A 57,671-nucleotide genomic window follows, 5' to 3' on the forward strand; every position below is an offset into this window, starting at 1 on the left:
GTTCGTCATGACTATCATGATCCACGCTTCTCTTCTTTTGGCAATGTAGGGAATATCTGTTTTTTCTTGCGAGGGTATACAAAAGTATAGACCGTACCGGTTTTAGACAGCAATCCGCCGGGATGATAAACACGGGATGCGCCTGATGACGGCGCTGCGGGGTGGGCAGCGTGGGCACGATCGCTGCGCCGGGTGGCAGGTGCTGGTAGGGGCGAGGCACTGCCTCCTCCTTCCTGATTATCGGTACCCCAACGCTGGTTTTAGCTGTACATCATTTGAGAGTCTACCCGAATAATCGCCTCACCGTGCAACGGTTGAACCCAGGCAATGGAAGTACGGGTGCAACGCCACTGCGCTCCGACCGATGCCTCGCGATGGATGGGCACAGCACCACTATGCCTCACGATGGACGATCAGCCTGCTGCCGATGGCGTCGTATGGTGTGACGAGACAATTCCTGCCCGAATATCTTGTTGTTACGACACGACGAATGAAACCTGACGATGAATGCAACTCGGTACGTGACCAACCTGGTACCCACGGTATTACACATTAGGACCAGAGACAAGGCGCAAAGCGCCGTTTTACCTCTACGATATTATGCCCTGCCTATTGTTGAGTGAGCGGTGATGCCCGTAGTCGTCTGAATGCCCTCTCCCGCAACAGAGTGTTTTGGATGGGCGCTAAGCAATGACATCGGTATCATCCTTGACCAAAGCTGCTCGTACATGGTCGATAAAGGCTCGTGTGGCGAAAACGATGTTTCGGCGGGTCACACCCCCTGACACGATAAGATAGCTGTCGAAACCAATGTCGCCGTCGCGATCAACATAACAGCGAATAAAATGCAACTCGTCATTGATGCGATTAGCGTATTGCAAGCGGTCTATAAGTTCGTGCATCGGATTGGCCCGAAACTGCGACATAAACCGAATCTGTTCACCCTCTCGGATGGGAAATACCCAGATGCGAAAACCATCGCGGATGCAGATGTCGCCGTCGCTGTCGAGTTCAACGTCGAAGTAGGCATTACTGTAAAGCTGGAATAACCAATCTCGACTGACTTGGGCCGGAAGGACAATCGCGTCGGGTGAGGAGTTGTCCATACTCATCAGTACCACCTTTCTTCTGGTTTGGTTTTGAATCGGCGTTGTACATTGTGGTCGGAAAAATATTGTAAGTCACTATTGGGATCGCAGTCGTTGAGGAGGCTGCGTTTGCTGAATTATAGCACCTTTGGAGTGTTCTTCATGGACGAGTTTCAAACCCACCCCTACCAACGCTGCATCAACATTATCATTATCGGTACCCCAACGCTGGTTTTAGTTGTACATCATTTGAGAGTCTACTCGAATAATCGCCTCACCGCGCAACGGTTGAACCCAGGCAATGGATGTACGGGTGCAACGCCACTGCGCTCCGACCGATGCCTCGCGAAATGAGGAGAGAGAACGCAGAAGCTGACCTCTCCGTAGTGTGTGCAGAGGTGCGCTGCTCTCTGTGCCGATGGCGGTCTGCGGTCAGGCCTTCCGTGCTCGCGCTACCGATACCGGTCAGCGTCTTATAGGTTGGTGTGCCTACGTCTTGCGGGGGAGTGATGGTGTGCTCAGGTGCTGACCAATGGCTTTCTGTCACTTACTGCACAATACAGGCCGGAGGCCTGCGCGTCCTGCGCGCTGAGAACTTTAAAAACCCCTCCAGCTCTTGCCCGCCCGTTGACATGTCTCGGTATGAATGGTATACTTCCGCTACACAAATCAATAGCCGACGTTGAACAGGAAGAGTAGCGAGTGTGGCGACAATCCAGCGAGCCGATGATGGTGCGAGATCGGCACGTTCGGCGCTCGTGAATGGGCCTGGGAGTCGCACGGCGAACCGGGGTTCATCCGCAGTAGTCGTTGCCGGAGACGCCACCGTTATCAGGGCGCTAGGTGTGAAGCGGCTTTGCCGACAGCACCTGCAGAGTGCGCTGTCTGTGTGAACAGCGGCGAACGAGAGTGGCACCGCGGTTTTCCCGTCTCTCGACCAAACTGGTCGAGAGATTTTTTATTCGTGTTTTGTAGTGAGGAGAGGGATCTGTGGAGACTATCAAGTATCTGCTCAGTGAAGATCGCTTGCCGGAGACCTGGTATAACATTGCCGCCGATCTACCATCTCTGCCACCGCCGCCCTTGCATCCGGCTACCGGTCAACCAATTGGTCCTGCCGATCTAGCGCCGCTCTTTCCGATGGAGCTGATCAGGCAGGAAGTCAGTACCGAGCGGGCCATTCCTATTCCCGACGAGGTGCGATCTATTTACCGGCAATGGCGACCGACTCCACTATTCCGCGCCCGCCGACTTGAGCGGGCCCTGGATACACCGGCTCGCATTTACTACAAGTACGAGGGCGTCAGTCCGGCGGGTAGCCATAAGCCCAATACGGCAGTGGCGCAGGCGTATTACAACAAGCAAGAAGGTGTACGTCGGTTGGTCACCGAGACGGGCGCCGGTCAGTGGGGGTCCTCATTGGCATTTGCCGGTGCGCTCTTTGGGCTTGAAGTGGAAGTGTTTATGGTGAAGGTGAGCTATGAGCAGAAGCCATACCGCCGTGCTCTGATGGAGACCTACGGTGCACGGGTAATTGCCAGCCCCAGTATGGAGACGGCTGCCGGGCGTGCGATTCTGGCCCAGAATCCGGAGAGTACCGGTAGTCTGGGGATTGCAATCTCTGAAGCGGTTGAGGTTGCTGTGCAGCGCGATGATACACGCTACGCGCTTGGCAGTGTGCTCAATCACGTGCTCCTTCATCAGACGGTCATCGGTCAGGAAGCGATGATCCAAATGGAGATGGCCGGTGATTACCCAGATGTGGTGGTTGGTTGCACCGGTGGTGGATCAAATTTTGCCGGTATCGCCTTCCCCTTTATCGGTGCGAAATTGCGCGGTGAACGCCCGTTGCGTGTGGTCGCTGTTGAGCCTGCCGCTTGTCCATCGCTAACCAAGGGGAAATATGCCTACGACTACGGCGATACTGCCCATCTGACACCGTTGGTTAAGATGCACACGCTCGGCAGTAGCTTTGTTCCGCCCGGTATTCACGCTGGTGGGCTGCGTTACCACGGAATGGCACCGCTGGTTAGTCACCTGCTTGAGATAGGGGTCATTGAGGCGATTGCTATTCAGCAACTTGAAACCTTCGCCGCCGGTGTACAGTTTGCCCGCACCGAAGGAATCCTGCCGGCGCCGGAAGCTAACCACGCTATCGCCGGCGTAATCCGTGAAGCGCTACGCTGCAAGGAAGAGGGCAAGAGTGAAGTAATCCTCTTTAACCTTTGCGGTCACGGTCATTTTGATCTGCAAGCCTACATGGATTACCAGGCCGGCAAGTTGCGTGATTACGAGTATTCTGATGCCGAAGTGGCAATGGCATTGGCCGGGCTGCCCGCAGTGGGTGCGTAGTAAGAACAAGCGAGACGCGGGAATCTGCGTCTCGCTCGTGCAGGCTGCTTAGAGGGTTAAGGTAACGTTTACCGTGATGATCGGGCCTTTGACGTCGAGTATCAGGTAACGACTAAACCCGATCTGTTCAATCTGAAGTGGTAGTGTGGTTCCGTTCAATGTAACCGTTTGCGGGGTCGTACTGGGAGGTAAGAGCAGGCGCAGGCGAAACATTTCACCGCTACCGGTTGCCGTTAATACCAGTTGCCCAGGACGATTTGCGGTTGGCGGCGTCATGTGCCAACGGTAAGCGGTGTAGGCATCACTGGCGGCATAGCGGGCTACGGCATAGACATCTCGGATATCGTGTATCGGATCGGCTGACCAGCGCGGGGAGATGGTAGCTTTCTGAAAACCGATGGCGCTGTCTTCGATGCCAGCGGCACCCTCGACCATTGCTCCTAGCATCGCGCTGGCGCCCCAGCCGTCGGTTGGTAAAAATTCGTGTACCGGCGCAATTCCACCGGTTGGGTAGTACCAGAGATAGGTTGCACCGGTACGTTCGATCAGATCGATGTAGCGTTGCAGGATGTTGAAGCCATACGACTCGTAGCCGTAGCGAAACGCGCCACGTGCCAACTCACCACCAACCAGGGGCATAATGCCGCCGTTGACATATTCACCAGGACGTTCACCGAGACGCCCGTTCATCCCAAAAGCGCCTGGTGGAAAAGGTGGATCAATGCTATACCATTCGGCGAAAGCGATACGCTGGGGATCATTCAACCGACGGAGATACTCGGCAACAATCGCTCGACCCTGCGTTTCACTCAACACGCTGCGATTGAGCGCAATTGCATTCGAGAGGCTCAACTGCTCGGCTTCATCAACACCGGGAACATCGTAAGGGATAAGTTTGACATGATGGGTGTAAAAACGGCCATTCCAGCTCAACGCATTGAGGCGCGTCATCAGATCGGCAGCTATCGTGCGACGTACCGCTGCCAGATTAGACTGACCGGCCGCCTCTTCCATCAATGCCAGTGCGTTGAGGGCTGCGGCCAGTCCGGTATTATCACCGTGAAAGATACCCCATTTAGTCTGCTCATCAATCCAGTGCCGGGGACCAAGTTCTCCGGTATTCGGGTTGATCATCGGTGGGCCGTACTCGAAATCCCAGGTGTCGATGGTAAACGGACGCTTAACCAGGCCCAATGTCGGTTCCCAACGCAACGGATCGCGCATAGTGTAGTCAATCGCCCGTTGGGCCGCCGGCAACATGCGCATCATCCAGACTGTATCGCCGGTTACTTGCCAGGTCTCGAAAATCAATTGAACAAAGAGGAATTCAACGTCTGCCTCAACCGGGGTGCGGAAGGCAGGAATTTCCCATTCCGGGCGTGCAAGAAAATCCGGCAGACTGCCGTCCGCAGCCTGAATACGAGCAAATGCTTCCGGCAACGAGCGAAGGTCGGTCTCGAAGTAGCGGAAGGCGCGGTTTTGATAATAGTGATCGCGCAACCACAGCAGCGGACTGTCTGGCGAACGGTAGCCTGTAACCAGTTGTCCATCAAGGAGATAACTCAGCCGGTCGGCTGCCATAAATCGGCGGACCGTCGGGTACAATTGGTCATAAGCAGCTACGCCGCTGTGCAGAGTCGTCTCGGTCTCAAGATGATAGATCGGCCCGTTCGCGACTATCTGACCATCGGCAGTGAACAGAGCAGCCCAATGGCTGCCCAACGCACCGCGTGGTATGACTTCGACCAGGCCCTGACCATTGGCGATGGTCAGCGGGAAGCTCCCGGCAAAGCGCTGTTGGCCGTCAAAGATGATGAGCGTCGCCGATCCGTTATAGTCGGGAATGTGTACAGCGACAGTTACCGGAACCAGAGGTTGGGTAACTAGTTGCTGACTGGTAAGGCTGGCGTGAGCTGCGGCTTGTACCGGAATTGCTGGCAGCCATGCACTGCCAAGCACGCAAATTAATAGGAAGAGGATAAGATGCTTCATTGCTTACCTGATACGAACAATGCCTGACGTTGCTTAGTATATCACGCTTTTTTTCGATAGTACCACCAGAGGGGACCTATGACTCACAAACCACGTGTCTTTTCGGGGATTCAACCTTCAGGTAATCTACACATCGGCAATTATTTAGGCGCTATCCAGCAATGGGTCGCCGGCCAGGGCCAGAAGACGAACTTTATCTGCATTGTTGATCTGCACGCCATCACGGTACCGCAGAATCCGGCCGATCTGCGCCGACAGACCCGCGAGCTGGCTGCACTCCTGCTTGCCTGTGGTATTGATCCGCAGCAGACCACGCTGTTCGTACAGAGTCATGTGCGTGCCCATGCCGAATGCTCATGGGTATTTAGTTGCATCACGCCTCTTGGCTGGCTTGAACGTATGACTCAGTACAAAGCTAAGGCGCAAAAGCAAGAGAGTGTCATGACCGGCTTGCTCACTTATCCGGTGTTAATGGCTGCCGATATTCTGCTCTACGATGCCGATGAGGTGCCGGTTGGCGAAGATCAGAAGCAGCACATCGAACTGACGCGCGATCTGGCACAGCGCTTTAACTATCTCTTCGGGGAAACGTTCGTGATTCCCAAGCCGGTGATTCGCGAGAGTGGCGCCCGGATCATGGGTCTCGACGACCCAACGGTGAAGATGAGTAAGTCCGAGACAACCCGTGGTCACGCCATTCGGATCATTGATGATCCCGACGAGATTCGCTGGGCGATTAAACGGGCGGTAACCGATTCCTTCAATGAAATTCGCTTTAGCGATGATCCGGAGCGTGCCGGTGTCAACAATCTCTTACAAATCTACGAATTATTGACCGGTCGCAGTCGGCCTGAAATCGAAGCCCACTTCGCCGGCAAGGGCTATGGTGCGCTCAAGCGCGAGCTGGCAGAAGTCGTCATTGAGGCGTTGCGTCCGATCCGTGAACGCTACTATCAACTGATGGACGATCCGGCTGAGCTTGATCGCATCCTGGCTATCGGCGCCGAGCAGGCGCGCGCAGTTGCCGAGCCAAAGATGACGCTCATTCTTGAGCGAGTTGGCTTTGTCTTGCCCAAAGATCGCAGATAAGGAAGAGTATGTACTACCCAACCATCGACCAGTTACGGGAATTACGCCGCCAGGGCAATCTCTGCCCGATCTACCGCGAGATCATGGCCGATCTGGAAACTCCAGTTTCGGCCTATCTCAAAATTGCTCAGGGCGGGATTGGTTTCTTGTTAGAGAGTGTAACCGGTGGTCAGAATATCGGTCGCTATTCATTTATCGGTAGCGATCCCTACATGGTGCTGCGCATGCACGATGGTGTTGCGCAAGCCACTCACGGCGGATACAAGCAAACGCTGCACTACACCGATCCACTGATCGTCTTAGAAAGCTATCTCAGTGCCTACCGCCCGATCCGACTCCCCAACTTACCCATCTTCGTCGGCGGCGCAGTCGGTTATCTCAGCTACGAATCGGCACGCTATTTCGAGCGATTACCGATTCCACTGGTGCGCCCCTACGATATGCCTGAAAGTTGGTGGATGTTCGTTGACACGATCCTGGCCTTCGATCACGTGCGTCACAAGATTATTGTTATCTCGCACGTGCATCTTGATGTCGAAGATCTGGCTGCCGAGTATCAGCGTGCTATCAACCGGATCGAAACACTGATTGCTCGGCTGCAACGACCGTTGCCACCGGGCATTAGGCTAAGTTTGCGCAACTATGAGCCGCACAACACGCCAACGCGGATCACAACTAACCCGGTAGCCTCGAATCGTACTGAGGCTGAATTCAAAGCAGCGGTATTGCGTGCCAAAGAATACATCATGGCTGGTGACATCTTTCAGGTACAGATTTCGCAGCGTTTCAGTAAAGCGACCGATGCCGACAGCTTCACTATTTATCGTGCTCTACGTACCATCAACCCATCACCGTACATGTTTTACATTCGGACGGGCGAAGGTGATCTGGTCGGGGCATCACCTGAAATGCTGGTACAGGTACGTGATGGTAAGGTGACTACACGCCCGATTGCCGGTACACGCTGGCGTGGGCGTGATGCTGCCGAAGATGATCGGCTGGCCGCCGAACTCCTGGCTGACGAAAAAGAGCGGGCCGAACATCTGATGCTGGTCGATCTGGGGCGCAACGATCTGGGTCGCATCAGTGAGCCTGGAACGGTGCAGGTACCGGTCTTTATGACGATTGAAAAATATAGTCACGTTCAGCATATCGTCTCAGAGGTTACCGGTCGGTTACGCGCCGATCTGAAGCCGATTGATGCCTTACGGGCTTGTTTCCCGGCTGGTACGGTCACCGGTGCACCCAAGATTCGCTCGATGGAAATCATCGCCGAGCTGGAAGGTGAACAACGTGGGATTTATGCCGGCGCTGTTGGGCATCTGGGTTTTAACGGTGATCTCGATACCTGTATCGCTTTACGTACACTGATCGTGAAAGACGGCATTGCATACGCGCAGGCGGCGGCTGGGGTGGTTGCCGATAGCACACCTGAATACGAGTTCAACGAGAGCTGTAATAAAGCGGCTGCCTCATTACGCGCAATTGATCTGGCTGAAGAGTTGCAGGCTGGTGGGTGAACGACGGCATAATCGGATGCGGTGGGCACATCGCACTGGCTTGTTAATCACTGGGGTAAGGGAGGGGCATAGCATACCGTGTCCCTCTATTGCTGATTTCGATGCGAGCGGGTGCTTTGTTCGGTTCCGTTTACCAGGAGAAAGGTGCTACCGATGGGTCTTCACCGACCATCGTCAAATGCCAGACGCTACGCGCATGCCGGGCGACCGATTGGCGTTACGTGTACCGATAGCCCGCTTGGGCGAGTGTTAGTGGCGACTACCGATACCGGACTCTGTGCGGTCTATCTGGGTGATGATGATACAGCCCTGCTCCAGACTCTTTACGCCGAATTTCCGGCAGCGCATATTGGTTCTGGCCCTGCTCCGAAAGCAGCTGCCGCTGCGATAGCTGCCTATCTGTGCGATCAAACTCCGCTGCCGGTATTGTCGCTTGATCCGGTTGGGACATCGTTTCAACGCTTAGTCTGGCAGGCGCTCTGTCGCATTCCGTATGGCGAGACCCGCACCTATCGTCAATTAGCCGGAGATCTAAGCTTACCTGCTAGTGCTGCGCGGGCTGTTGGTCAGGCCTGCGCAGCCAACTCGCTGGCCATAGTAATCCCCTGTCATCGCGCCATTGGTGCTGATGGCAGGATCGCTGGTTTTCGTTGGGGGATTGCAAGGAAGCAGGCGTTGTTGATGGGTGAAGGGGTGTTCTTGCCGTACCTGGAATGAAAAAAAATCCGCCAAAGTTGGCGGATGTACTGGCGACCCCGGTGCGATTCGAACGCACGACCTTTTCCTCCGCAGGGAAACGCTCTAATCCACTGAGCTACGGGGTCGTATTCAGCTTGCCTATGAATTATAGCATAGTTCAGGCAATTATGCAAATGCTGTAAGGGTGCGTATGGCTTTTCGACGTTTTCACTCTGCCCAGGTGAGAAGAGGGTAGCAGTGGCGGCTCCCAATCTATCCATAGGACGTCAGGATATGTTTAGCCTCTCGTTCCAACGGTCGTTTGCGTCCACTCCCTATCGTTTCGCCGTTGATGCCCGTCAGCGCAGAGTAAGGGTGGGTGCTCACCCTGATCCCCTGCAAGCGATGCGGTGCGATAGAGTGCCGATGCGCCAAACGATAGCTTCCAATGACGAATCCAGGTGATTGCGTGTAGGGGATCGTCATGCGGGATGAACGACATTGGCGAGCGAATACGACCAAACCCTGAACACAACGTTCCTCCGACCTTCTCTGCACCCTCTTTCAATGATACCTGTCAGCGCACGGCAAAGGTAGGTTCCAAACCCCCTCCTATCGCTCTCTTCATACCTATTGCATCCATCGTCACTGGCGTGCAGCGAATATTCAAATACATCCGAAGACATCTTCAAGCGACACATCCACTTGTTGTTCTGCTACGTAAAGAAGAGTGAAGCCGGAAATTGTGCAGACAATTGACAAAGTATTGGCAATTCCGGTGTAATGGAAACCATGGTTTTGTAAGGAGGAGTGTCCCGTGATTCGCAAGCTATCTATCGTGGTGACGACGGCGTTATTGTTCGCTCTGTTGGTGGTACCGGCTGTATTTGCACAGGGTAGTGCGGCTAAAGTACGGGTCATTCATGCTTCACCCGATGCACCCGCCGTTGATGTGTTTGTCAATGGGAATGCAGTGCTTACCAACGTCGGCTTTTTTGCCGCCAGTCCATACCTTGATCTCCCGGCAGGCACTTATCGGGTGCAGGTCGCACCAACCGGTGCCGGTGCAGGTTCGGCGGTCATTGATGCAAATGTGACGATTGAGGCTGGGAAAGCCTATACAATTGCTGCGGTTGGACCGGTGGCCAACATCAGGCCACAGATCATTGCAGATAACCTGAGTGCCCCGGCTGCCGGTCAGGCCAAGGTGCGGGTATACCACTTCTCGCCTGATGCGCCCGCAGTTGATGTTAAGCTGGCGAATGGAACAACGCTGATCAGTAATTTGGCCTTCCCCGATGCGAGCAATTATCTGGAGGTGCCAGCAGGTACCTACGACTTACAAGTAACCCCAGCAGGTGGAAGCGCAGTGGTGATCAACTTGCCCGGAACAAAGGTCGATGCTGGTCAAATTTACAGCGTGTTCGCGACGAACTTTGTTGCTAGTATTACACCCCAACTTGCCGTTACGGCTCCGGTTGCAACTGCTGCACCAGCGGCGCTGCCTACAACAGGTGGCGAAACCCTGCCACTAGTTGCACTGGTATTGATGGCGCTGGCGCTCACCGTAGCTGGTGGGATGGTTGTCCGTCGCAGTATGCGGTAGAACTCTAGCCCATCGGGTTGCGATACCTGAATAAGTGTGACAATTGCCCCCTACCTCTCCGCATTGTGGAAGAGGTAGGGGGATTGCATATAGAGCGATAGAGCTATGTTTGTGGTTCATAGGCTGAACTTATATTCCTTTCGCGAACGTAGCCTATCGCATAACGTGCGATTGCAACACCTTATCTTCGTCGGCCCACCCCATCTTGGGCAGCGCCAGTACGTTATGACGAGTGGGTTCTCAATCTGCCGCTACCGGTCGTGGCAGTCTTATCGGGCGAGGTGGTTCTTACCAAAAATTGTCACAAGGCATAGTGCCACGAAGCTGTATACCATCGCTAGCGCAGCAACAGATACCCCTGAAACAAGGACTCCATACGTATTCGTGAGGACGTGGAAGATCGTTACAACGAACAGACTGCCCTGCGTGCTGTTGTAGAGCCAGGTGTAGATGAATGATACCGCCATGGTGCCGATAAACCACGTCAGAAAAGGATAATCAGACATTGGATGGCCCTGCCAGAAGAACAGCGGTACATGCCATATTCCCCACAAGACGCCAACTACGAGCGTTGCCGTAAGGGCACTGTGGTTTTTCTGTAATCTTGGTAGGGCAAATCCTCGCCATCCGACCTCTTCCCATGTATTCGAGAGCAGTGACATCACAAAGGTTGCAATCGCAACACCGACGATGTTGCCGTCCACTGCTATGGAGTTTGCTAGCAATCCTAATACCTGAGTTATAGTTTTGCCGCTTAGCAGGAAGATCGCTGGTGCAATGGCGGCAATCATTAACCAGCTTGAGCCTAAACACCAGTTTCCAAATGTCCGAAATAGGCGGTCAACTCACACCGTACCTTCGTTTACCGCAGTCACAATAACTGCTGCTACAGCAGGCGCCACTGCTGGCAGCAAGAGTAAAACCTGAAAAAGTGGAGGCTTAAACGGCGTTATACCCTGCGAGCCTGCCACCATTGGTAACCAGCCGAACCACAAGAACGCAAACGTCAATACATAAAACCAGAGGACGGGATGATGTTTCATCGACACTTCCTTCTTCTTGTTACCTGAGTACCTCTGTGTATTATCACAGCTTAGAGCCTATCCGAATACCTCGTCGTCACGTCACGACGGATGAAATCCATCACCGCATGCAAGCCGATGGAGTCGAGGCACGGCACCGTCGTGCCCCGACGGGTGCACCCCGACGAGTGGTGAATGGGATGGGCGCATGATCAACAACCCCCATTGTCCATCGATGCATCCCGTGCTCGTCGTATCATCGGGGAGGGCAGTGCGCGAACCGCCCCTCCGCTATCGGCAGATATGGGTGCGTTGCGTCGTCAAGCCACCCATGCATAGTCTTGATCAGTGATCACCGTTGGGGGCAATGGGCACCACGGTGGTTATTCGGTCGTCGTTACCCCCAGCATCGCTTCGTTCCAATCACCGCACGGGGAAGAGACGAGATTCGCTGACCTTCATCTTCCACACCAGGATGTTTCGGATAGGCTCTTAGAGATTCTCTGCCCGATACCCAAAAACCTCATCCAGCCAATCAAAGACTACTTGCTGCATCAGGCCCAGATTATTGATCTGGCAGTGAGCATCTGCACCATCGGCGGCAACGAAGACGCGAAAGGCTTTAGGGCATCGGAGAGCGTTGTAAAACTCGCGAGCCTGCATCATTTGTGCTTCTGACTCTCCTTCGCCAACCATACACAATACCGGACATGTAATCTCTTCTATCCTTTCAACTCGTGCTTGTCGCGCCATTTCTAACGCTTCAGAAATTGTGCTTACTCCGGCTTGCCAGCAGAACTTCTCTAATGCAATACCGGGCAGGGGGTTTCTAAGACCTGCCAGCCTGGTAAGGGTGTTCCTGAAAAAACCGGGAGTTTTGAGGAGTACCGACGGAATTTCGGCCATGACAAGTTGGTAAATATCTATGATGGGAGCACTGGCTATGCAGGCTTTGATACGTTTCTCAAATGGAAGAGCGCGTGATACCATGTAGCCCCCACCACTGATTCCAAACAAAGCCAACCGTTCAGCGTCGACCTCTGGTCGAGTAAGTGTATAATCGACGACGGCTTTGATCGGCACTTCAGTATTGGTTCGGAAAAATAAACCATCGAAGGGGGTTCTTCCCTGACCGGGCAAGTCTACCAGGAGGATGTGATACTTCCGGCGTATTCCTGCCGGGCCTATCCAGAAGTAGAGTTCTTCTGCGCATGTTTCGCCACCGCCTATCATGATCAACGTTGGTGCTTTCCGGCTCTCGTCGTTACCCCGCAAAAAATACCCTGGTAGAAATTTACCTTCGAACGTGATCTCAATGGGTTCGGCAGATGGCTTACATTGAGTAGTTGCTTGTCGGAAGCACCATTGTGCCTTTTGCCATATCTCACGTAGTCGTGGATCTCGCGGGCGAATAAAGATGCTTGCCATCTGATGATATGTGAAGGCGCGCAGGTAGGTTTCATGCGCACTGACCCGGTGCCCACGTGCCAGTGCCTGTGTCGCCTGCGATTCGACGCGACGGGCCATTTCTGACCAGGCCTTGTACCAGCTTTCGGGATCACCATCTTTAATTTGGGAAGCAGTGTAGAAGCACTCGCCAAGTGCCGAACCACCTTCGTTTTGGTGAGCAAGAATCCAGGCAAAATAGAAATCCATATCGTCATTCCGAAACCGGATTCGCTGTTTGCTTCGCTGCCATAGTTTCTCTTTATTCATAACTGTTTATCCTTGAATTGGAAGAATCTTTCGCGGACTAACGGATTGTGCTGCCCTTGAATGGCGAAGGTGGTGGAGTGAGGCTAGGTGTAAGCCTGTATTAAGCTTGCACGTGGCTGTATCATTCAGGCTAAGTTTATTGTAGCTATCACAGTTCCAGGAATCGTCTGGACTGCGATGCGGTTGCGAGATAGCGCCGAGATACGGTTGATAACTGCACACACCGTAGGGGCAGGTTTGCACCCACCCCTACGGTTCTGATTAAGCATACATTTTGACCTAGAGGGAAGGGTTTGAGTGAACGTTCCCGATACTCTCTTCTCTCTCCTACCTTCTCTCTCCTACCTTTTCTCTCTCTGCTACTGGCGCAATCGTTGGCACAACCCACGGTTCGGCTTGGCGACACAGAACGATATGTTTACGCCAGGATTCCTCGCTGTATGGATAATCCTGCCGGAAATGACCACCACGACTCTCAGTGCGCAGCAGTGCTGCGGCAACAATTAATTGTGCGGTAAGCGCTGCATTAACGGCAGTAAGGTGATCGGCTTCATCAGGATCGGCACTGACCGGCCAGGTTGCCAGTCTGATTAATGCTGCACTAAGGGTGTCACCGTGACGGATTGGCCCAGCAGCACGCATAATATCGGCCAGGATCGTCCGCCAGTTGGCATCGGGTGGCGCTGAAATAGGTGCAGGTGGTAGCGGATCGGGGAGCGGTACCTCCTGATCGCGAAGGGCCGCTGCTGCTTCTCCGGCCCGCCGCCCAAATACCAGACACTCAAGCAGCGAGTTGCTAGCCAGGCGATTGGCACCATGAACACCAGTGCAAGCCACTTCACCGGCGGCAAAAAGACCGGGTAAGCTGGTTGCACCGCTCAAATCAGTACGCACACCACCCATCAGATAATGAGCCGCCGGTGTGACGGGTATCGGAGTCCGGGTGGGATCAATGCCATCGGCACGAAGATGGGTACAGATCGTCGGGAAGTGGTGCTCGATCAGATGGGCCGGTAGGTGAGTCAGATCGAGCAAGACATGGTCACATCCTTCGGCCTGCATCGCCGCAACGATTCCGCGCGTCACGACATCACGTGGCGCTAATTCGGCACGCGGGTCGTAGTCGGGCATAAAGCGGCGCCCGCCGGGCGTGAAGAGCAGACCACCTTCACCGCGTGCTGCTTCGGTGATCAGGAAGCCATGCCCGGCCCGAGTCCGATAGACGGTAGGGTGGAATTGTACGAACTCCATATCGGCCACTTCTGCACCGGCCCGATAGGCCAGCGCAATCCCTTCGCCGAGTGCCGTTGGTTGATTGCTAGTCAGGCCGTATAATGCACCGGCGCCGCCGCTGGCCAGCACAGTTGCTTTGGCCAGTACCCGCCACCATGTCCCGTCAACCATGCGTACCAGCGCGCCAACCACTCGCTCTCCGGCGGTTAGCAGTTCAACCGCCTGGGCCTGCTCGCGGACAGCGATCAGCGGTGTTGCCCGGACACGCTCGATCAGCACCTGCGTCACTGCCCGTCCGGTCGCATCACCGACGTGAACGATGCGGCGGCGGGAATGTCCACCTTCCAGTCCTAATGCGAACTGGTCGGCGTCGCGCTCGAAGGGAACACCCAACGAAGCCAATTCGCGCATCAGGGCCGGGGCTTCGTTGGCCAGTACTGCCACGGCAGCCGGATCACACAGCCCTGCTCCGGCGATCAAGGTGTCAGCTACGTGAATACCGGGCGAGTCGGCTGGGTCGAGGGCAGCGGCAATTCCTCCCTGTGCCCAGGCTGAATTGCTTTCAGGTAACGATCCACGCGCCAGTACCAACACCCATGCGCCGCGAGCTGCGGCGGCCAGCGCTGCGGTTAGGCCGGCTGCACCGGCGCCAATCACCAACACATCCACCTGGCGGTCACGCATGGGAGGGAGTCGGCTGAGGATACTGCGTGAGGCAGGAATAGTTGCCATACGTGGTTCCTTTACGATAAAGACCTGAACCTTCCTTACCGGTCAGCACGGAAGGCGATCAGGCTGAGAGATACTTACAGAGCCAACATGCGATCAATCGCCAGCCGTGCGCGGTTGGCAATCTCTGGTGGAACGGTCACCTGCTCGCGTAGATCACGAAGACTGTTACGCACCTTCTCGAGCGTAATGAGCTTCATATACCGGCAACTGATCGACTCGTCAATCGGCACGAATTGTTTAGTTGGGTTGGCCTTGCGCATCCGGTGCAGAACGCCAATCTCGGTAGCGACGACAAAGCGGCTGGCCGGTGAGCGATTGACGTGCGCAATCATGCCTTCGGTCGAGAGAATGTGGGTTCCCCGCTCATCAATCACCCCATGCGCCAGATAATCCATGGTGCTGGTGACACAGCCACATTCAGGGTGAATGAGAAACTCGGCGTCGGGCATGGCTGCACGCTTTTGTTCGATCATTGTTGGCCGAATGGCAGCGTGTACGTGACACTCACCGGCCCAAATCTTGATCGGGCGACCTGTCTTCTGGCGGAGATAACTGCCTAGAAACATATCGGGTAAGAACAGAATAGTTTTATCGGCAGGGATGGCGTTGATTACCCGTTCGGCATTGCCTGAAGTACAGCAATAATCACTCTCGGCCTTGACGGCTGCACTAGTATTGACATAACTAACTACTACTGCATCTGGATGGGCTGCTTTCCATTGACGCAGTTGTTCGAATGTAATCGAATCGGCCAGCGAGCAGCCGGCATTGGCGTCGGGGATCAGCACAGTACGCTGTGGATTGAGAATGGCCGCCGTTTCGGCCATGAAGTAGACACCACAGACCACAATAACGTCGGCATCAGTACGTGCTGCTGCCTGTGCCATACCGAGCGAGTCACCAACGTAGTCAGCGATCTCTTGAATTTCGCCGTATTCGTAATTGTGGGCCAGAATGATCGCGTTGCGTTGGCGACGCAATTCATTGATCTCGGCAATGAGTGTTGCTGCGGTTTCACCGGTCGTTTCGTAGAGCTGGGCAACCATGGATGGTACTCCGATTTAGTGTTATTATTACACTTTTAAGAATTGTGATGAGTATACACTGCGGGTGAGATATTGTCAAGAGGTCACTAAAAGATCTATTCAATGTCATCGCGTTTCTAAAGAGTACTATTATTCAAGGAAACATTCTCGAGAGGCCACTAAAAAATTTTTCATCCAATAGGCCTTTTTTCCCTCTTCTCTTTTGACGATCTTGGTTGCACAATAGGGATACAGCCGCAAATCGTAGCGATGTACGGTCGTCTGAACCGGTCATGCTTGAGATTTGCCGGGCGTAACCCTGAAACAATCTTCGGCGATGGATCGTTTAGGTATGTAAACATATATACCACCGCCGAAGGGATGTATGGAAACACTCATGACCGGTCAGGTAACGGAATGGCGTGATCTGGAAGGCTACCTTGAGCCGCACCAGCTCACGGAACTGATGATGACAGGTGATCTACCTGCCGAGTTCAGGTCGCGTCTAGGTCGCGAGTTACGCTCCCGGCTGGCTGCGCACGCTGCCTATATCCCGCCACAATTGGTGCGCGATCAACTGATCAATCCGCAGCCCGGTCGTATCAGTGGTGCTTTTTGGGAGGGAGCACTCCTCTTCGCCGATCTCTCCGGTTTTACCGCACTGTCCGAACGACTATCGGTGTTGGGCCGACAGGGCGCCGAAGAGGTTTCGGCAGTGGTAAACCGGCTATTTGCAAATCTCCTGCACGAAGTACAGGTTCACGGTGGGTCTTTACTGAAGTTTGGTGGCGATGCGCTGACGGTCTTCTTCGATGCCGCAATCCTGGGTGAGCACCACGCGATGGCTGCCTGCGCGGCGGCACTGGCGATGCAGAAGCGGATGACCGAGTTCGCCAATCTGTCGACGCGCGCCGGCGAATTTACCCTGCGCTTACGGGTTGGCGTGCATGTCGGGCGCGTGTTCGCGGCTGAAGTGGGTGATCAGAGTCATATTGAATTACTGGTGACCGGCCCAGAGGTGAATCGAGTGGCGCTGGCCCAGGAGATTGCCGCGCCTGGTGAAGTTGTCGTTACTGAGCAGACGTTGCATCGTTTAGCTTTCTATCGTGTCGAACAGCGACGGGCTGGATTTTACCATCTGCTTGATCTGTCGATGACATCGCTGCCATCAGTATCGTCGTTGACATTGCCGCTCAGCGGTCCAGATGATCTGGCGACACTCAATCGGCTGGCACGCCAACTGGCGGCTCTGCAACCGTACCTCGTCTACCGTTTACCACGTCGTTTTCTTGATCCGGCGGCCGGCGAATTGGGTGAATTTCGCCCGGTGACGGTGCTCTTTGTCAATATTTATGACTTTTCAGCGTACCTGAACCGCTTAGAGAACGCTCCAGCATTGGCAGCTACGATCTTCAATGCGTATTATCGGCGCGCCCAGGCAGTTGTACATCACTATGAAGGGATTGTGAATAAAGTGGATATGTACACCCACGGCGATAAGCTGATGGTGTTGTTTGGTGCGCCTACGGCCCATGAAGATGATCCTATTCGTGCTGTCCATTGTGCACTCGAACTACGAAACCTCATGCGGGATGTAAATCGCGAGATCGGCGAACGAGTAGGGACGGATGTGATACCACTGAGGCAGAAAATTGGTATCAACACCGGTACCGTCTTTGCCGGGCGCGTTGGTGGATCGACTCGTTATGAATACACGGTGATGGGGTCGGCAGTGAATCTGGCGGCGCGGTTGATGGCGGCAGCTCCCGAAGGGGCCATCTATCTCTCACCGAGCACGCAGGTTGCGGTACGTGATTATTTTGCGCTCAAAATGGACCCTCCTCTGACCCTGAAAGGGCTGAGTGAACCGGTGACGCCAGCGCAGGTGCTGCATCATACAACGAGTGTAACCACACGCCATGATAGCGAACACCTGTTGATAGCACCGTTGATCGGACGTGATGCTGAATTGCATCAGGTGTTGAAGACGGCCCGCGCTGCATTAAAAGGTCAGGGAGCAACCATTGTGCTGGTCGGTGAGGCTGGCGCCGGTAAATCCCGCCTGGCCGAGGAGACCATTCAGCGCCTGGTCATTGATTCGACGGTGTCTCACGATCCTGCTGAAGGGGTGCCGCCGTTCACCATTCTATTCGGGGATTGTCAGAGTTATGAACAGCGAACTCCGTATGCAGCCATTCGGATGCCTTTGCTGAGCGCGCTAGGCGTTGATCTACGGGATACACCGGATCGTATTGCTGCCAGTGTTGTGGCGCGTGTCGAATACCTGGTACCGGAAGTCGGGCGCTTTGCACCGTTACTGGCCGATGCACTTGGGGTACCGATTACCGATACCCCGTTGACAGCCGGCATTTCAGCACAGCAACGTCATGATCGTCTACAGGAATTGATCGTTGCCATCTTTCTGGCGCTGGCCGACCGTGAATCATTGCTCGTGTTGCTTGAAGATTGTCACTGGGCTGATGTGCCATCTCTCGAGGTGTTGGAACGGTTGAGTAAAGCGGCGGTAGGTCGAAAGTTAGCGTTACTGCTCACCTACCGACCTGAAATGATTTCACCGGCGCCATGGGATGATCTGCCCGGCACGGTGCGTCTCGTGTTGGGTGAGCTAAAGCCAGAAGATAGTCGGTCGTTGTTGGCCGCTTTCCTCGGCGGTTCACCGCCAGATGAGATATGGCCGCTGTTAGATCGCACGCAGGGCAATCCATTTTTCATTGAAGAACTGGTGCGGACGCTGATCCGTGATCGATTGCTGGTACGTGAACAGCCAGGGGCGTCGTGGCAACTGACGCGACCAATTGAAAAGATCGAAATCCCGCAGAGTATTGAAGGCTTGCTGATAGCACGTCTTGATCGGCTCGATGAACCACGCCAGGAGTTGGTACAGGTTGCCTCGGTAATCGGACGCCGTTTCCAACGTCCGGTGGTTGAAGGGGTGTACTCGAATCCACCGGTGCTCGATGAGAGCTTACAACAATTGATTAGCAATGAATTGTTCCAGGCCGATCAGCAAGAGCAGATTCTGTCATACATGTTTCGGCATGCCCTGCTCCGTGATGTGGCGTATGAAGGCATTCTCTACGCTCGACGGCGTATGTTGCACGCACGAGTTGCGCATCGTATCGAGCAGATTGCTAGGCATAAACTGGAAGAACAGTACGCTGTACTGGCATGGCACTTTTTGCAAGCCGAAGAGTGGCAGCCGGCAATGCACTATCATCTGCTGGCAGCAGCACAGGCCCACCAGCGCTTTGCCAACCGCGATGCCCTAGCCCTGTATACAACTGCGCTTAACATTGCGCCACGGCTGGCAACAGTGTTGGCGCCGGAGCGATTGATCAATCAGGTAGCCGAAATCCATGAGGCGATTGGGGAGATTTATCTCACGCTAGGCGAGTACGACGAAGCCGAGCACCACTTCCGTGAGGCGCTCCAATTGTGTATGCCTCTTGCCGACCAACCGGTAAGTGAACGCTGGCTGCGCATGCATCGCATGTTGGCTGCGGTCGAAGAACGGCGCTCAGATTATGAGCGTGCTTTTGCGCTGTTGACGGATGGGATGGCGCACGCCCACAAAGATTTGCAGGCCGAGATGGCTCGTTGTTATCTGCTGGGCGCCGGGATTGCGTATCGTACCGGCGATTATAAGCACGCGATGGAGTGGGCCAATATCGGCTACAAGCTGGCCGAACAGAGCAATAGTGTGACCGATCAGGCGCGGGCTTTCAAGATTATTGGCAATATTGCCAGCTTTCAAGGTGACAGAAATCAGGCAATTGAAACGCTTAACCGGGCGCGTGCTCTCTACGAACAGGCAAATATGCTGGCCGGGCTGTGTGATGTACTCAATGACCTTGGACGAGTGTATACGCAAGCCGGGCGTTGGGACGAGACGATTGCGGTGTTCGAGCAGTCGATGGCTATCTCGGAGGCGATTGGCGATGTGCTGGCAACGGCCCGTACTGCGAATAATCTGGCGGTGGTGCTGGTTGGGCGTAATGAACTAGACCGTGCTGGTGCGTTGTATCAGCGTGCCAGTGAACTCTTCGCCCGCATCGGTTCACGCCTAGGCGTGGCAGTTACCGGCTACAACCGGGGCGAAGTGTTGCTCAACCAGGGTTATGCTGCTGAAGCACTTGCTCTGTTTACGGCAGCTATCGCTGATCTGGAAGCGATCAACGCCCGCAGTTTCTTGCCTGAAGTCTTTCGGCTGGCAGCTCTGGCCGAAATCGCGCTGGGTCGGCTGGATCAAGCCCGTACTTATGCTCAGCGCTCACTGGCTACGGCTGAAGAATTGGGTCAGGCCGATGATTCGGCCATTGCGTATCGGGTATTGGGTGAAATTGCCCTGGCTGCTGGCGAGCTAAACACGGCTACGGAATTGTTTGAACGGAGCAGTACCCTGCTATTGCCACTAGCGAATCGGTATGAACTCGGCAAAGTACGTTATCAACAGGCCCGCCTGGCGCTTGCCCGTAACGATAGTGTAGCAGCAGCAGCGGCTCGCGCTGAAGCACGTGCCATCTTTACCGAACTGAATGCTCAACGCGATCTGGCGCTGACCGATCAACTACTGGCTTGAGGTGTCTTTTCCTTACCGTAAAGGAGACCACTATGCAACGCCTTTTTTTCGCATTGGTGATCTTTTCGCTCTTTCTGGCGCCGATGGCGTTGAGTTCCCGTCCTCAGGCGGTAACGGCGGCTGCAACTGAGCCGGTTCGGCTGACAACGATTACTGAATTACCGGCAATAGGAGAAGTAGAACCTAACAATCGGATTACACCACCCGGTGTCACGGCCCAATCAATCGCGACCGGTCGTACCGATAGTTGGCGCCAGCCGATTAGCGGAATCATTTCTGCGTCCGACGATATTGACTACTTCTCCTTCGACATCACTGCGCCCGGATCGCTGGTGACCATCGAACTGACTAATCTGAACGCCGATTACGATCTGGTCTTCGGCGGTGGGGTTGATCCGGCTACCGGGCAGGGTGGGGCAACTGATAGTTTCGAGTTTGATCCTGGTCGGCCAGGTCTGGAGGATGTTACCCAGATAGGAGGGCAGATTACGTCTATTGGCGGTCAGATTACCTCAATCGGTGGGCAAATTACGTCTATTGGCGGTCAGATTACCTCAATCGGTGGGCAAATTACGTCTATCGGCGGTCAGATTACCTCGATCGGTGGGCAGATTACGTCTATCAGCGTCAATCCTGGCAATCGAGATGAACGGATTGAAACCATCGTCTGGCAGGCAGGCCGCTATTTTGTGGCCGTTGCCCCGGCAAGCGCCGGTCAGACCAGTTCATTACCTTACCGTCTGACCATTACGCTCGAACGTAGCACGCTGCAATCACTGGGGCCAGCGCCGCATGTGCAGTTTCTCATCGATACCCCTGATCCTGATGTCTCAACGCTCTACATCATTAATTCAGCGCGGATGCAAGCGCTGTATCCGAGTGAGCTAACTGCCATCAGTGCAATTACAACAACGCTTCAGGGATCATACTCGCAGACCCAGACGTTAGTCTATGGGGCTTCGTACAATGATCTGATTGTAGAGAAGGGGGCAGTGATTGATCTGGCAAATCTAGAAGTCATTGCCGGTAGCGGCGCCCAGCCATTCAATCAATTGCTTGAAGACTGGGGCCAGCCAGTCGTCAATCAAGCCAATCCACTCTATGCGAACTTCTTGGCCCAGATTATCGATCACGTGATCGAGGCGGCAATTAGCCCTGATGGCAGCGGACGTTCGGGTGATGTGCGTATACGATACCGGATACGGGCGAATAACGACTCTAACTTAGGCAACGAAAACAACGCAGGTACGCCATATCCAAATGTGCGCCATATTGTGTTGATCGGGAGCGATGAGGTCATACCATTCTTCCGTTTGCCTGATTTAACGACGATTGCCAACGAGGCCGATTATCTGGAGTATCTGAAGACTGTTGACTCACGGTCTAATGGCGCCAGCCTGATCTCGCCCAGCAACCCGCTTGGTGCAGCGCTGCGCAATCGAATGTTGCTGAGCGATAACCCCTACGGTACCGACCGGCCCTACCGTTTCTACGGCTTCCCCCTCTTTGTGCCGGAATTAGCGGTCGGGCGTATTGTTGAACGTCCCGGCGAGATTGCCGATTTTCTACGCCGTAATGCGCCCTGGTGGAGTGATAATAATATCGAGTTGAGGGAAGATCTGAAAACTTCCAACTCCAGCTTGTCATTGACCGGCTACGACTTCTTGATCGATGGCGCCAATGCAATTTCACGCACCTTGCAGCAGGCAACCAGCGTTAGTGTGACCAAACGGGTCTTGAACAACAATACGTGGAATCGCAATGCGTTTGAAAACCAATGGCTTGAGCAACCGCTCGACACTCCTGGCTTTTTCACTTCAACCCTGGAGTTTTATTCGCGAACGCAGACCCTGGTTAGTTCACTGAATGCGCATTTCGATCACTGGCAACTGATCCCGGCGGTTACCGATGGCGGGAACTTTCCAGCCGAGCGTATTCTATCAGTAGCGTACAGTTCAGGTTTTGGTGACCTCGCTACATCATGTGATTTCTATCCTTCGATATGCCCAGGATTCTTCTCCAACACACTCTACTATTCTGTCGGTTGTCATAGTGGCTACAATGTGCCATATCAGGCTATCGATCAGTTACTCGATATACCCACTCCTTTCTACGCTGCTGACTTCGCCCAAGCCTTCAACCGCCACGCCGGGAACTGGATCGGCAATACCGGCTACGGTTATGGTACGCTCGATGGGGTGGACTACAGCGAACGGTTGGCAGCGCTGTTAACCCAAGAGCTGGTGCGGAATGAAGTTCGCCCCGACTCGAGCGCTACCAACGGTGAGACATACGTCGGACGTAGTATTGGCGATGCGCTGGTGAACGCGAAATTACGCTATCTGCGCACTGCGCTTGGCCTCAATGCGTATGACTATAAAGTGTTGTCCATCACGACTCTTTATGGCCTGCCGTGGAAGCGGATCTTTGTCGATAACCCGCTCACGGCTGCTATCGAAGACCTGAACGCGGAATTACCTCCCGGTGATCGCACAGCACCTATACCAGTTGCCGGCAGCCAGTTGACCCGTACTATTACCTTTACCATTAGCTACGATGCCAACTATCTCCAGCCAACCCGCAGTGGGCAATTGGTGCAACTGAGTGCCGAGAACTTTACGATTACCGATACGTTCTTGCTGACCAGCACCTTTAATGTTACGCCGACGGTCACAGTCTTTAACAACAACCTGATCGGCATGCCGGGTTTACCGGCTTTTGCCTACGACATCACTGCGTTGTCGGGTAGTGACGACGATAATCATCCTCCATTGGTGGTACGTGATGTCATCTTCGTTGGCGGTCAGTACAGTATAATTGATAATTTCAACCCCACCGTCACCCAAATTGTCACCGAAACGTTCACACCGCTGATCAGTACGACTGTCGAACCCGATTTCAGTGCCGGGGTTGGTTTCTGGGTTCCTGATCGTTTCTTCGGTCATAGTCGTACTGAAGGCAACAACGGGCCGCGTGATACGCTGATCAGCACGGCTGCCCAATTCCGAGCGACTGATGGGGTCACCGGAACACTGCGCACTTATACGCAGCTCGTCTTCCAGGTCATCTATACCGATCCGGCGGCCACGAATGCCAATATCGCGCTCAACGATCAGACGCCGCCGGTGATCGAGCGGGTGCGGATTGCTGGTCAGGATGCGAATCTCCAGAGCGTCTCTACACCGATAGAAGTGTTGATTAGCGATCCAGATAACCCGACAAATCCCCAGGTCACCGTCACCGGTGTCTACCTTGCCGCAGATGATGTCACCTGGACACCGCTCACCTTTACACAAGACGATCAAAATCCACGACGCTGGGTTGCCACTGTCCCACGTAATTGGCCCGATGTGCGGATCATCATCACGGCGATTGACCAGGCGGGCAATTCGGTGATGTATACGGCGAAAGGTCTATTTGCTCCGCCAACGTATCAGCTCTTCCTACCGGTGATCCAGCGCCAGAACGCGCCTCTTTCCAGTGGGAGTCCAGCATGGCAACGGTTGTATCTTCCGTTACTTTCGCGGGATGCGTCGCGGCTTGTGTATGAGTAGGGCTATCGGCAGGGCTTTTCAACGTCTTTTTCTGCCTGGCAGTAGTGATGGGGAGATAGCTGAAAGAGGAGTGAGCGGAGGGTAGTGGTTTTCAAGGTGTCCGAGTTTTCGGTCATGCTTCATACGCTGATGGTGAGTTGAAGCCTTGCTGCGCAGTTTTCTAACCAAGTTCCTCAATGCTTGTTATGCAGAGCACGGCTGGCGCCCTCACCTTGCCCTGGCCCCTTCCTCTCCCAAAATGGGAGAGGAAGGGAAATGTGACAGACAGTAGCCGCCAGAAAGAGATTATTTCAGGTTTCCATCGAACTTTTTGCCAGGATCACCTCTTGCGGATGCGCTGTTCTTGCCGCAGGACATGACAAGTTACGTCTTCTGAATAACTACAAGGCCGAACCCAGGGGTAGGACGAGGTTCTACCCCTCTGATGATGATTGCAGGTGCTCCCGCGCCCAAAGCGCGGCCTGCGTTCGGTCGCGTACTGCCAGCTTGGCGAAGATGACGCTCAGATGGTTTTTCACCGTACCTATACTCAAGGCAAGGTGCTCACCGATTTCCTGATTCGTGAACCCTTGCGCCAACAGCCGCAAAATCTCGCGTTCACGAGGGGTCAGGAGCATTGCAACGTCGGGTGGAGCAGTCGTTTGTGGTGGAGTGGCGGAAGCCATCTGCGCGATTCGGGGAAGAAGCTGCGCTGTAATCTGAGGATGGATCAGCGCACCGCCACCGGCCACGGTACGAATGCTATCTGCAAGCACCCGATGATCGACATCTTTCAGCAGATAACCGCGTGCACCGGCTGCAATCGATTGCAAGACCCGTTCATCGTCATGAAACGTCGTCAGCATAATCACTGCCGGACGTGGCCCGCGTTGCGTAAGCTGACGGGTGGCCTCGACGCCGTCCATAATTGGCATCATCACGTCCATCAGTACCACATCGGGATCGAGTGCAGCAACCAGATCAAGCGCCTCACGACCATTGGCCGCCTGACCAACGACCTCAATATCGGCCTTGCGCGCCAGTAGTGTTGCGATACCGGTGCGAATCAGCGCCTGATCATCAACAATCAACACGCGAATCGTCATGATTTATCCTCAGCTTCAAACGGGATCACCAGTCGTAACCGCCAACCCCCGTCTGGCAACGGTCCGGCATCCATACCACCGCCAAGCAGTTCAACCCGTTCTCGCAAACCGATTAATCCGAAACTACCACTGCCCAGGTCAACCCTTGGCGACATTCGATCCGAGCGGTCGTTATTCGTGATAGTCACAACCACATATCCGTCATCGGCTTTGATGTCGATCACCATCGTATCGGCATTGGCATGCTTGCAGGCGTTCGTCAACCCCTCTTGCACAGCACGATATATGCAGTGAGCAACCGCAGGCGGCACATCGTCAATCTCACCCTGGATCGTCAGCTCAACCGTTGCCCGCGTGCTTTGCGCACACTGGTGTACCAACTGTTGCACGCTCTGGGTCAGGCCAGTGCTCGGAAAGGGCAAATCGGCATCAACCACTGTCAGCAGACTCTGCCATGCACTCCGCAATATTTCTCGACTATGTGCGAGATGGTCACGTGCGGCCAGCGGATCTTCTTCGGCCAATTCAGTAGCTAACTGCAATTCGAGATTCATCAATACCAGTTTCGAGCCGAGATCATCGTGTATTTCACGAGCCAGCCGGGCGCGTTCAGCCGCAATCGTGATCGCCTGTATCTCCTTCGCCTGTTGCTGCATTTCGGTCGTCAGTAAGTGCACCTGTTGCTCGGCCTGTTGGCGACGACGGAGTTGATAACGAGCCAGAAGGAGGGGTGTACCAACCAAGATCACTGCAATCGTAAGACTCACGACGGTGAGCACATCGAGATTCAGCGATTGCCAGAAACTGATCAGGAACAGCAACAGTGGTAATAGTGCGCCGAAGATCAGCACCTGTAGCGCCGAGAGGCGACTGGCCATCTGCCAGGCAACCAGCAACAATCCCCACAGCAACGGGAGCAAGTTGGTCATTGCCGCCATGAGGGTAATGGTCAGCGCTTGCGTTGCCAGGCCAATCTGTACGAAAGCACCCTGACGAACATATTGGGTAAAGGCACTGGCGATAATGAGTAATCCACCCAGCACAACCAACCAGAGCATAGCCGTGAGCGAAAGTGGACGCGGCTGGAGAAGGGCCAGACCCAGTGACAGACTGACAAAGAGGGCAGGTAAGAGCCAGGACAGCACATAAGATGGACGTGGCGCAATCAACGTCTCATCGAGCTGATTGTTGAGCGCCATTCTGGCCGGTTGTTCATCAAGTTCAGGCTGAGCACGCAGGATGTTAAGAGTCTCACGAAGGCGATACATTGCAGTGGCAGCGGCAGCACGAGGGGTATCGAGAGTTGTTTGCAGGCGTTGCAGGTTCGACTGTGCCGCGCTCAAGGCCGTCGTTATACTCCGTTCGGCATAAGCCAGCGTCTGCTGTACCTCGCTGGCTAACAGATTCATCAGCCGTTGCCGTTCTTCGAGCACTACCCGCTGTTGCGCTTCACGCAAAAAGGTCGAAAACGCTGCCGAGCGTTGTTGGAGCTGGTGCAACATCTGCTGAATTTGCTCACGCCGCCGGAGGTGGCGGGCATAGATAAACGCAGCAATGATGGCACAGATAGCCGGAAACGCCAGCGCCAGATTACTCTGCAACCACGCTATCACATCATTTGAGAGTTGATAGCGCACAAGCGTCCACACCACCCATGCTGCAACAGCAATGATCGACCACAGCCATGGGCGGAACAACACAATTCCCTGCAAAATAAGAATGAGATAGATATAGTCGATCAGCGATGTTGGGTACAGCACCTGCGCACCAACTGCGGTGGCTAGCTCAAGACCGATCAATGTAATCTGTCCCCAAACCTTCAGAACACGCAGCGGCGTGAGCCACGCTAGCCCCAGCATCCCGATCAAACAGGCCAGCATCCCTACCAACCGTGGCCATGCTGCGCGTAGCATCGCATCACCCACGGCGCTCAAAGCAACAACCACCGTCACCAGCGAGAGCAAGACCAGAAAGACCAGTGCCGCTCGCTGATACCGTGAAACCATAGTTTCGATGAATGGTGATTGATGGTGTTTCATACTAAAAGTGTATCACATTATGCGAACCAGCTATGCAGAGCGGTGATGGGGGATAATTAACGACCTGGATGCGTGTATGGTCGGGAAGGGCTGCCCGGTGCCGGTAGGGGTGTGTTCTTGAGCGACCCATTACTGAAGGGTGGGCGGAAGACGTTTCGAGGCGAAGGATGCTATTTCTGCAACGCGGAGTGGAGGCAAGTTGTTCTCAGACAGACGAGCGACCTATGATTCAACCAGAATGAACGTGCAGTTCAGGATGATTCAACCCGGTACAGTGACGACAAGATGAATGATTTCAATAAGTAGAAATGGCTTGGTGCTGGCTCCTATGCTAAAATGCCAATAACCTCATGCTGAAGGAAAACCATAGAGCCATAGGCTTTTGGTCGTCTATGATGTGGCGGAGACGATTTTGAGCGAATAGCGAATGTTGGGGCAAGACTACGGTCAGACGAACTGCCGACTCTTGGCCGCGATTGCGCAGGTGGTTTTGCGCCGCTAGCGGTATTTGATGTGACTGTTTGAATCAGCGTTCTGAAGTTCGTGAAGTAGCTACAGAAGAAGATATTGTCGTATCTATACGGGATGAAAAACTCTATGAACATCACACTAAAGATATTAACACCCTTATGGACTGGCGGTGTGGATCAGACCTGCGACCGCCTGCACGAGACGGGGCTAATCGGTTCGCTACGCTGGTGGTATGAGGCACTGGTGCGCGGCTTGGGCGGGTATGCGTGCGACCCGACGGGTGAAGATCGGTGCCCCGATAAAGATGGTAATCGTTGCGTAGTATGCGAGTTGTTCGGTTGCACCGGTTGGGCGCGCAAGTTTCGGTTGAAGTTGCTTACAGCGCCGAAAATTAAAGATCGCGCTATTGCAGCAGGACAGTCACTTGAAATCGAGTTCATCCCACTACGAAGTATTGATCCCGAAGAATGGTGTTTGCTCAATGCCACCTTTCGTCTGATTTCTGAGTATGGTGCTATTGGTGGTAAAACGATTTTCAAGCCATCCGATGAAAAGAATCGACAAAACGAATTTCACCACCTGGATTTTGGGCTGGCCAAAATCGAATTCTCTGAGGAAAGTCCGTGTCACAACTTAAATTTAGATAAGATCAGAGGATATGTGACTGACAGAAAATGGCGCTCGGGGAGTCATAAAGATTATTCATGGGCTTCTTTGCAACATTTCTGGTGTGTAAATGGGCGATATCTGGCAAGAAAAGATGATCAGACCAGCACTTTCAATCAGGTGTTGGGTAGAAAACAGCCAAAAAGACAAGGACAATATCTCGAAGACCAAGGTGAATCCTCTCGTTGGCTTGCAGGAAGTCAGCAGGAGAGTAAGAAGGTATTTAGTTTCAAGTCTCCTGACAAAGGTCGAACGTTTGGCTTTGTAAAGCTGGGTACAGTGGATTTTGACGAAATAAAGAAGCGTCTTAAGCAGGTTTGGTCAGATTTTGACCCAGAAAAAGAATTTATGACAGGTGTGCAAATATTAAAAGACATTTTCAAATGATGAGGTGCTGTATGAGTTATGATCTGTATGTAGAACTCGGTGGCAATACACAGAAAGAAATTGACGCGCTTGTCAGCGGTAATCATCAAGGCGTAGAAGTTTCCGATATTTTCGAGCGTATCCGCTTACTCACTGCGGTTGCTGCCCAGAATGAGAACGTAAAAGATTATGCTGTCAGCGGTGACCGCAGGCAAGGTGGTGGTTATAAAAGTCTGGTTCACGACGCTCAACCTACGAATACACCTTACGCCAAATGTCTGATAGGTCCTGCACTTAACCAGTTTCAGGGTTTGCGTCTGATACCAATTGTTCCCGATTTACAAGCCCTTCCCCCCGGCTCCTGGTTCCTGCAATTCACCTTCACCCTCGCCAGACCCTGGATCAGCAAGGACGATGACCCCTTCTACGTGACTGAGAGCGTCAATCCGGTGCGCAAGGATAAGGTCTTCAAAGTTCCAACGATGTCGGCGGCGAGTTGGAAAGGGTTGCTGCGCTGGACGGCGATGCACACCCGCCTGGTGTTGCAAAAGGACAAACTTGCTGCTGACGAGTTTGCCAAGGAACGCTTTGTTCAGACCTTGCTCTTTGGCGATGAGAAAGGCGAAGAACCAGGGCAAACAAAAGATTTTGCCGCCTATCTCGACGCGCTTAAGCCGGAAGCCCGTCATGACTACGAGCGTCTCTTGCGCGCCCATTACAAACTGAGTTCAGATGACCCTTTCCCACATCACAGCGGGCGGCTGATGTTCTACCCTACATTCTTCAATCTGATCGACGTGGAGGTCATCAATCCACACTCGCGCAAGACCAGAGCCGGTACGCACCCGATTTATCTGGAATGCGTCCCCATCGGCGCTCAGGGCACCTTCTCCCTCCTCTACGTCCCCTTTGACCTGATCGGCAAGGAAGAAAGCGACATCAAGCAACAGTCCCTGGCGGATCTGGAACTCATTGCTGAAGGTCTGTCAGCTATGTTCCTCTCCTACGGCTTTTCCGCCAAGCGTACCAGTGGATATGGAGTGGCGGAAGATAAGATTGTCGAGGGGGAAGTTAAAACAAGGATAGGAAGACACGATTTGACAGGAAAGAAATTGAGCGAATTGCCGCAGGAGATGAAGAATGTCGTTTTCTGAGACCTTGATTACTACCCTTGCTCCTGTGCTTGATGCCCTGCGCCACGGCATGGGTGATGATCTGGTAGCGGTGGTGCTGTTTGGTTCCCAGGCTCGCGGCGAGGCAGATTCGCAAAGCGATTGGGACTTGTTGGTGATCGCTTGCAACCTGCCGCCTAAAGCCCTGGCGCGTCATTTTTATCTCAAGAGCATGCTCCCAGCAGACTGGCGAGCGTGCATCAGCCTCCTGGCCAAAACGCCGCAAGAGTTCGAATCGCGCTTTCCGTCACTCTATCTGGATATTGCCCTGGATGGCATTGTCCTGTTCGACCGTGAGGAATACATGACCCGACGCCTGGAATGGATCCGCCAGCAAATCCAACGTCACCACCTGCAACGTCTCCGCCTCGACCGCGACCTGATGTGGTATGGGCCATCCCCCCTTTCAAAGCTCGGCTGGGAGGGATTCGCATGAGCAACTCCGAAGCACGCTATCGGTTACGCCTTGCCAGGGGCTTCCTCGAAGAGGCCCGTCAGGATGTATCGCTGGGTCGCTGGCGCTCGGCGCTGGATAACAGCCAACTGGTGGTGGAACATGCTGCCAAGGCTGTGCTGGCTCTGCTCGGGCCGGTCGGACGTACCCACAACCCAGCTGTCCATCTGCGGGAGGCGCTGGCAAAGGGCCGCTTTGATCCGGCACAGGCGCCTGCTGTGCAGGCGCTCACAGAAAAAGCCGAGTTGCTCGGTCCCGATGTCCACATCCAAACTGATTACGGTGATGAAATCGGCGGCCTGACGCCGTGGGAACTTTTCGATGAGAGCGACGCTCGCCAGGCGCTTGCCCTGGCCGAAGAGGCCGTCACCCTGGCGGTGCAAATCATTCAGGAAGGTGAATCATGATGAGCCTTAAAGTTTTGAAGGACAACCGCGATGCCCTGCTTCTGTCGGAAGTGGCGGCATTGCTGCATGATGTGGGGAAATTTTGCAATCTGCATATAGAAGCGCATACGGGCGGACAACGAAGGTGGTCAAATGATCATGCCTATAAGGCGGTAATAGATAGTCCGGGAGCTGTTATTAAACTGAGCAAGGCAGCAGCTTCACTCAAGAAGCCCAATGTGCTGAATAACGTGTTGAACGCGCAATCTCCCAAAGCGGCTGATTTTATTTCTACTAATCTCAAGGACTTTCTGCAGAACAATACGATTAACCTGTTCGGTGAAAGCTATTCTCTGGCTGAACTTATCATGCTCGGAACTCCAGGATTTGCGACAGATAAGAACCGCCCCCAACTTTTAGATGGCAAATCAGGTTGGCTTGCAGCAGTCCTTGGAGTATGTCATAACGAGGCTCACGTAGACAAAGAAGACCCACCACCAGGCCAAGGCAATCAGACACTGCCCTATGTCTTTATCAGCACTGCTTTTGGGTACGAAGCACAAAAGGTTGTAGTGAATACATCTCCACAGAGCTTGGATAGCCGTCTTCAAAATTTACTTGTTCCTCCAACAAGTGGTAAACTTTTGGAGGAATTTGCTTACGGTCTGGGCGACACTCGTCGGCCAGTCAATGAAGTCACTCTTTCAGACTGGTCCTGGATTGTAGCTGCTCTTTTCAAACCAGCTATAGCGGGTGCATTGCTCAATAATAATCAACCCGCCATAAGGCAGTGGAAGAGCTGGAGAGACAAAGTCATTGACCACGACCTCCGCTGGCGTCTCCTCCGTGTCAACTTCGATGTGCTCGCCCTCTACGCCAAAGCGATCAAAATCGCCGACCTGCTCGGCTATCAGCGCGTTGTGGACAAAGCCTGTGAAACGGTCAAGCAACTCGTTGAGGAAGAATACCCCCTCGGCAACGAAATCTACCGTGATAGCACCGGCATCTACTTCACCTTCCCTGATCTTGATTTGCCTGCCGACCTGGCACAGGAGATTCGCCATCGCGTGGAAAGCGTGGAGATGGAACTCGCCCCGCGCATCGCTGTGACGGTGGGGGATGGAACCACTGCCACCGACCAACTCAAGAGCATTTTGGGCAAAGCGCGCAAGGAAGCCCTTGAAGCGTTGGCGCAGCCTTTCGATAGTCAACAGTTGATTGCCTGCTGGCAGCAGCAGTGGACAACAGTAGGAGCAGGGCAATGGGAAGTCTGCCCGGTCTGCCGCCTGCGCCCGATGCCCGAAAAAGCCGAAGCATGCGAACACTGTATCAAACGCCGTAGCTCGCGCATCGAAGCGTGGAAACAGAATCCGGCGCAAACGATCTGGATAGACGAGATCGCCGACCACAACGACCGCGTGGCGCTCATTGTCGGCAGGTTCGGGCTGGAAGACTGGCTCTCCGGCGATCTGGTGCAGACGATGCTGGTCAAGGCTGCGTCGGGTAATCCGAATGACTGTGTTCCCAAAAACCCCTCTCCTGCCCGCCTGCGCCGCGTATGGGAGACCTGTCAGCGTTTCTGGACGGAGACGGTGGAAAGGGAAATCCTTGCCAGACATCATAGCCATGGCGCACAGAATCCCGGCCTGCGCTGTGCGCGACTGCTGCTGACGCCGGACAAGACAAATAGCTGGCGAGAAGACGTGCCGTATGATGGCGTGGTGAATGGTGGGGCGATTAGTTTACTGTGGCGTAAGGATGTCCAACAGTTTATCACCATCAGCAATCTGGAACTGGCGGGCGATATTCAGCCGGGTCAAACCATCGTTGTCAGCGAACCAGACAGGCCTCAACAAATCTCTTTCGTTATTCAGAATAAAGCGTGGGCGACAGGGAAGTACACCCCCTACCTTCGACTCCTGGCCTCCCCCGACCAGTTTCTGGCTCTCGTTCCTGCTGCGGCAGCGCTGGAGATTGCAAAAAACATCCGTCAGGAATACCAGAGACAATTCGGCAAAGTTCAGAACCGCCTGCCCCTCTTTCTTGGCCTGGTCTTCTTCCAGCGCAAGGTCTCGCTGACTGCGGTGATGGATACTGCCCGGCGGATGCTGGCAGCCCCTCTCAAAGACGAACTGTGGACGGTGGGACAGGACGTGACAAGTGGTCAAGTCAAGTTCATGAATGATGTTGAATGGAACATCCCAACCGTGATGGGCGACGGCACGACACCGGACTCTTGGTATCCTTATTTCTTTGTGACAAAGGGAAAGCCCAATTGCCAGCGCTGTTTTCAACTCCGCGAGAAGGGGCGTCCTGACCCACAAAAAGTCGGCTCGGTCAGTAAAAAATATGCCGATCGTTGGCTCGTGCACATGAGCGATCTGAAGCAAGATGACGTGGTTCAGGTCACCCCCTCCCGCTTTGCTTACCTCTTCCTGGAAAACACCGCTCGCCGTTTCCGTTTTGACCCTGAACGCGACGTGATGCTGCTGGATGAACTTCCCCGCCTGATGAAGATGTGGGATGACTTGAAGAGCAGTGGTATCACCGATACTGGCCTGCGCAATGTGCAGGCGTTGCTGGAACACAAGGGCGAGACCTGGGGTAGGGGTGAAGAGTTTGAGCATCTGGCCTGCACAACGCTCAAAGAAGCCGGTTTATTTGAGCGAAAGGATCAGAATGGCAATCCGCTGTCTGATGTCGTCACACCGCAAGATGTGGTCAGCGGACGCTTTGCCCGCTGCCTGGAGCTTCATTTGTACATCCTCAAACTGAAGATCAAGGAGTCGTAAGATGGCGTATCAACCGGATGTACTCAAATGCTATGCGCTCGCGCTTGACCCGATCCACGTTGGGACAGGCGGAATGCGTCTGGGGCGCGTCGACCTCTCTATTGTACGTGAGCCGGGGACGAACATTCCCAAGATTCCCGGCACCAGTCTTGCTGGCGCAGCGCGCGCCTATGCCGCTATGCAGGTCAACGGCAAGTTTCCTGGATGTGCTGGCCAGGGCGGCCACTGCGGCCTGCATGACTGCTCCATCTGCGTTACCTTCGGTTTCGCTAAAGGGAGCGGGGCCAGTTTCCAGGGCCTGGCGCAGTTCTCGGATGCGCGGTTGATCTTCTTCCCTGTCCATTCTCTGGCTGGGCCGGTCTGGATCACCTGCCCGCGTGTGCTCGAAGAGTTAAGCGTGACCACAACCGAACCAGCGGATAATCAGGTCCATGTTGCCAGCGGCGTGCAGCAAAGCGGAAAGCTCAACCTGGGTTGGTTGATGCTGGATGTAGCAGGGAACGCTTTTTCCGTAGACGGCAAACTGAGCGCTATTCCAGACGACATCAAAAATCGCGCTGTACTGGTCTCCAACAAGATGTTCGGCCACATTGTCAATGACAACCTGGAAGTGCGGACTTCGGTGAGCATTGACCCGCGGACTGGCGCGGCTGCAGAAGGGGCGCTCTTTACCTATGAAGCTCTGCCTCGCGCCTGTGTACTGTATTTTGACGCGGTGATCAGTGACCCGAAGTTCTATCGTATCGCCAGAACTGTGGAGAAAAATGGCAAAAAAGAGACCGAGTCGGTCATTCCGCTCAGCGATGCAGAGCATCCTGAGGGCGATATTGATAAAGTCAAGAGCACGGTGAACAACGGGCTGAAACTCTTTGAGACCCTCGGCGTGGGCGGCATGAACACCCGCGGCATGGGGCGGCTGCGTGTGCTGAATCTCAACGCAGGAGGTACGCCATGAGCGGGCAGAACCTGGATCAACTTTGCGCCCAGTTTGGCTGGAAGATCGCCGATGAAGTTCACAAAGCGATTGACAAGAATGCCGAAAACCACATCACCAAATCGCTGGGCATCTTGCAGGAGGATGGCGTCTACGCCTTTTTCCTGTATCAGGCTTCTCGAGGGCAGCGAGAAAAGCCAGGCGCCGACAGGTTGCGTGATCAAGCCAAAGAATTGTTGAAAGAAGCTGGCATCAATGGCTTTGCAAATACCAGCGATCCTCTGGCGGCTGTGCGCGACCACCTAGCAGGCGATCTAGATCAACTTCTCCTTGCCAAGCGCCTGCTGGAACAGGCCCTGATCTACGCTCGCTACCACGCCAAGGCTCTGGAGGGATGAGATGTCCTGGCAGAAGTTTCGTGTTATCTACGAACTCCACAGCCCATTGCATATTGGCTACCATAAGGTGGGCAACGTGCAACGTACCCGCTACTACATTCCCGCACGTAACCTTTGGGGTGCAGTGACCGAAGCCTTGACGCGCCGGGGCTTTTCAACCAAAGGTGTTTCGTCAGGCAACTATCAGCAGGTCGGTGAATGGGTTAAGACCCATTGCGCCTTTGGCTACTGGTTTGTCTATGAGAACTCACAAAAGAACTCACAAAAGAACTCACAAGAAAACTCACAACTTCTGACACCCTGCTATTGTGGAGATGGTCTAAAATACGGCAATTTGAGTGTCACTGAGTTTGAACGCCGTTACCTAGACTCCCACGTCACTACTGCGTTAGACTCGAAGACGAATTCAGCCCAACATGGAAGTCTGCATGAAGTCGAATTCATCGCACCGTATAGCCGACAAAATGGTGCACGAACACAGGTAAGCGGTCTGGTATTCCTGGACGATGAAGCGAAAAAGATACTGAATTGGGAATACTGGTTGAGCAATCTCCAGGTCGGAGGCGAGCGGCGCTATGGCTTTGGAACGATTCGATTGATAGAAATGGAGCCGGAGGATGATCCGATTACATGTACACGTCCATGTCAATCCGTTTCCAAAAATACTTCCTTCCTGGCCCATGTCAGTGTGACAACAAACGTCCAGATACGTGGGCAGATCGAGCCGCTGGTTGGTCGAGTGACATCTCAAAGTCACGCTTTTGGGTCGAGTTTGACGTCGGCCATCGTTTGCTGGACTCCTGGATCGATACCAATGGATGACGTACAAGTTCAGTTTGAGCAAGAAGGTTATTGGGTTGTTCTTTGACCAACAAGAAAAACGCGCTGTCGTGGTGAGTGTAGGCGGTAAAGAAAAACCATGCCGAATAGACCGTCTCCCATCAACATCGGGCAGATTGCCGATCTGTTGGCCGGTTATGATTTCATCGAATTCGCCCTCCTCTCCTTGCATCTCAAAACCCCCCAGACGATTCTGATCTGCATACCACAAACCGATCAGGTCAGACAGCGCATTGAGTCAGTTATTGGCCAGTGTCGTTCAATCAGTTGTGATGCCTACGATATTGAGAGTCTGGTCAAGGCGCTTGATGAAGAGCTGGCAAATCAGCAGGGCACTGACCTTATTTTTAACCTTACTGGCGGCACCAAAGCGATGGTACTGGCGACAAATCAGGTAGCAATGAAGCGTGGTGCACCGGTTGTTTATCTCGAGAGTGAGCGCACCCAGAACGTCCTCTACGAGTACCGTTACGATAACCAGCAAACGTTGCGTTTGCAAGGAAAGACTACATTACCAAAACTCATTAACATTAAACAATTTCTTGATGCCCACATCGGCAAGGGGCAATGGCAGGAGGCAGGTCCCTCGAAAGATATTGGCGGTGCCTTTGAACAGACGGTTGCCGATGCGATACGGGCCAGACTGTCGCAGGCTGAGGTAAAACAAGGGATCAAGTTCCTGGGAAGTAATGGGCGACCACAGGTAGATCTGGATATTGTTGTGCGCTGTGGTAATCAATTTGCCCGTATTGAGTGCAAATCACAAGGAAAGACAACCACGCTGGACGCGGCGAAGCAATTGAACCTGGTGAGCGAGCTTCTCGGCGTGTATACGCGAAAGTTCATCGCTCTGAGTAACGAACCGGATCCTGACCATCAGGCGGTTTATGGAGCAACGCGCACGCAGGTGATAGTGTTGAAGAGTTTTGATGGTCAGAACCTGTCTGCGAATGATCAGCAGCAATTGGCTGACACGATTGCGCAGACTATCGGATGCCAATAGACAAACCTAGGAGTGCGAGCTTCTGGTCCGTGTCTTGATATGACAGGGAATAGTATTTTGAACCACCCTGAGAGTGTGAGCCTCTAGCCCGCATCTCCCCTTGCAAGCAGAGGATGGGATTAGAAACCGCTCCTACTACTTATCAACAGTGACAAAACTGCCCTACCCACTGTTCGGGTAGGGCAGCAGATTGAGACCGGAGGCGAGAGGGGGTTACGTGTCAGAGTGATTGACGACCGGCGGTTGTGGACGCGGTGATGGATGCGGTCGTGTCCCCCACAACGATTGGAGATACTGACGTGCACCATCGGTGCGCCGATCCAGCAGCATAATAAAGCGACTCGCATTTGCTAAGCCAAGACGTTCAACCAACGCTGCCCATCCTTCCTCGATCAACCGAGTCTCAGATTGATTCATCGCATCTGCTCCTTAACTAATTGTAGGTCGGCCTCGACCATCATCTGCACCAGTTCGGTAAACGAGGTGCGTGGTTGCCAGCCAAGCTTTTTGCGCGCTTTACTAGCATCACCGATCAGCAGGTCTACTTCAGCCGGACGCATAAAACGCTGATCGATGACCACATAATCGCGATAGTCAAGACCAACATAACTAAACGCCAACTCGCAGAACTCTCGTACCGAATGAGTTTCACCGGTTGCAATCACATAATCGTCGGGCTGATCTTGTTGGAGCATCAGCCACATGGCTTCAACGTAGTCACCGGCAAACCCCCAATCACGGCGGGCTTCGAGGTTGCCCAACCGTAGCTCTTCATCGAGCCCTAGTTTGATCCGCGCGACGCCGTGCGAAATCTTGCGAGTGACAAACTCAAGCCCGCGTCGTGGACTCTCGTGGTTAAACAGAATGCCTGATGTTGCATGCATGCCGTAGCTTTCACGGTAATTAACCGTAATCCAGTGACCGTATACCTTGGCAACCCCATACGGGCTGCGGGGGTAAAATGGGGTCGTTTCCTTCTGCGGCACCTCCACCACTTTGCCGAACATTTCACTGCTCGACGCCTGATAAAACCGGATTTCGGGATCAACGATCCGTACCGCATCCAGTAACCGTGTGACGCCAAGGGCGGTGGTTTCACCGGTAAAGACCGGTTGGGGCCAGGATGTCTGAACGAAGGACTGGGCGGCCAGGTTGTAGACTTCGTGCGGGCGATGCTCGCGCAAGATGTGAATCAGCGATACTTCATCGAGCAAATCGCCACTGACAAGCGTAATTTTGTCTTGAATATGTTTGATACGCTCGAAATTGACAGTACTGGAACGGCGTACCATGCCGATCACTTCATACCCTTTTCCGAGTAGAAATTCAGCAAGGTAGCTTCCATCTTGGCCGGTAATACCGGTGATTAACGCACGTCTTGGAGCCATTGTTCACATTCCTCTCACATTAGCAGTATAAAACACCGCTGAGTGCCGTCACTCACGGTTGGGCAAACGGTGCTACTATACAATGAAATCGGTTGTGTGTCTGCTAAGTGAGTTACCATTGCCTGTATGAACGAACCAATTGGTCAACGGATCGCCCGTTTGCGCAGCGAACTCGGTTAGACTCAGCAAGAGCTGGCTGAGCGGCTCGCCATTTCTCGGGTTGCAGTGTCTCATGTCGAATTGGGGCTATCGATGCCTGAAGAGCGTACCATTACGCTATTGGCCGGTTTGTTCAAGCGCGAGCCGCTACAACTCGTTGCCGGTACCGATTATCCACCGGCGCGTGCCGAACGATTACCGTTTGTTGTATGTCGCTACACTGAAGTTGAACTGCAACTTGCCCTGTTGACGTGCGATCAAGAATGGATCGCGCAACGAGGGCAAGTTGCCGCCGCTCGAGCAGCCGTCATTCTTGACGAGTGGCGTATCCGGCTTGAACGCCTCGCCCAGGAAACGCTCGACCGACGCGAACTGGCGTTGATCGCCGCTGCTCGTCGCAGCCTGGATCGCTGATTTACAATTCACCGCGCGCAGCGGCAACTGCCTTCTGTGCACCTTCGGCTAACGTTGCTGCTGGAATGAGCTTCGATTCGGCTAATAATGCCCGTCCTGCCTCTTCATTCGTTCCTACCAACCGTGCTACCATTGGCACATTCGTTGGTACCTCTTCCAGCGCAGCAATAATGCCGCGGGCAACTTCATCAACTCTGGTAATGCCACCGAAGATATTGAATAACACCGCTTTGACATTCGGGTCAGAGAGAATGATCTGTAACGCCGTCTTGACTTTCTCTTTGCTGGCTCCGCCACCAATATCCAGAAAGTTGGCTGGCTCGCCACCCGATAACTTGATGACATCCATTGTTGCCATCGCCAGGCCGGCACCATTGACCATACAGCCAATATTGCCATCAAGTTTAATGTAGGTGATATTGGCTTCGCGAGCACGACGTTCAGCTTCGGGTTCGGCCGAGGGATCGTGCAATGCTGCCAGATCGGGGTGGCGGAAGAGACCACTCTCATCGAGCAAGACCTTTGAGTCAAGTGCGAGCAGGCTACCGTCTGCCTTTACGACTAGCGGATTGATTTCGGCCAGTGATGCGTCAGACTCAACAAATGCTCGATACAGAGCACTGGCGATCTGAGCGAATTGCCGAGCCTGCCTGCCATCGCGCAGACCAATGCGAAATGCCAGCTCGCGGGCCTGGAAGTCGAGCAGGCCCATTGTCGGGTGAGCAGGAATCTTTACAATCGCTTCAGGCTTGGTTTTGGCAACTTCTTCAATCTCAACCCCACCTTCAGCCGAGGCGATCATCATCACTCGTTTGCTGCCGCGATCCAGGATCGCTGAAAGATAGATTTCGCGTTCGTAGCTAACCGCTTCTGCAACAAGCACTTTTTCGACCGTTAACCCTTTAATGTTCATGCCAAGGATTTGTCCAGCTACCTGCTCTGCTTCGGCTGGGGTTTGGGCCAGTTTGACCCCACCTGCTTTGCCTCGTCCACCAACGTGGACCTGGGCTTTAACGACGACCGGTCCCCCGATCTGTTCGGCAATCGCACGAGCTTCTGTCGGCGTAACGGCGACTCCACCGCCGGTTACCGGAATACCGTAGCGTGCCAGCAGGTCACGAGCCTGATATTCATGCAACTTCATGCAACGTCTCCACTGCCCGAATTCGGATGCGGTTCCTTAGTCAGGAATATTCATACTGCACCGATCTTTGCAAGATAACTGTGCGCATAGTAGCACAGGGATCGTCGAGCTGTCAAACATTTTTCCTGTGCAAAGCCTGTGCATGAGATAGATCTTTGCTGTATTCCATGGGTTGTTGAGGCTTCAAAGAGTGCAACGAAATGTTTGACACTACCATGATTCCGACCGAGCATTGTTGGCCGGTCACAGGCCTCTATGCCGGTTTGCAGCGGAACCATTAAATGAATTACTCACGGACTAGTAATGCGAGCGGCCAGCGGCACAGAATATCGGCTAATGCCAGCCCTGGGCCGGTCGGATGATTGGCAGTGTTCAGATGTTCGCCGGTAAACAGATTGTAGTAACGGGTGCCGGGAGCAACCTCCGGTAGTGGTAGCCACGTTTCGCCCCATAGATCACCGACTGGTGGGATTTCACGACCACCGCTGAGGCGAGCAGTCAGCCGAGGAGCGACGACTACGACTTCCCCGGCTGTTGGATGCCGGCGGGCAAAGGCGATCACGTGTGCAGCGGCTATGCCATTGGCGTACAATGGCAGGTATGCACCAGACATGAAGAGTTCGGGGCGTTCACGGCGGAACTCAAGCGTCGTTGCTATTGTGTAGAGCTTGATCCGCCCGTCAGCGGCTGTGGTCAGTAGCTCGGCCGCTAATGCAGCGGTATCACACATTGCCCGCCGCTGACGTAACTCTTTCAGGAGCTGTGCCCGTTGCCGGAAATCAACCGGTCGCCGATTATCAGGATCGACCAGGCTGAAATCCCATAGCTCGCAACCCTGATATAGATCGGGTACGCCGGGGGTGGTCATTCGTACCAGCGTTTGGGTCAGGCTGTTAAACCTGCCAAAAAAGGCGATTCGATTAGCAAATGCGTCGAGGCTTTCAAGGAAGCGCCGCGAACGACGGGGATCAAGAATGCCGGTGACAAACCGTTGAACAGCAGCATCGTACTCGACGTTTGGATTGATCCAGCTTGTGTTGACTTTCGCCTCACGGGTGGCTTTTTCCATGTACGTCGCTATCCGTTTGGTAAAGTCGGTTAGATGTTCCATGCCCTCCCAAGTGCCAACCAGTGTCTGATAAAGGAGATATTCATCGTTCCGACTCGGTGCAGTGCCTCCCTCAATTGTGCTTCGTTTGGCATTGTTGAGGCGGCTCCAACGGATGATATGCCGTCGCCACTCGTCAGGTAGCTCGCTCAGTACGCTGATGCGCGCACGGACATCTTCACTCCGTTTGGTATCGTGAGTCGAGGTAGTTACCATACTGTGCGGCCAGCGTTGCAGGCGTTCCTGGGCTGCCTGGTGTAGTTCGGCGACATCACAACCAAAGAGTTCTGGATGCCCGCCCACCTCATTGAGGGCTACCAGACGGTTGTAGACATAAAATGCGGTATCCTCCACTCCTTTTGCCATCACCGGCCCGCTGAGCTGCTGAAACTTCATAACGAACCGTAGGACCTCGGCATGGGCTTCAGGGGCAAAGTGATGCAGATTCCGCAGGAGCAATGTCTCTTCGAGAAAATCGAAGAGCTGCGCCGCAGTGCGCGGATTACGCCGTTTGGCCTCGTGCACCGCATGGCGAATTGCCTGTTCATCGCGCTCTCTGACAACGCCATCCGTGCTGATGTACGTTCGATAAACCGGCATCGCCGCAATCACTTCACGGATGGCAAAGGTTAGGCTGTTGAGCGTGAAATCGCGATAACGACGTGTGTGTTCGCAGAGCCGATCTAGTAAATGGCTAAGGGTGTTAACTTCACTGGCCAGCGAGACCAGCATGATCTCTTTCTTCTTGCTGTTGACCAGGTTGGCGAAGGTTGGCTGTGGTCCAACAAACTGGGTATAGAGGCGATTAAATGCGCGCTGACTGCTGCGATCAATCAATACGCCACCGATCTGATTGAGAAAATCATAACCGGTCGTGCCGGCGACTGCCCAATCAGACGGCAGTTGTTCGCCATGGCTCAGGATTTTCTCGGCTACCACGTAGAGCGGCCAGCGACGCTCTCCCCGTTCAGCTTGTGCGAGGCGTTGCCGAATTTGTTCATCTAAATCGGGTGGCGCACTACCACCAAAGCGAATTGCGGCGACGTAGCGTAGATAGCTCTCTTGCAATTGGCGAAAGTACGCTGCGGGTTGCCACAAACCATCGGGGTGATCGATCCGAGCACCGGTAGCAATGCCTTCTGCCAGTAAGCGGAGAGACAAATCGTGGGTGGTTTGCAGCACTTCGGGCAATTCGACCCGAATCGCAGCCAGATCGTTGATGTCGAAGAAGCGTCGGTAGTTGATCTCCTCAGTGGCTACTCGCCAGAATGCCAGTCGATACGATTGACGAGCGATCAGGGCATCGAGCAGGTCGAAACTACGGGGATCGGAAGGATTGCCGTTATAATCGGCCAGTGCGCGCTCGATCATACGTCGTACCGGCTCGCTGGTAGACATCAGCGTTGCGATACGACGTTTCACAACTTCTTTTTCGCGATTACGCTCGATCACGCGCTCAGGTGTCGTTTCGTGACGCGACGGTAAGTAACCGATGGCGGTGATGATGCTCTGTAACTCGATTGCGTCGGGATGATCCGTTCCCAGCTCATTCAACAGATCATCGAGGCGATGGGCAAGAATGTCAGCGTAGCTCCGTGGATTAAGGGGGAAGCGATGTTCCCAGTAACCGAGACTAAAGCCACCATCATCGTCGTAGTATAACCGTAACTCGCCGCGTTCGAGAATCACGCCGTACTGATCGCCGAGTACCGGTAGCAAGACTTTCCCGTGCAATTCAGGTGGTACCGGTTCCCAGTCAATATCGAAGTAAGGAGCATAGATCGAGCTTGGCCCATTTTCCAGGACATCGCGCCACCAGACATTTCGTGGATCGCCGATTCCCATGTGGTTGGGAACAATATCGAGGATCAGGCCCAACTGATGGGCACGTAGCGCAGCGACAAGACGGTCAAACGCTTCCTGCCCACCTAATTCAGGATTGAGTTGAGAGTGATCGGTTATATCGTAGCCGTGACGGCTACCGGTACGTGGTGTGAGAATGGGTGAAAAGTAGAGATCGCTTATGCCGAGATCGGCAAAATAGGGCACGAATGTAGCAACGTCCGCAAAAGTGAAATCGGCGTTAAGCTGTAATCGGTACGTAGCGCGTGGAATGTGTGGGTCTGTATCTCTCATGGTGCTCCTGGTGGCAGGCGAAATCGTAATTTGACGCCCAACGCCCGGAACAGGCGTAGCCATGTATGGGCATCAGCATACCCTTCACCTGCCTCTGCGTTCATCTGCGGATACACTGTTTGTAATAGTGCGTAGTACGTATTTTGAGCGTGCCAGACATCAACCTCAAAAGGTAATGTCCGTGCCAGACCAACAGCAGCATCAAGCTGACTTAAGAGATTCCGGTCGCCGGGTGTGCGCTGGAATCGTTCACCAATCGAGCGGATAGTACGCGAGAGGGCATAGCTCAAGCCAGCACTATCGAGCGTTACTCCCGAACGTTGTGCTTCGCGAAGCAGACTGTTGATCCGATCGAAATCGAGCGGTTCGCTCTCGAAGAGGCGACGAAGTTCGGTGTTGATGGCAAATTCAGCAGCGATTTGAAACTCACGCGGTACTGGCATCCCCATGCTGGCCAGAAAGCGCATCAGCGGCGCATGGTTTTCATAAATCTGGCGATAGGCTGCCTCGGCTTCCGCCAGACTCGACGTGAGGATGCGTTGCAGGATTTGACGCTGCTCATCACCGAACAATAGCTTGAGCGAATACTGTTCCTGACCAAAATTCCGATCAACCATTCGGATCACGCCGGGAATATCAGCGCGCAGAAAGAGTTCGCTCAGCTCTTCAACTAATTGGCGATACGATGCTTCACCTTGATATTCTCGGACACCGCCCGAAATGTTGTGATCGCCCAGATGTAAGACGCCGAAACTGAGCCGTGTTGAATCGCCGGTGATCGTTGACTGGATACGAATTCGACCCAGGGCCAGCCGTGATTTTCCGGCTAACAACAGGTGATAATCTTCGCGATCAACCGTATAGGCGTAGATCTGTTCGCGTTCGCTGACGCCGTTGAAGAGTGTTTTCATGGCGTAGTGTGCACCTACTTTGCGAAGATTAACCATCGCCGGACGCACGTGACGTTCGTAGAGATCACGGCCATTGCCACGGGCCGGTATGTTACTACGGGCCTGCGCGAGTCGGTCGAGAAATGCCGGCTCAACATCTTCACCAAATAACTCGTGCGCCAGTTGGATGGCACGACCGGCGTACATCATAATCTGGATCGTTTCGATTCCACTCAGATCGTCGAAAAACCAGCCACAGGAGGTATACATCAGCATCAGGTGACGCTGCAATTCCATCAACTTCAATACGGCAATACGCTGGTCTTCATCGAGCCGGCCACGTCCGTGACGCCCGATAAATGCGGCCACATTCTCTGGCGAGCGATCCAGGATCACGTTGATGTAGTCGTCGCGCGCTGCCCACGGATCGAGGAGGAGGCGGCGGGCAAAGCCCTCGAAGCGTGGTGCAAGCGTATCACGTAACCAGTCGAGGGCTTGTCGTAGCGGAGCACGCCAGGCCTGGTTCCAACCCGGATTACCGCCGGTATTACAGCCACAATCGCTCATCCAGCGTCCAACACCGTGCGCGCAACTCCACGAGGTCCGTTCAATAATCTGTACTTCATGCGTTGGTCGATACTGCTGTAAATATGCGGCATAATTGGTCAGTTTCGCCAGCTTGGTCTCTTCGATATAATGCAGTGCATACGCCAGCGCCATATCACCATGACGATGGTGATGACCGTAGGTTTCGCCATCGGTTGCGATATGCGCCAGTTGTGGCCATGGTCGCTGATCATTGAAGATACCGGCCAGCCGATTGGCAAAACCAACCCCGCTGCTCAACAGGCGCTCGAATGCGACGGCACGCGCCACCGGGCCATCGTAGAAGAAGACCGTAATCGATCTCCCTTCCGGTAACTTCACCAGATACGGCTGAGTCGGGTCGATCCTCCCCCCACTCACGTCATGCCAGATCATTTCCCCGATTTTGCGCACATGACTGGCCTGGGTTGGTGCCAGAATCGTAAAGCGAATGCCGTGAGCGGCCATAATGTCGAGGGTTTCCAGATCAACAGCCGTTTCGGGGAGCCACATTCCTTCAGGATGACGGCCAAACCGATACTTGAAGTCTTGAATCCCCCAGACGACTTGCGTTACCTTGTCACGCCGTGAGGCCAGCGGCATAATGATATGGTTGTAACACTGAGCCATCGCCGAACCAGCTCCGAAATAGTGCTGACTCTCGCGGTCGGCGGTTAAGATGGCCTGATATACCTCTGGTGCATGCTCTTCCAGCCACGTCAGTAGCGTTGGGCCAAAATTGAAGCTGATCCGACTATAGTTATTCACAATCCGCACAATCTGGTTCTGGCTATCCAGAATGCGTGAAGCTGCATTTTGTTCGTAGCACTCGGCGGTAATGCGCTCGTTCCAATCGTGATAGGGGTATGCCGAGTCTTGCTGTTCAATCGCTTCTAACCACGGATTTTCACGCGGTGGTTGATAAAAATGGCCGTGAATGCAAATCAGCCGCTCGGCCATACAACAACTCCATATTTGTACAGACGACTATTCCTTATGAAGTCGCTGTTAACAGTACGGCACTATAGCCAGCACAGGTGACGGTCGTTCCGTTGAGGGTTGCAAATGCCGGATCAGCACTGTCGAGCCGGATATGCCATCCGCCGCCAGGAAGATCAATCTGATCCGGATCAGGGCCAAAATTGAGTATCAAACAGATTGAAGGCCATTCTACCACGATTACCCGACTCTGTATCCTGGTACGCGGCCGTTGCCGCAAGCCGGGTAGTGCCCGTCGCAGTGTTAACAGTTCGCGGTAGAAGGCTTGATGGGCTGCATGTCGCCCACTGGTACGTAAGGCCTGATTCAATTTCGAGCGCGCAAATGTTGCCGGGTCTTGCGGGTCGGGTACTTCCTGGCCTGGTGTCAGGAAACCGGCAAATTCTCGTTTTCTACCTTCACGTACACCGGCGATCAGTGCCGGATCGCTGTGATCGGTAAAATATTGGAATGGCGCTGTCTCGTTGTACTCTTCACCCATGAAGATTAACGGTGTATATGGACTGAGTAGCACAGTTGCCGCTGCCAGGCGTAGTTGCGCTTCGGTCAATGTCGCTCCCAGGCGGTCACCGAGTGCTCGATTCCCGACCTGATCGTGATTTTGCGCGAAGACAACAAACTGTTCAACTGCCAGATCGGCAGGATCACGGCCAAACCGACGGCGGGCATGGGGCGAATATTCGCCGGCAAAGACGAAGCTCCGCTCAAGCGCAGTCGCCATCTGTTCGATATTGCCGAAGCCTTCGTAGTAACCGCGCTTTTCGCCGGTCAGTACGGTGTGGAGTGCGTGGTGAAAATCATCTGACCAAATGCCGGTCAGGCCATACCCCCCGAGCGCCTTTGGGCGGGCGAAACGTGGATCGTTCAATGGGTGCTCGGCAAAGAGATACGCTGGACGCCCTAACCGTTGGGCCTGCGCCTGAACCTGATCGGCCAGCTCTTCGAGCACATGATAGGGCGATACATCAAAAATGGCGTGCGTTGCATCGAGACGCAATCCATCAATGTGGTATTCACGGAGCCATTCGAGCGCGTTTTCGATGATCAACCAGCGTACCAGATCACTCTCAGGGCCGTCGTAATTAATCGCCGCTCCCCACGGTGTCCGGTAGCGGTCGGTAAACGCCGGGGGTGCAATATCCCACAGATAGTTGCCTTCCGGGCCAAAATGGTTGTAGACCACATCGAGAAAGACGGCCAGACCGTGTGCGTGCGCAGCATCAACCAGGCGCTTTAGCCCCCTTACGCCGCCGTAGGTAGTGTGTGGTGCGTACAGATACACCCCATCGTATCCCCAATTACGCACGCCGGGAAAGTGTGCGACCGGCATGAGTTCAATCGCTGTAATTCCTAGATCGCGCAGTAACGGCAGGTAGGGGATGATCGCCTCAAAGGTTCCTTCTGGGGTGAAGGTACCGACATGAAGTTCGTAAATGACCAGATCGGCAAGCGCAACGCCTTGCCACCCTTCATCGTGCCAGACGAAGTGATGATCGATCACTGCCGACGGGCCATGGACGCCTTCGGGCTGACAGCGCGAGGCCGGATCGGGCCGCTCACGGCTACCATCAAGTCGATAACGGTACCGTGTGTCCGGTGGAGCAGTTGTGACGACGTGCCAGCAATCATAGCCAATCGGCTGCATCGGGATCGTTTGGAACGTCGGATCGAGGAGCACCAGTTCTACTCGATCCGCAGATGGTGCCCACAAGGTAAAAGCCGTTGTACCATCGGCACGGTAGATCGCACCGGGTAAGGGAAGATGAAACATTGGCGTCTCCCTTTGTCGATCTGTTGACGGTGCATTGCGCTACTCCGTAGTAAAGGGGCGGGGCCAACCCACCCCGGATACTACTTAAACCAACGTTGCACCGGTAAGAGACACGCTCTGTGTGTGGTTACGAGACCCCTTTGCGCGGTTCTCTATCCACTGTATTTTAAGAACAATGCTCCCAGCGGCGGCAAACGCAACCGTAACGAAAATTCCCGTCCATGGCTCGGAACCACTTCGGCCATCACGCCGCCGGCATTCCCCTGACCACTCCCCCAATAGTACTCAGAGTCGCTGTTCAGGAGTTCACGCCACCAACCACCGAACGGCACCCCAATCCGATAATCTTCACGAACGACTGGTGTAGCGTTGAGAACGATCAGAATGTGTTCACCCGAACGGCTCTTGCGCAAGAAGCTGTAAACACTGGAGTCGGCATCATTGGCATCGACCCATTCAAAACCGCGTGGATCACAATCTAGCTCGTGCAGTGCCGGCTCGGTGCGGTAAAGGCGGTTGAGATCGCTGATCAAACGCTGCACTCCCTGATGCGAAGGGAACATCAGTAAATGCCAGTCGAGACTAGTATCGTGCGACCATTCCCGCCATTGTCCGAACTCACCACCCATAAAGAGCAATTTTTTGCCAGGCTGAGCGAACATGTAACTGTATAGCAAGCGCAAATTGGCAAACTTTTGCCAGACATCACCCGCCATTTTATCAAGCAGCGATCCCTTGCCGTGCACCACCTCGTCGTGTGAAAGGGGCAGCACGTAGTTTTCGCTGAACATATAGAGACCACGGAAGGTTAGCTCGTTGTGGTGAAAGCGACGATAAATCGGATCGCGGCGGAAATACTGAAGCGTATCGTGCATCCAGCCCATATCCCACTTGAAACCGAACCCTAACCCACCGACATAGACCGGACGTGAAACCATCGGCCAGGCAGTGCTCTCTTCGGCAAATGTCTGCACATCAGGATAATATTTGTAGATTTGGGTGTTCAACTCGCGCAGGAAGCTAATGGCCTCTAGATTTTCATTTCCACCATATTCGTTCGGAATCCACTCGCCGGGGCGACGTGAGTAGTCAAGGTAGAGCATACTTGCTACGGCATCAACCCGCAGCCCATCGATGTGAAACTTATCGAGCCAGCAAATGGCCGAACTGATCAGGAAGCTGCGTACTTCGTTCCGACCGTAGTTGTAAATGTAGCTCCCCCAATCGGGATGATACCCCTTGCGTGGATCGGCATGTTCGTACAGATGGGTGCCATCGAAATATGCCAGGCCGTGACCATCGGTGGGAAAATGGCTGGGTACCCAGTCGAGGATGATACCGATCCCGTGTTGATGCAGGTAATCTACAAAGTACATAAAATCTTGCGGTGTTCCGTAACGGCTGGTTGGCGCAAACATACCGGTTGATTGATACCCCCACGATCCGTAGAAGGGATGTTCGGTAACCGGCAACAATTCGACGTGGGTAAACCCACATTCCTTCACATGCTCAGCCAGCTCGTGGGCCAGTTCGCGATAATTGAGTGGACGATTGTCCTCTTCTGGCTTGCGCCGCCACGAACCGAGGTGCACCTCGTAGATAGAAATCGGGGCGTCAAACCGATGACGCCGACCGCGTTCACTCATCCACTGCTGATCCGACCAGGTGTAGTTGCGATCCCAGACGATAGCCGCCGTCTGCGGGGCTACTTCAAAGTAACTTCCGAAGGGATCGGTCTTGTCTTCACGGTAGCCGTAGTAGCGTGAAGCGATATGGAACTTATAGCGCATTCCTTTGCTGACGTGCGGGATAAAACCTTCCCATACACCCGAAAATCCACGCTGGCGCAGCGGATTGGCGCCGGCATCCCAGTTATTCCAATCGCCAATCACGGCCACGTATTCCGCATTGGGCGCCCACACCGCAAAATAGGTACCTGCAACGCCGTCAATCGTTACCGGTTGAGCGCCAAACTTATCGTACAGTCGGTAATGGGTTCCCTGATTGAACAGGTAGATGTCATCTTCACTGAGAATGCTGGTCATCATCGCTCGTGTTGCTGCTGAGGGTTCTTCACCGCCGGCCATCGGTGAGTCTGATGCGGTTGCAACCGTTGTCGGCACTGTATCCTCACCTGGTACCCGCTGTTTACGACGGGGTCGTTTTGGTTGTTCGGTATCACTCATCGCAAGCTCCTTGTAGATGTTCGGTAGTTCACCGTTGGCTCAGTAGTACGTACTGTCCACGGTTATTCTTCAATCTGGCGTAAGATACCGTTGATCGGGATCGGTAGCCAGTCAGGACGATTGTTCATTTCATAGTTCAGTTCGTAGATGGCTTTTTCGACCACAAACGTCTCAAGCAGGATTTCGAGATCGCCTGGATCGTTTGGAATAAAAGCTTCGTGAGCGGCAGTTGTCAAATATCCATCGAGAAAAGCGACACAAACCCAAAAGCTCCAGAAATCGGCCCAACGCTGTAGACGTTCAATTTCGTCAGGGTTGTTGAGCGTACCATCACGGGTGTAGAGAACAGCATACGCCGCATACTGGTATGAGCGCAACATACCGGCGACGTCGCGCAACGGCGAGCGCTTGATCCGTCGTTCACTGATCGGACGTAATGGCTCACCTTCAAAATCGATAATCATATAATCTTTACCGGTGAAGAGCACCTGTTCGAGATGGTAATCGCCGTGTATTCGTGTCCGGATCGTCTCTATTTTGTCGCCAGTGATACGTTGGAGCCTGGTCAGTAGCAGTTCTTCGCTCTGGATAATCCGCTCAGCCGCTGGTCGTACCGAAGCTGGGAGTGACGGCAGTAGTTTACGCAAGTCTTGAAAGGTGCGTCCGATCAAGCTGCGCACGCTTTGATAGATCGACCGTTGATACAGGGTAGAGAATGGTTCGGGCGCCATTGCCGGGCCGCTTCCTTTTGCCAATGCCTGGTGCATTTCAGCCGTGCGCTGACCGAGCAACCGTGCCGATTCGAGATAACCACCGATCAGCTCTTCGGCCAGCGCCGGAGGTTGCTGGCGAGCGGCAGTCAATAAACTGGCAACTCCTGTCTTGAGCAGCGGAGGCGTTATATCTGGCCGGGTCAGAACGGTATCGTAGTAGCGACGTACCACATCGAGCGCATAATCGAAGGCGTCACCCTCATTCTGCACATACCCTTGCACGATCGCCAGCGTCAGAGGTTCATCTTTTCCACGCAGGTATTCGATAAATCCGGCTACCGGTGGCGTGTGCGGGAAGCCCACCTCTTCGGTCAAAAAACGACCTAACTCTAAATCAGGATTACGTCCTGGCTCAATTTTGCGGAAGAGCTTCATTATCAATCGATTGCCGAAATTGATCGATGAATTGCTCTGCTCACCGCGTACTATATTCGGTTCAAGACCATCGCTGCCACTTAACAACTTCCGCAGGGCGCGTGTCGTGCCACCGACCACCTCCCCGCCCCGTTCACCGTGCAATCGGCGCCGTCCGATGGTCAATTCTAGCAGCGCAGACGCAAAGCGTCGTTCACCCAACGGATCGTAGAGAATACCGGCCTCGACACGGCGGCCAACACGCAAACGGGCGATCACCATGTGTCGTTGATCGGCCAGAATCTGATCGGCTCGCTCACCCTCAGCATAAGCCATCGGCAACATGTAGGTTTCCGGCCCACCTTCGACATACTGTACCTGCAAGAGGGTCAGATATGCCGGGCCGCCGGCATAGTCGAGACGGACAAACTCAGCGATATTGACCTGTTTGATCTTGCGCGTTTTCGCACCAAACCAGCGACGATAGCGGAGATAATCGGGTAAAACCTGCTCAAGTCGAGTCTGCCGACCATCGTAAAAGATGGCATCCCACTCGATCGCATCAACCGGGATTTCGACCAGCTCAGTTTCAGGCTGCGGCTGTGCCAATCGTACCCCTTCTACACGCTGTGGTACCAGGGTAAACCAATAGAAACTGTGGGGGCCGAGGGTAAAGAAATAGGGCTGATCACCAATCGGTGGGAATTCGACCTGACCAAACAACTCGACTAGCATCAGACCACGGTACGGCGAGAGATCAAGCTCGACCCCCTGCACAAATCGCGAGAGATTAAAGACGGCCAGTAAAATCTGGTCGGTCGTTTTGCGCAAGAAACAGAGCACTTTGCGGTTGTCGGGATAGAGAAATTCGAGGGTACCGCGTCCGAATGCGGCGTAACGTTTTCGCAATGCTATCAAGCGCTTCGTCCACCACAACAGCGAATGCTGATTAGCGCTTTGAGTTTCGACATTCACCGTTTCATAGTGGTACTCTGGGTCGGTAATAACCGGCAAGTACAATTGCTGAGGATTAGCCCGTGAAAAACCGGCATTGCGGTCGCCACTCCACTGCATTGGCGTGCGGACACCGTTGCGGTCACCGAGATAAATGTTATCGCCCATCCCGATTTCGTCGCCATAATAGATCACCGGTGTACCGGGGAGCGAAAAGAGCAACCCGTTCATCAGTTCAATTTTTCGGCGATGATTACCGAGTAACGGCGCCAACCGTCGTCGAATACCGAGGTTGATCCGGGCCTGCGGATCACGGGCGTACACACGGTACATATAGTCGCGTTCTTCATCGGTCACCATCTCGAGGGTAAGCTCGTCGTGGTTGCGGAGGAAGATCGCCCACTGGCAATTATCGGGAATAGGTGGCGTCTGCCGCATAATATCGATAATGGGGTAGCGATCCTCAAGATGTACCGACATAAAAAGGCGGGGCATCACCGGAAAGTGGAAGGCCATATGGCACTCATCGCCATCGCCAAAATAGGCCACTGCATCTTCCGGCCACTGGTTAGCTTCGGCCAGAAACATGCGCCCGTGATACTTTTCGTCCATGTGACGGCGTAACCGCTTGAGGAAGGCGTGGGTCGCTGGCAGGTTTTCACAGTTCGTACCCTCGGCCTCATAGAGATATGGGATCGCGTCGAGCCGCATGCCATCGACACCCAAATCGAGCCAGAACTCCATCGCCTTAAAAACAGCACGTTGCACTGCCGGATTTTCAAAATTAAGATCGGGCTGGTGACTGTAAAAACGGTGCCAGTAGTATGCCTGAGCGACTGGGTCCCATGTCCAGTTGCTGGTCTCAAAATCTTTGAAAATAATCCGCGCATCTTTATACCGGTCAGGTGTATCCGACCAGACGTAAAAGTTGCGCGCTGACGAACCAGGTTTTGCCCGGCGAGCACGTTGGAACCAGGGATGTTGGTCTGAGGTGTGGTTGCAGACCAGCTCGGTGATCACTCGTAGTCCACGACGGTGTGCTTCGCGGATAAACACTTTGAAGTCAGACAGCGTGCCGTAGTTAGGATGGATGTTGGTGTAATCGGCAATATCATAACCATCATCGCGGAGTGGCGAGGGGTAGAACGGCAGCAGCCAAATTGCCGTTACGCCGAGGTCTTGTAGATAATCGAGCTTGCTGGTCAGACCGGGAAAGTCTCCGATGCCATCACCGTTGCTATCGCAAAAAGCACGCACATGCAACTCGTAGATGATAGCATCTTTGTACCAAAGCGGATCATCAGCCAACAGGGTCGGCGTCTTGGCCGGACGAACACGGTTCATGCTACTCCCTCATCCAACATCATCAGGCGAAATACTCGAAGCCACGCTCGTCGCGGCGCAACCGACGAATGCAAAAGATATGCACCGGTGCAGCCGGACTTAATTCCACATAGTTAAATTCACCCGACCAGGGATACCGCGCATCGGACAACAGGTCATGGGCCTGGAAAACGCCGTTAAGATTCCATTCGGCCAGTGGTACCTGCACCCAACCGCGATGAGTGCGTTCAGGATCGAGGTTGACCACCACCAGAATAATGTCCTGCCCATCAGCCGAGGTCTTGCTATACGCCAGGAGCCACTCGTGTTCGTGAAAATCAATATCAACCCGATGGAAGCGTAGCGTATCATTGCGCTGTAACGCCGGATGCTCGCGGCGGATGCGATTGAGTTGCGCAATGTAGTGACGCAGGCTGTGGGGTGCATTGAGGTTCCAGTGCCGAATTTCGTACTTTTCGTTGTCGATATACTCTTCTCGTCCGGCAACCGGCACGTGTTCCATCAGCTCGTATGCCGGGCCATATATTCCCCAGCTTGCGGTGAGGGTAGCTGCCATCGCGGCGCGGGTCATAAACACCGACCGTTGACCGGCATAGAATTGAGGGGTTAGGATGTCAGGCGTATTCGGCCAGAAATTCGGGATGAAGAAATCGCTGACCGGGCGCGAATTGAGTTCCAGCAGATAACTGGTTAGTTCGTGTTTGGTGGTGCGCCACGTGTAGTAGGTATAACTCTGGGTAAAGCCAATCTTTGCCAGATGGTACATCACTTTCGGGCGGGTAAACGCTTCTGAGAGGAAGATCAGATCGGGATAGTTGCTCTTCAACGAATTGAGGCACCAGTCCCAGAAGCGGAAGTTCTTGGTATGGGGGTTGTCTACGCGGAAGATGCGTACCCCTTGCTCAATCCAAAATTCAAAAATGCGGTGTAGCTCTTGCCACAACCCCTGCCAGTCTTCTGATTCAAAATCGAAGGGGTAGATGTCCTGATACTTCTTCGGTGGATTCTCAGCGTACTGGATCGTGCCATCTGGCCGGGCGCGGAACCATTCGGGATGTTCACGCACATACGGGTGATCGGGTGAGCACTGAAACGCGATGTCAAGGGCGATCTCGATCCCATATTTCTGCGCTTCAGTTACCAGCGTGCGAAAATCTTCCAGGGTTCCCAATTCAGGATGGACGCTCATATGGCCGCCATCAGCATTGCCAATGGCCCAGGGGCTGCCCGGATCATTCGGTCCGGCGGTGAGGCTATTGTTCTTCCCCTTGCGGAAGGTATAACCAATTGGATGAATCGGCGGCAGGTAGAGCACATCAAAACCGAGTTCAGCGATGTACGGCAACCGCTTGATGACATCACGGAACGTACCATGCCGTCCCTGTTCATCGGCTGTCGAACGCGGGAATAGCTCGTACCAGGCCGAAAAGCGTGCTCGCTCACGCTCTACCGTTATCGGGTAGATTTCCGATTCGGTCGCGAAACGGCGTGGTAAATGAACGGCCATGAGCGAGTGAATCTCACCGGCAAATGCTGTATCAATGTCACCGGCCATCAAGGCGGCTTCAGCCACGTGTAAGACGGCTGCATCGGCGCCGCTTGCGTGCCGCGCTGCTTCACCGACCAGCATTGCACCAATTTGCAAATCAACTCGGACATCCTGACCGGCAGCCAGTCGTTTTTCTAGTTGGTGAACCCAGGTTGCAAACCGATCAATCCAGGCCACAATTTGAAACTCATGCCGACCAATGCTGGTCAGGGTAAACTGACCCTCCCAGCGGTCATTGACCAGCATACGCATCGGTGCTTCGTGCCAGCTTTTAGAACCTACTGGGCGATGGCGGACAACTGCTGCCACCTCATCATGACCGTCGGCAAAGAGATCGCAACTCACGGTAAGAGTATCACCAATAATCCGCTTCACCGGATAACGTCCACCATCAATAATTGGTTCAACCGCCTCGATAATAACCCGGCGCCGTCCTTCACCGATGGCAGCTAGATCGAGCCTGGTTTTCGTGGCCGTGCGGCGAGTGCGCGTGCGTGACTCTTTGACGGTCATGAAAGGCATCCTCCTCAACCTGATAAGCACTGTTCGAGAGTAATCAGGCGTTTGACACAACAAATCAATCCACACCAGTGCACAACCGATGACGGTGCATCCGGTGTATATGACAATGTTCAGTAGATTCCGCAATCTTGATTGTACGTTGCTCAACCGGATGTGTCAAACTGGTTGCATGCGGTACTGATGGTGGAGCGGGTGGTGGGTGTCTATCACCAGGAACGGGCGCAGCACCGCTGCGCCCTTGCCATATCGTGTTCATCACAGATTCACAGTGGCACGTGCGGTACCGGCCCGTTGCGAACGCGCAATGACCGTAACGCTGCTCCCGGCAGGGGCGCGTATAGTCCAGGTCAAGCGTCGCAAATGGTCGGTCGGGAAACTTCCGCCCCACAAAGCGCGTTTATTGGCCCGTCCTTCAAGTTGACCGATCTCCTGGCGACGTTCGCCGCTCACGATCTCGCCACCCGCTGGGAGTGACACTTCCACCTCGATAGGCTGGACGGCTTTCACTTCCAACGCCTTGCGGCTACCGTAGGTCGGGAGGTAGCCACTGTTTACCACAACTGCCTGTAAACGGTAGAGATCGCCACCGAGCGCTTCGGCTTGCACATGGCGTAATTCGAGGCGTGGCCCAGTTTGGGCGAAGGCGAGGACAAAACGTGTATTCGGCTCTAGGGTTCGCAGCAAGAACTGCTCTGGCGGATTGCCAAAGGTTCGCCGTTCGATCCATCCGCCGATCTCAACCGGCCCTAGTTGTGGATGATTAAACGGACGCCAATTGACAAAACCAGCTCCACCGAGTTGCTCATCGTTCCAACGCAGCAATTTCAAATCATCCTCTTCTGGATGATCGCGGAACCACTCAATGAAGTCGCGATCTTTGATCCCTGCCTCGCCGATCATATCCCAGAGTTCGACCGTAAAGGCAAAGATACCGAGCTGTTCATAGGCCCAATCATCAAATGCACCGCGCATCACTTCACGCGGGTGATAGCGAAATCCGTGATAGACGGAAACGTGTTTGTAGCCGGTGATCTCCTGACCACGATTCCCCAACTCTTTGTATGTCCACAGATCGTCAATAGGCATCTGATCGTCAGGCTTGTCAGAATAAGGGCGTAGAATAGCGCCAGAGTAGGTGTGATACGAGATAGCGCCACTGACGTTCACATGTGAGGTGAGAAATGCAACAGCAGCGCGAATTTCGGGTTCTGAGGTCGGGAAAGGACCGGCCCCCGGTTGAATACCCTCAGGCGCCCAGATGTAGGGAAAATTGCGGTTGAAGTCCAATCCTTGCGCCGGTGGTGCAATCTTGACCTCGTAGCCATCGAAATTGCGGATCAATCCCTCAGTGTATACGCGATAATAGGTTCCACCACGTTCATCGGGAGCACGACGGCGCATCAGCCGCGGATCACGCTCGCTTACCTTCCATCCGCCGTCAGGATCAACAACCCGCATCTGTAAAATTAAACCGTCACCATCGATGTCGGCTGGATACAGACCATCACGCTCGTCGGTGAATGGGTAGCGACGGGTTCCCGAACGAACGTAGACCGGTGAAGTCAGTGCCTGTTCCATACCGTCAGGATTGAGACAAGGGACAATGTACAGGGCACGTTCGTCGAGCAAGGCGGTAAGGTTGGGATCATGCCCATATCCCGTCAGGACGGTTTGGATTACGTGGAGTGCGCCCATGCAGCCGGTCACTTCGGTGGCGTGAATGTTGGCGTCAAGCCAGAATGCCGGTTTCTCGTCGTCGGGTCCGGTTGCCCAATTGGTCAGGGTCATCAACCAGATCGGGCGGCCTTCATAGCTGGTGCCAATGCTTTGTAATGAACACAGATTAGGATACTCCTCGGCCCAGGCTTTCAACGCGGCTTCGACTTCGTGTGGACGGTAGTAGCGGGTGAAATCAATGTTGGGCATAGACGAATCCTTGCTTGATCAAACATTCTTCACCCTAATAGTACCATGAAATGGCTATCCCATGCACAACCGACAGAGTATGGTATACTGCTGCTAATAACTGCAAACCAGGCTCCGTATTGCATCTCCTATTCGATCTCCGCTTCCTCCCACCTCTGGGGCACGGAAGGGTTTGAGGGATGATAATGGTCAGTCATACTGAGAGCATGATCAAATCCGGCTTTCGATGAGGCTCGACAATGGTATGTCATAGAGTGTTTCGGGGAACGCTGGTGGGCAAGGCATACGTCTCTGCGACGCGCTGGAACAGGGTTGCAACGGTTTCAGGGCCAATACTGCGGAGCACGCCTGGCGGTCCTCACCTTCCCCTTGGCCCCTTCCTCTTAGATCACCCCTCTCCCGCAGCGCGGGAGAGGGGCTGGGGGTGAGGGCGGTCCGCAGCGCGGGAGAGGGGCCGGGGGTGAGGACGGTCCGCAGCGCGGGAGAGGGGCTGGGGGTGAGGGCGGTCCGCAGCGCGGGAGAGGGGATGGGGGTGAGGGCAGCCCGCTCGGCAGTGGGAACGTGCGGTGCCTGGCGGAACAGAACAATGGTTGCAGATGCACGGTACGAGCCTCATGAGAAATTCGAGTTTTCGATCACGCTCTGAGAGCGTCTGC

At 54.0% G+C, this 57,671-nt stretch carries 36 protein-coding genes and 1 tRNA gene; 17 read left to right on the forward strand and 20 right to left on the reverse strand.

Annotated elements, in window-relative coordinates:
• Positions 1–683 precede the first annotated feature (683 nt).
• On the reverse strand, positions 684–1,112 hold the full coding sequence (locus JE47_RS0102590; RefSeq protein WP_236631109.1) for a YbjN domain-containing protein: 429 nt from the start codon (positions 1,110–1,112) through the stop codon (positions 684–686).
• Positions 1,113–2,078: 966 nt separating this feature from the next.
• On the opposite strand from JE47_RS0102590, the gene JE47_RS0102595 reads away from it, so the two are divergent.
• Positions 2,079–3,440, forward strand: coding sequence for a TrpB-like pyridoxal phosphate-dependent enzyme (locus JE47_RS0102595; RefSeq protein WP_031458258.1), 1,362 nt, complete (start codon positions 2,079–2,081; stop codon positions 3,438–3,440).
• 48 nt (positions 3,441–3,488) lie between these two features.
• On the opposite strand, the gene JE47_RS0102600 is transcribed toward JE47_RS0102595, so the two are convergent.
• Positions 3,489–5,432 carry a hypothetical protein gene (locus tag JE47_RS0102600; protein WP_031458259.1) on the reverse strand — a complete coding sequence of 648 codons (1,944 nt, stop codon included), beginning with the start codon at positions 5,430–5,432 and terminating at the stop codon, positions 3,489–3,491.
• A gap of 78 nt (positions 5,433–5,510) precedes the next feature.
• Here JE47_RS0102600 and trpS point away from each other — a divergent pair, with 78 nt between their 5' ends.
• The 3 genes from trpS (at position 5,511) to JE47_RS0102615 (ending at position 8,758) form a co-directional block, all read left to right on the forward strand.
• Positions 5,511–6,521, forward strand: coding sequence for a tryptophan--tRNA ligase (gene trpS, locus JE47_RS0102605; RefSeq protein WP_031458260.1), 1,011 nt, complete (start codon positions 5,511–5,513; stop codon positions 6,519–6,521).
• A gap of 8 nt (positions 6,522–6,529) precedes the next feature.
• Positions 6,530–8,041, forward strand: a complete 1,512-nt coding sequence (trpE, locus tag JE47_RS0102610) for an anthranilate synthase component I (RefSeq protein ID WP_031458261.1) — start codon at positions 6,530–6,532, stop codon at positions 8,039–8,041.
• A gap of 153 nt (positions 8,042–8,194) precedes the next feature.
• Positions 8,195–8,758: a methylated-DNA--[protein]-cysteine S-methyltransferase gene (locus JE47_RS0102615; protein WP_051871055.1), complete on the forward strand. Its 564-nt coding sequence runs from the start codon at positions 8,195–8,197 to the stop codon at positions 8,756–8,758.
• Positions 8,759–8,788: 30 nt separating this feature from the next.
• On the opposite strand, the gene JE47_RS0102620 is transcribed toward JE47_RS0102615, so the two are convergent.
• A tRNA-Arg gene (locus JE47_RS0102620) sits at positions 8,789–8,865 on the reverse strand.
• 671 nt (positions 8,866–9,536) lie between these two features.
• Between JE47_RS0102620 and JE47_RS0102625 the strand changes: the two genes are divergently transcribed.
• Entirely contained in the window at positions 9,537–10,325 is a 789-nt protein-coding gene (locus JE47_RS0102625) for a DUF4397 domain-containing protein (RefSeq protein WP_031458263.1), read from the forward strand.
• A gap of 269 nt (positions 10,326–10,594) precedes the next feature.
• Here the strand turns inward: JE47_RS0102625 and JE47_RS20270 are convergent, their stop codons facing one another.
• The 5 genes from JE47_RS20270 to nadA all read right to left on the reverse strand — a co-directional run bounded on the left by JE47_RS20270 (position 10,595) and on the right by nadA (position 16,074).
• A complete protein-coding gene (locus JE47_RS20270; RefSeq protein ID WP_236631110.1) occupies positions 10,595–11,116 on the reverse strand; it encodes a CPBP family intramembrane glutamic endopeptidase in 522 nt (173 codons plus the stop codon).
• 54 nt (positions 11,117–11,170) lie between these two features.
• Positions 11,171–11,368 carry a hypothetical protein gene (locus tag JE47_RS22065; protein WP_236631111.1) on the reverse strand — a complete coding sequence of 66 codons (198 nt, stop codon included), beginning with the start codon at positions 11,366–11,368 and terminating at the stop codon, positions 11,171–11,173.
• A 471-nt stretch (positions 11,369–11,839) separates the two neighbouring features.
• Positions 11,840–13,063: an alpha/beta hydrolase family protein gene (locus JE47_RS0102635; protein ID WP_031458264.1), complete on the reverse strand. Its 1,224-nt coding sequence runs from the start codon at positions 13,061–13,063 to the stop codon at positions 11,840–11,842.
• Between the two features lie 327 nt (positions 13,064–13,390).
• Positions 13,391–15,028: an L-aspartate oxidase gene (nadB, locus tag JE47_RS0102640; protein WP_051871056.1), complete on the reverse strand. Its 1,638-nt coding sequence runs from the start codon at positions 15,026–15,028 to the stop codon at positions 13,391–13,393.
• 74 nt (positions 15,029–15,102) lie between these two features.
• Positions 15,103–16,074, reverse strand: a complete 972-nt coding sequence (gene nadA / locus JE47_RS0102645; RefSeq protein ID WP_031458266.1) for a quinolinate synthase NadA — start codon at positions 16,072–16,074, stop codon at positions 15,103–15,105.
• 364 nt (positions 16,075–16,438) lie between these two features.
• On the opposite strand from nadA, the gene JE47_RS0102650 reads away from it, so the two are divergent.
• On the forward strand, positions 16,439–20,653 hold the full coding sequence (locus JE47_RS0102650) for an adenylate/guanylate cyclase domain-containing protein (RefSeq protein ID WP_031458267.1): 4,215 nt from the start codon (positions 16,439–16,441) through the stop codon (positions 20,651–20,653).
• Positions 20,654–20,685: 32 nt separating this feature from the next.
• Positions 20,686–24,207, forward strand: coding sequence for a hypothetical protein (locus JE47_RS0102655; RefSeq protein WP_031458268.1), 3,522 nt, complete (start codon positions 20,686–20,688; stop codon positions 24,205–24,207).
• Positions 24,208–24,620: 413 nt separating this feature from the next.
• On the opposite strand, the gene JE47_RS0102660 is transcribed toward JE47_RS0102655, so the two are convergent.
• Both JE47_RS0102660 and JE47_RS0102665 read right to left on the reverse strand, forming a co-directional pair.
• Positions 24,621–25,292: a response regulator gene (locus tag JE47_RS0102660; RefSeq protein WP_031458269.1), complete on the reverse strand. Its 672-nt coding sequence runs from the start codon at positions 25,290–25,292 to the stop codon at positions 24,621–24,623.
• Positions 25,289–27,331, reverse strand: a complete 2,043-nt coding sequence (locus tag JE47_RS0102665) for a sensor histidine kinase (protein WP_031458270.1) — start codon at positions 27,329–27,331, stop codon at positions 25,289–25,291. The genes JE47_RS0102660 and JE47_RS0102665 overlap by 4 nt, the downstream gene beginning before the upstream one ends.
• A 597-nt stretch (positions 27,332–27,928) precedes the next feature.
• On the opposite strand from JE47_RS0102665, the gene cmr1 reads away from it, so the two are divergent.
• The 9 genes from cmr1 to JE47_RS21920 are packed head-to-tail and all read left to right on the forward strand — an operon-like array spanning position 27,929 to position 36,813.
• The gene (gene cmr1 / locus JE47_RS0102670) at positions 27,929–28,855 is read left to right on the forward strand and encodes a type III-B CRISPR module RAMP protein Cmr1 (RefSeq protein WP_031458271.1); all 927 of its coding nucleotides are present in this window, start codon (positions 27,929–27,931) and stop codon (positions 28,853–28,855) included.
• Between the two features lie 11 nt (positions 28,856–28,866).
• On the forward strand, positions 28,867–29,988 hold the full coding sequence (locus JE47_RS20275) for an RAMP superfamily CRISPR-associated protein (RefSeq protein WP_051871057.1): 1,122 nt from the start codon (positions 28,867–28,869) through the stop codon (positions 29,986–29,988).
• Complete coding sequence (locus JE47_RS0102680) at positions 29,975–30,442, forward strand: nucleotidyltransferase domain-containing protein (RefSeq protein ID WP_031458273.1); 468 nt, start codon at positions 29,975–29,977, stop codon at positions 30,440–30,442. Before JE47_RS20275 ends, JE47_RS0102680 begins: the two co-directional genes overlap by 14 nt.
• A complete protein-coding gene (locus JE47_RS20280) occupies positions 30,439–30,867 on the forward strand; it encodes a HEPN domain-containing protein (RefSeq protein WP_035418880.1) in 429 nt (142 codons plus the stop codon). The genes JE47_RS0102680 and JE47_RS20280 overlap by 4 nt, the downstream gene beginning before the upstream one ends.
• Positions 30,864–33,638 carry a CRISPR-associated protein Csx11 gene (locus JE47_RS0102690; protein WP_031458274.1) on the forward strand — a complete coding sequence of 925 codons (2,775 nt, stop codon included), beginning with the start codon at positions 30,864–30,866 and terminating at the stop codon, positions 33,636–33,638. Before JE47_RS20280 ends, JE47_RS0102690 begins: the two co-directional genes overlap by 4 nt.
• 1 nt (position 33,639) lies before the next feature.
• A complete protein-coding gene (gene cmr4 / locus JE47_RS0102695; RefSeq protein ID WP_031458275.1) occupies positions 33,640–34,593 on the forward strand; it encodes a type III-B CRISPR module RAMP protein Cmr4 in 954 nt (317 codons plus the stop codon).
• Positions 34,590–34,970, forward strand: coding sequence for a hypothetical protein (locus JE47_RS0102700; protein ID WP_031458276.1), 381 nt, complete (start codon positions 34,590–34,592; stop codon positions 34,968–34,970). Before cmr4 ends, JE47_RS0102700 begins: the two co-directional genes overlap by 4 nt.
• Before the next feature lies 1 nt (position 34,971).
• Positions 34,972–35,838, forward strand: a complete 867-nt coding sequence (locus JE47_RS0102705; protein ID WP_031458277.1) for an RAMP superfamily CRISPR-associated protein — start codon at positions 34,972–34,974, stop codon at positions 35,836–35,838.
• 51 nt (positions 35,839–35,889) lie between these two features.
• Positions 35,890–36,813: a hypothetical protein gene (locus JE47_RS21920; RefSeq protein WP_031458278.1), complete on the forward strand. Its 924-nt coding sequence runs from the start codon at positions 35,890–35,892 to the stop codon at positions 36,811–36,813.
• Positions 36,814–37,026: 213 nt separating this feature from the next.
• Here the strand turns inward: JE47_RS21920 and JE47_RS0102715 are convergent, their stop codons facing one another.
• Positions 37,027–37,230 (reverse strand): hypothetical protein, encoded by a 204-nt coding sequence (locus JE47_RS0102715; RefSeq protein ID WP_028458263.1) that lies wholly within the window; start codon positions 37,228–37,230, stop codon positions 37,027–37,029.
• Entirely contained in the window at positions 37,227–38,201 is a 975-nt protein-coding gene (gmd, locus tag JE47_RS0102720) for a GDP-mannose 4,6-dehydratase (RefSeq protein ID WP_028458264.1), read from the reverse strand. Before gmd ends, JE47_RS0102715 begins: the two co-directional genes overlap by 4 nt.
• Before the next feature lie 252 nt (positions 38,202–38,453).
• On the opposite strand from gmd, the gene JE47_RS20285 reads away from it, so the two are divergent.
• Positions 38,454–38,774, forward strand: a complete 321-nt coding sequence (locus JE47_RS20285; RefSeq protein WP_236631112.1) for a hypothetical protein — start codon at positions 38,454–38,456, stop codon at positions 38,772–38,774.
• 1 nt (position 38,775) lies between these two features.
• Here JE47_RS20285 and sucC read toward each other — a convergent pair whose 3' ends face one another.
• From sucC to JE47_RS0102765, 8 genes are all read right to left on the reverse strand, one after another.
• Positions 38,776–39,918, reverse strand: a complete 1,143-nt coding sequence (gene sucC / locus JE47_RS0102730; RefSeq protein ID WP_031458279.1) for an ADP-forming succinate--CoA ligase subunit beta — start codon at positions 39,916–39,918, stop codon at positions 38,776–38,778.
• Positions 39,919–40,204: 286 nt separating this feature from the next.
• Positions 40,205–43,162, reverse strand: a complete 2,958-nt coding sequence (locus tag JE47_RS0102735; RefSeq protein WP_031458280.1) for a malto-oligosyltrehalose synthase — start codon at positions 43,160–43,162, stop codon at positions 40,205–40,207.
• Positions 43,159–45,597 (reverse strand): DUF3536 domain-containing protein, encoded by a 2,439-nt coding sequence (locus JE47_RS0102740; protein ID WP_031458281.1) that lies wholly within the window; start codon positions 45,595–45,597, stop codon positions 43,159–43,161. The genes JE47_RS0102735 and JE47_RS0102740 overlap by 4 nt, the downstream gene beginning before the upstream one ends.
• 34 nt (positions 45,598–45,631) lie before the next feature.
• A complete protein-coding gene (gene treZ / locus JE47_RS0102745) occupies positions 45,632–47,407 on the reverse strand; it encodes a malto-oligosyltrehalose trehalohydrolase (RefSeq protein WP_031458282.1) in 1,776 nt (591 codons plus the stop codon).
• 152 nt (positions 47,408–47,559) lie between these two features.
• Positions 47,560–49,593 (reverse strand): 1,4-alpha-glucan branching protein GlgB, encoded by a 2,034-nt coding sequence (gene glgB / locus JE47_RS0102750; protein WP_031458283.1) that lies wholly within the window; start codon positions 49,591–49,593, stop codon positions 47,560–47,562.
• A 62-nt stretch (positions 49,594–49,655) separates the two neighbouring features.
• Complete coding sequence (gene treS / locus JE47_RS0102755) at positions 49,656–53,018, reverse strand: maltose alpha-D-glucosyltransferase (protein ID WP_031458284.1); 3,363 nt, start codon at positions 53,016–53,018, stop codon at positions 49,656–49,658.
• Between the two features lie 22 nt (positions 53,019–53,040).
• Positions 53,041–55,080, reverse strand: a complete 2,040-nt coding sequence (locus tag JE47_RS0102760; RefSeq protein WP_031458285.1) for an alpha-1,4-glucan--maltose-1-phosphate maltosyltransferase — start codon at positions 55,078–55,080, stop codon at positions 53,041–53,043.
• A 264-nt stretch (positions 55,081–55,344) separates the two neighbouring features.
• On the reverse strand, positions 55,345–57,015 hold the full coding sequence (locus JE47_RS0102765) for a M14 family metallopeptidase (RefSeq protein WP_031458286.1): 1,671 nt from the start codon (positions 57,013–57,015) through the stop codon (positions 55,345–55,347).
• Positions 57,016–57,671: the final 656 nt, after the last annotated feature.

Source organism: Chloroflexus sp. MS-G (genome assembly GCF_000735195.1).
Lineage (GTDB): Bacteria > Chloroflexota > Chloroflexia > Chloroflexales > Chloroflexaceae > Chloroflexus.

Excerpts from the sequence above, each read along its gene's own strand:
- JE47_RS0102740 (WP_031458281.1), bottom strand. The coding sequence starts at position 45,597 with ATGGCCGAGCGGCTGATTTGCATTCACGGCCATTTTTATCAACCACCG.
- JE47_RS0102760 (WP_031458285.1), bottom strand. The coding sequence starts at position 55,080 with ATGACCGTCAAAGAGTCACGCACGCGCACTCGCCGCACGGCCACGAAA.
- JE47_RS0102655 (WP_031458268.1), top strand. The coding sequence starts at position 20,686 with ATGCAACGCCTTTTTTTCGCATTGGTGATCTTTTCGCTCTTTCTGGCG.
- nadB (WP_051871056.1), bottom strand. The coding sequence starts at position 15,028 with ATGGCAACTATTCCTGCCTCACGCAGTATCCTCAGCCGACTCCCTCCC.
- JE47_RS0102765 (WP_031458286.1), bottom strand. The coding sequence starts at position 57,015 with ATGCCCAACATTGATTTCACCCGCTACTACCGTCCACACGAAGTCGAA.
- JE47_RS0102705 (WP_031458277.1), top strand. The coding sequence starts at position 34,972 with ATGTCCTGGCAGAAGTTTCGTGTTATCTACGAACTCCACAGCCCATTG.
- treZ (WP_031458282.1), bottom strand. The coding sequence starts at position 47,407 with ATGTTTCATCTTCCCTTACCCGGTGCGATCTACCGTGCCGATGGTACA.
- trpS (WP_031458260.1), top strand. The coding sequence starts at position 5,511 with ATGACTCACAAACCACGTGTCTTTTCGGGGATTCAACCTTCAGGTAAT.
- glgB (WP_031458283.1), bottom strand. The coding sequence starts at position 49,593 with ATGAGTGATACCGAACAACCAAAACGACCCCGTCGTAAACAGCGGGTA.
- JE47_RS0102665 (WP_031458270.1), bottom strand. The coding sequence starts at position 27,331 with ATGAAACACCATCAATCACCATTCATCGAAACTATGGTTTCACGGTAT.
- JE47_RS0102590 (WP_236631109.1), bottom strand. The coding sequence starts at position 1,112 with ATGAGTATGGACAACTCCTCACCCGACGCGATTGTCCTTCCGGCCCAA.
- JE47_RS0102615 (WP_051871055.1), top strand. The coding sequence starts at position 8,195 with ATGGGTCTTCACCGACCATCGTCAAATGCCAGACGCTACGCGCATGCC.
- JE47_RS0102600 (WP_031458259.1), bottom strand. The coding sequence starts at position 5,432 with ATGAAGCATCTTATCCTCTTCCTATTAATTTGCGTGCTTGGCAGTGCA.
- JE47_RS0102650 (WP_031458267.1), top strand. The coding sequence starts at position 16,439 with ATGGAAACACTCATGACCGGTCAGGTAACGGAATGGCGTGATCTGGAA.
- JE47_RS0102715 (WP_028458263.1), bottom strand. The coding sequence starts at position 37,230 with ATGAATCAATCTGAGACTCGGTTGATCGAGGAAGGATGGGCAGCGTTG.
- cmr4 (WP_031458275.1), top strand. The coding sequence starts at position 33,640 with ATGGCGTATCAACCGGATGTACTCAAATGCTATGCGCTCGCGCTTGAC.
- JE47_RS22065 (WP_236631111.1), bottom strand. The coding sequence starts at position 11,368 with ATGAAACATCATCCCGTCCTCTGGTTTTATGTATTGACGTTTGCGTTC.
- nadA (WP_031458266.1), bottom strand. The coding sequence starts at position 16,074 with ATGGTTGCCCAGCTCTACGAAACGACCGGTGAAACCGCAGCAACACTC.
- JE47_RS0102700 (WP_031458276.1), top strand. The coding sequence starts at position 34,590 with ATGAGCGGGCAGAACCTGGATCAACTTTGCGCCCAGTTTGGCTGGAAG.
- JE47_RS0102635 (WP_031458264.1), bottom strand. The coding sequence starts at position 13,063 with ATGAATAAAGAGAAACTATGGCAGCGAAGCAAACAGCGAATCCGGTTT.
- JE47_RS0102690 (WP_031458274.1), top strand. The coding sequence starts at position 30,864 with ATGATGAGCCTTAAAGTTTTGAAGGACAACCGCGATGCCCTGCTTCTG.
- gmd (WP_028458264.1), bottom strand. The coding sequence starts at position 38,201 with ATGGCTCCAAGACGTGCGTTAATCACCGGTATTACCGGCCAAGATGGA.
- trpE (WP_031458261.1), top strand. The coding sequence starts at position 6,530 with ATGTACTACCCAACCATCGACCAGTTACGGGAATTACGCCGCCAGGGC.
- JE47_RS20275 (WP_051871057.1), top strand. The coding sequence starts at position 28,867 with ATGAGTTATGATCTGTATGTAGAACTCGGTGGCAATACACAGAAAGAA.
- JE47_RS21920 (WP_031458278.1), top strand. The coding sequence starts at position 35,890 with ATGCCGAATAGACCGTCTCCCATCAACATCGGGCAGATTGCCGATCTG.
- JE47_RS20280 (WP_035418880.1), top strand. The coding sequence starts at position 30,439 with ATGAGCAACTCCGAAGCACGCTATCGGTTACGCCTTGCCAGGGGCTTC.
- sucC (WP_031458279.1), bottom strand. The coding sequence starts at position 39,918 with ATGAAGTTGCATGAATATCAGGCTCGTGACCTGCTGGCACGCTACGGT.
- JE47_RS0102735 (WP_031458280.1), bottom strand. The coding sequence starts at position 43,162 with ATGAGAGATACAGACCCACACATTCCACGCGCTACGTACCGATTACAG.
- cmr1 (WP_031458271.1), top strand. The coding sequence starts at position 27,929 with ATGAACATCACACTAAAGATATTAACACCCTTATGGACTGGCGGTGTG.
- JE47_RS20270 (WP_236631110.1), bottom strand. The coding sequence starts at position 11,116 with ATGATTGCCGCCATTGCACCAGCGATCTTCCTGCTAAGCGGCAAAACT.
- JE47_RS0102680 (WP_031458273.1), top strand. The coding sequence starts at position 29,975 with ATGTCGTTTTCTGAGACCTTGATTACTACCCTTGCTCCTGTGCTTGAT.
- JE47_RS20285 (WP_236631112.1), top strand. The coding sequence starts at position 38,454 with ATGCCTGAAGAGCGTACCATTACGCTATTGGCCGGTTTGTTCAAGCGC.
- JE47_RS0102660 (WP_031458269.1), bottom strand. The coding sequence starts at position 25,292 with ATGACGATTCGCGTGTTGATTGTTGATGATCAGGCGCTGATTCGCACC.
- treS (WP_031458284.1), bottom strand. The coding sequence starts at position 53,018 with ATGAACCGTGTTCGTCCGGCCAAGACGCCGACCCTGTTGGCTGATGAT.